The sequence below is a fragment of the Paraburkholderia graminis C4D1M genome (assembly GCF_000172415.1).
GTDB classification, from domain to species: Bacteria; Pseudomonadota; Gammaproteobacteria; order Burkholderiales; family Burkholderiaceae; genus Paraburkholderia; species Paraburkholderia graminis.
Genome location: NZ_ABLD01000033.1, coordinates 1 through 47,544, shown reverse-complemented (window position 1 = coordinate 47,544; position 47,544 = coordinate 1). Strand labels below are relative to the sequence as shown.

General features: G+C 60.7%; 42 protein-coding genes and 3 pseudogenes. 18 read left to right on the top strand and 27 right to left on the bottom strand.

What is annotated here, in order from left to right; translation table 11 throughout:
* Positions 1-3,913, bottom strand: a 3,913-nt coding sequence (locus BGRAMDRAFT_RS30030; RefSeq protein ID WP_044021986.1) for an ATP-binding protein, incomplete at its 3' end; no start/stop codon positions are given.
* A 478-nt stretch (positions 3,914-4,391) separates the two neighbouring features.
* On the opposite strand from BGRAMDRAFT_RS30030, the gene BGRAMDRAFT_RS30025 reads away from it, so the two are divergent.
* Entirely contained in the window at positions 4,392-5,399 is a 1,008-nt protein-coding gene (locus BGRAMDRAFT_RS30025; protein WP_006052669.1) for a LysR family transcriptional regulator, read from the top strand.
* A 16-nt stretch (positions 5,400-5,415) separates the two neighbouring features.
* Here BGRAMDRAFT_RS30025 and BGRAMDRAFT_RS30020 read toward each other — a convergent pair whose 3' ends face one another.
* Both BGRAMDRAFT_RS30020 and BGRAMDRAFT_RS30015 read right to left on the bottom strand, forming a co-directional pair.
* Positions 5,416-7,152 carry an FAD-dependent oxidoreductase gene (locus BGRAMDRAFT_RS30020; RefSeq protein ID WP_006052668.1) on the bottom strand — a complete coding sequence of 579 codons (1,737 nt, stop codon included), beginning with the start codon at positions 7,150-7,152 and terminating at the stop codon, positions 5,416-5,418.
* A 100-nt stretch (positions 7,153-7,252) separates the two neighbouring features.
* Positions 7,253-7,930 carry a type 1 glutamine amidotransferase domain-containing protein gene (locus BGRAMDRAFT_RS30015; protein ID WP_006052667.1) on the bottom strand — a complete coding sequence of 226 codons (678 nt, stop codon included), beginning with the start codon at positions 7,928-7,930 and terminating at the stop codon, positions 7,253-7,255.
* Between the two features lie 324 nt (positions 7,931-8,254).
* On the opposite strand from BGRAMDRAFT_RS30015, the gene BGRAMDRAFT_RS30010 reads away from it, so the two are divergent.
* Both BGRAMDRAFT_RS30010 and BGRAMDRAFT_RS30005 read left to right on the top strand, forming a co-directional pair.
* The gene (locus BGRAMDRAFT_RS30010; RefSeq protein WP_006052666.1) at positions 8,255-8,902 is read left to right on the top strand and encodes a response regulator transcription factor; all 648 of its coding nucleotides are present in this window, start codon (positions 8,255-8,257) and stop codon (positions 8,900-8,902) included.
* 156 nt (positions 8,903-9,058) lie between these two features.
* Positions 9,059-9,472, top strand: a complete 414-nt coding sequence (locus tag BGRAMDRAFT_RS30005) for a response regulator (protein WP_149029180.1) — start codon at positions 9,059-9,061, stop codon at positions 9,470-9,472.
* A 23-nt stretch (positions 9,473-9,495) separates the two neighbouring features.
* Here the strand turns inward: BGRAMDRAFT_RS30005 and BGRAMDRAFT_RS30000 are convergent, their stop codons facing one another.
* The 3 genes from BGRAMDRAFT_RS30000 to BGRAMDRAFT_RS29990 all read right to left on the bottom strand — a co-directional run bounded on the left by BGRAMDRAFT_RS30000 (position 9,496) and on the right by BGRAMDRAFT_RS29990 (position 11,811).
* Positions 9,496-9,960 carry a universal stress protein gene (locus tag BGRAMDRAFT_RS30000; RefSeq protein ID WP_006052664.1) on the bottom strand — a complete coding sequence of 155 codons (465 nt, stop codon included), beginning with the start codon at positions 9,958-9,960 and terminating at the stop codon, positions 9,496-9,498.
* A 56-nt stretch (positions 9,961-10,016) separates the two neighbouring features.
* Positions 10,017-10,376, bottom strand: coding sequence for a BON domain-containing protein (locus BGRAMDRAFT_RS29995; protein WP_006052663.1), 360 nt, complete (start codon positions 10,374-10,376; stop codon positions 10,017-10,019).
* A gap of 109 nt (positions 10,377-10,485) precedes the next feature.
* Positions 10,486-11,811 (bottom strand): epoxide hydrolase family protein, encoded by a 1,326-nt coding sequence (locus BGRAMDRAFT_RS29990; RefSeq protein WP_006052662.1) that lies wholly within the window; start codon positions 11,809-11,811, stop codon positions 10,486-10,488.
* 384 nt (positions 11,812-12,195) lie between these two features.
* Between BGRAMDRAFT_RS29990 and BGRAMDRAFT_RS29985 the strand changes: the two genes are divergently transcribed.
* Positions 12,196-13,152 carry an enoyl-CoA hydratase/isomerase family protein gene (locus tag BGRAMDRAFT_RS29985; RefSeq protein ID WP_006052661.1) on the top strand — a complete coding sequence of 319 codons (957 nt, stop codon included), beginning with the start codon at positions 12,196-12,198 and terminating at the stop codon, positions 13,150-13,152.
* A gap of 5 nt (positions 13,153-13,157) precedes the next feature.
* On the top strand, positions 13,158-13,613 hold the full coding sequence (locus tag BGRAMDRAFT_RS29980; RefSeq protein WP_006052660.1) for a VOC family protein: 456 nt from the start codon (positions 13,158-13,160) through the stop codon (positions 13,611-13,613).
* A 163-nt stretch (positions 13,614-13,776) separates the two neighbouring features.
* Here the strand turns inward: BGRAMDRAFT_RS29980 and BGRAMDRAFT_RS29975 are convergent, their stop codons facing one another.
* From BGRAMDRAFT_RS29975 to BGRAMDRAFT_RS29960, 4 genes are all read right to left on the bottom strand, one after another.
* A complete protein-coding gene (locus BGRAMDRAFT_RS29975; protein ID WP_006052659.1) occupies positions 13,777-14,718 on the bottom strand; it encodes an aldo/keto reductase in 942 nt (313 codons plus the stop codon).
* Between the two features lie 83 nt (positions 14,719-14,801).
* A complete protein-coding gene (locus BGRAMDRAFT_RS29970) occupies positions 14,802-15,134 on the bottom strand; it encodes an ArsR/SmtB family transcription factor (protein ID WP_006052658.1) in 333 nt (110 codons plus the stop codon).
* A 20-nt stretch (positions 15,135-15,154) separates the two neighbouring features.
* Positions 15,155-17,020, bottom strand: coding sequence for a biosynthetic-type acetolactate synthase large subunit (gene ilvB / locus BGRAMDRAFT_RS29965; RefSeq protein ID WP_409372901.1), 1,866 nt, complete (start codon positions 17,018-17,020; stop codon positions 15,155-15,157).
* A gap of 198 nt (positions 17,021-17,218) precedes the next feature.
* Positions 17,219-17,884: an AraC family transcriptional regulator gene (locus BGRAMDRAFT_RS29960; protein ID WP_006052656.1), complete on the bottom strand. Its 666-nt coding sequence runs from the start codon at positions 17,882-17,884 to the stop codon at positions 17,219-17,221.
* A 345-nt stretch (positions 17,885-18,229) separates the two neighbouring features.
* On the opposite strand from BGRAMDRAFT_RS29960, the gene BGRAMDRAFT_RS29955 reads away from it, so the two are divergent.
* Together BGRAMDRAFT_RS29955 and mug are read left to right on the top strand one after the other, a co-directional pair.
* The gene (locus tag BGRAMDRAFT_RS29955; protein ID WP_006052655.1) at positions 18,230-19,255 is read left to right on the top strand and encodes a GlxA family transcriptional regulator; all 1,026 of its coding nucleotides are present in this window, start codon (positions 18,230-18,232) and stop codon (positions 19,253-19,255) included.
* Entirely contained in the window at positions 19,252-19,782 is a 531-nt protein-coding gene (mug, locus tag BGRAMDRAFT_RS29950; RefSeq protein WP_175130903.1) for a G/U mismatch-specific DNA glycosylase, read from the top strand. Before BGRAMDRAFT_RS29955 ends, mug begins: the two co-directional genes overlap by 4 nt.
* Here the strand turns inward: mug and BGRAMDRAFT_RS29945 are convergent.
* Positions 19,755-20,675 carry a LysR family transcriptional regulator gene (locus tag BGRAMDRAFT_RS29945; RefSeq protein ID WP_044021990.1) on the bottom strand — a complete coding sequence of 307 codons (921 nt, stop codon included), beginning with the start codon at positions 20,673-20,675 and terminating at the stop codon, positions 19,755-19,757. The genes mug and BGRAMDRAFT_RS29945 overlap by 28 nt on opposite strands.
* A gap of 135 nt (positions 20,676-20,810) precedes the next feature.
* Positions 20,811-21,011 (bottom strand): hypothetical protein, encoded by a 201-nt coding sequence (locus BGRAMDRAFT_RS29940; protein WP_029970788.1) that lies wholly within the window; start codon positions 21,009-21,011, stop codon positions 20,811-20,813.
* A 14-nt stretch (positions 21,012-21,025) separates the two neighbouring features.
* Between BGRAMDRAFT_RS29940 and BGRAMDRAFT_RS29935 the strand changes: the two genes are divergently transcribed.
* From BGRAMDRAFT_RS29935 to BGRAMDRAFT_RS29920, 4 genes are all read left to right on the top strand, one after another.
* Positions 21,026-21,712 carry an antibiotic biosynthesis monooxygenase family protein gene (locus BGRAMDRAFT_RS29935; RefSeq protein WP_006052653.1) on the top strand — a complete coding sequence of 229 codons (687 nt, stop codon included), beginning with the start codon at positions 21,026-21,028 and terminating at the stop codon, positions 21,710-21,712.
* Between the two features lie 202 nt (positions 21,713-21,914).
* Positions 21,915-23,540 carry an MFS transporter gene (locus BGRAMDRAFT_RS29930; protein WP_083803870.1) on the top strand — a complete coding sequence of 542 codons (1,626 nt, stop codon included), beginning with the start codon at positions 21,915-21,917 and terminating at the stop codon, positions 23,538-23,540.
* A gap of 12 nt (positions 23,541-23,552) precedes the next feature.
* Positions 23,553-24,629, top strand: coding sequence for an HlyD family secretion protein (locus BGRAMDRAFT_RS29925; RefSeq protein WP_006052651.1), 1,077 nt, complete (start codon positions 23,553-23,555; stop codon positions 24,627-24,629).
* Positions 24,626-26,164: an efflux transporter outer membrane subunit gene (locus BGRAMDRAFT_RS29920; protein WP_006052650.1), complete on the top strand. Its 1,539-nt coding sequence runs from the start codon at positions 24,626-24,628 to the stop codon at positions 26,162-26,164. Before BGRAMDRAFT_RS29925 ends, BGRAMDRAFT_RS29920 begins: the two co-directional genes overlap by 4 nt.
* Before the next feature lie 602 nt (positions 26,165-26,766).
* Here the strand turns inward: BGRAMDRAFT_RS29920 and BGRAMDRAFT_RS29915 are convergent.
* The 4 genes and pseudogenes from BGRAMDRAFT_RS29915 to BGRAMDRAFT_RS29900 all read right to left on the bottom strand — a co-directional run bounded on the left by BGRAMDRAFT_RS29915 (position 26,767) and on the right by BGRAMDRAFT_RS29900 (position 31,785).
* Positions 26,767-27,843 carry a substrate-binding domain-containing protein gene (locus BGRAMDRAFT_RS29915; RefSeq protein WP_006052648.1) on the bottom strand — a complete coding sequence of 359 codons (1,077 nt, stop codon included), beginning with the start codon at positions 27,841-27,843 and terminating at the stop codon, positions 26,767-26,769.
* Between the two features lie 48 nt (positions 27,844-27,891).
* Positions 27,892-29,274 (bottom strand): LLM class flavin-dependent oxidoreductase, encoded by a 1,383-nt coding sequence (locus BGRAMDRAFT_RS29910; protein WP_006052647.1) that lies wholly within the window; start codon positions 29,272-29,274, stop codon positions 27,892-27,894.
* Positions 29,275-29,319: 45 nt separating this feature from the next.
* Positions 29,320-30,533: pseudogene (locus BGRAMDRAFT_RS29905) on the bottom strand (SfnB family sulfur acquisition oxidoreductase).
* A 4-nt stretch (positions 30,534-30,537) separates the two neighbouring features.
* Complete coding sequence (locus tag BGRAMDRAFT_RS29900) at positions 30,538-31,785, bottom strand: SfnB family sulfur acquisition oxidoreductase (protein ID WP_006052644.1); 1,248 nt, start codon at positions 31,783-31,785, stop codon at positions 30,538-30,540.
* Between the two features lie 236 nt (positions 31,786-32,021).
* Here BGRAMDRAFT_RS29900 and BGRAMDRAFT_RS29895 point away from each other — a divergent pair, with 236 nt between their 5' ends.
* Genes BGRAMDRAFT_RS29895 through BGRAMDRAFT_RS29880 form a run of 4 tightly spaced genes read left to right on the top strand, consistent with a single transcriptional unit; the run spans position 32,022 to position 36,589 of the window.
* A complete protein-coding gene (locus BGRAMDRAFT_RS29895; RefSeq protein WP_006052643.1) occupies positions 32,022-33,062 on the top strand; it encodes a sugar ABC transporter substrate-binding protein in 1,041 nt (346 codons plus the stop codon).
* Entirely contained in the window at positions 33,059-34,612 is a 1,554-nt protein-coding gene (locus tag BGRAMDRAFT_RS29890) for a sugar ABC transporter ATP-binding protein (protein ID WP_006052642.1), read from the top strand. The genes BGRAMDRAFT_RS29895 and BGRAMDRAFT_RS29890 overlap by 4 nt, the downstream gene beginning before the upstream one ends.
* Positions 34,609-35,637 carry an ABC transporter permease gene (locus BGRAMDRAFT_RS29885; RefSeq protein WP_006052641.1) on the top strand — a complete coding sequence of 343 codons (1,029 nt, stop codon included), beginning with the start codon at positions 34,609-34,611 and terminating at the stop codon, positions 35,635-35,637. Before BGRAMDRAFT_RS29890 ends, BGRAMDRAFT_RS29885 begins: the two co-directional genes overlap by 4 nt.
* On the top strand, positions 35,630-36,589 hold the full coding sequence (locus tag BGRAMDRAFT_RS29880; protein WP_006052640.1) for an ABC transporter permease: 960 nt from the start codon (positions 35,630-35,632) through the stop codon (positions 36,587-36,589). The genes BGRAMDRAFT_RS29885 and BGRAMDRAFT_RS29880 overlap by 8 nt, the downstream gene beginning before the upstream one ends.
* Here the strand turns inward: BGRAMDRAFT_RS29880 and BGRAMDRAFT_RS29875 are convergent.
* Together BGRAMDRAFT_RS29875 and BGRAMDRAFT_RS29870 are read right to left on the bottom strand one after the other, a co-directional pair.
* Entirely contained in the window at positions 36,580-37,659 is a 1,080-nt protein-coding gene (locus BGRAMDRAFT_RS29875; protein WP_006052639.1) for an ABC transporter permease, read from the bottom strand. The genes BGRAMDRAFT_RS29880 and BGRAMDRAFT_RS29875 overlap by 10 nt on opposite strands.
* A complete protein-coding gene (locus BGRAMDRAFT_RS29870; protein WP_006052638.1) occupies positions 37,656-39,152 on the bottom strand; it encodes a sugar ABC transporter ATP-binding protein in 1,497 nt (498 codons plus the stop codon). The genes BGRAMDRAFT_RS29875 and BGRAMDRAFT_RS29870 overlap by 4 nt, the downstream gene beginning before the upstream one ends.
* A gap of 300 nt (positions 39,153-39,452) precedes the next feature.
* Between BGRAMDRAFT_RS29870 and BGRAMDRAFT_RS29865 the strand changes: the two genes are divergently transcribed.
* Both BGRAMDRAFT_RS29865 and groL read left to right on the top strand, forming a co-directional pair.
* Positions 39,453-39,743: a co-chaperone GroES gene (locus tag BGRAMDRAFT_RS29865; RefSeq protein WP_006052637.1), complete on the top strand. Its 291-nt coding sequence runs from the start codon at positions 39,453-39,455 to the stop codon at positions 39,741-39,743.
* 18 nt (positions 39,744-39,761) lie between these two features.
* Positions 39,762-41,402 carry a chaperonin GroEL gene (gene groL / locus BGRAMDRAFT_RS29860; RefSeq protein ID WP_006052636.1) on the top strand — a complete coding sequence of 547 codons (1,641 nt, stop codon included), beginning with the start codon at positions 39,762-39,764 and terminating at the stop codon, positions 41,400-41,402.
* A 162-nt stretch (positions 41,403-41,564) separates the two neighbouring features.
* Here the strand turns inward: groL and BGRAMDRAFT_RS29855 are convergent, their stop codons facing one another.
* From BGRAMDRAFT_RS29855 to BGRAMDRAFT_RS36210, 4 genes and pseudogenes are all read right to left on the bottom strand, one after another.
* On the bottom strand, positions 41,565-42,341 hold the full coding sequence (locus BGRAMDRAFT_RS29855) for an amino acid ABC transporter permease (RefSeq protein WP_006052635.1): 777 nt from the start codon (positions 42,339-42,341) through the stop codon (positions 41,565-41,567).
* Positions 42,338-43,078: an amino acid ABC transporter permease gene (locus BGRAMDRAFT_RS29850; protein ID WP_006052634.1), complete on the bottom strand. Its 741-nt coding sequence runs from the start codon at positions 43,076-43,078 to the stop codon at positions 42,338-42,340. The genes BGRAMDRAFT_RS29855 and BGRAMDRAFT_RS29850 overlap by 4 nt, the downstream gene beginning before the upstream one ends.
* A gap of 91 nt (positions 43,079-43,169) precedes the next feature.
* Positions 43,170-43,988 carry an ABC transporter substrate-binding protein gene (locus tag BGRAMDRAFT_RS29845; protein ID WP_006052633.1) on the bottom strand — a complete coding sequence of 273 codons (819 nt, stop codon included), beginning with the start codon at positions 43,986-43,988 and terminating at the stop codon, positions 43,170-43,172.
* 174 nt (positions 43,989-44,162) lie between these two features.
* Positions 44,163-44,246 (bottom strand): annotated as a pseudogene (locus tag BGRAMDRAFT_RS36210) (ABC transporter ATP-binding protein); the annotation flags it as partial.
* Between the two features lie 14 nt (positions 44,247-44,260).
* Between BGRAMDRAFT_RS36210 and BGRAMDRAFT_RS35720 the strand changes: the two are divergent.
* A pseudogene (locus tag BGRAMDRAFT_RS35720) lies at positions 44,261-44,377 on the top strand (peroxidase-related enzyme); the annotation flags it as partial.
* Positions 44,378-44,382: 5 nt separating this feature from the next.
* Here the strand turns inward: BGRAMDRAFT_RS35720 and BGRAMDRAFT_RS34110 are convergent.
* From BGRAMDRAFT_RS34110 to BGRAMDRAFT_RS29820, 5 genes are all read right to left on the bottom strand, one after another.
* The gene (locus BGRAMDRAFT_RS34110) at positions 44,383-44,847 is read right to left on the bottom strand and encodes a type 1 glutamine amidotransferase family protein (protein WP_006052632.1); all 465 of its coding nucleotides are present in this window, start codon (positions 44,845-44,847) and stop codon (positions 44,383-44,385) included.
* Between the two features lie 24 nt (positions 44,848-44,871).
* Positions 44,872-45,681 (bottom strand): hypothetical protein, encoded by an 810-nt coding sequence (locus tag BGRAMDRAFT_RS29835; protein ID WP_006052631.1) that lies wholly within the window; start codon positions 45,679-45,681, stop codon positions 44,872-44,874.
* A 247-nt stretch (positions 45,682-45,928) separates the two neighbouring features.
* Entirely contained in the window at positions 45,929-46,306 is a 378-nt protein-coding gene (locus BGRAMDRAFT_RS29830) for a nuclear transport factor 2 family protein (RefSeq protein WP_006052630.1), read from the bottom strand.
* 133 nt (positions 46,307-46,439) lie between these two features.
* Positions 46,440-46,793, bottom strand: a complete 354-nt coding sequence (locus BGRAMDRAFT_RS29825) for a DUF1428 domain-containing protein (protein ID WP_006052629.1) — start codon at positions 46,791-46,793, stop codon at positions 46,440-46,442.
* Between the two features lie 159 nt (positions 46,794-46,952).
* Positions 46,953-47,544 (bottom strand): MFS transporter (locus BGRAMDRAFT_RS29820; protein WP_232292386.1); only part of this gene is annotated, 592 nt, incomplete at its 5' end.

The following is a 47,544-nucleotide window of genomic DNA, read 5'->3' as shown; positions in this document are numbered from 1 at the left end:
TGCCGCTAAAAATGGACTCCGATACCTTGACGACAGTCGCGAGGTCCAGTTGTTCTACCGATGTCGCAACCGACCCTTCTTCGTCGACCAGTTCGGCTCTTAACTGCGGGTAGATACTTTCCAGTTGACGCACCTTGCCTTGTGCGCCCCAGCGTTCGTAGCAGGAGCGCGCATCGGCCAGATAATGATCGGCAAGCGTCGCGCGAGCTCGCGAGGCGTGAAATCGCGCGGCCAACTCATTGGCCATCGCCTGGTTCTGAATGAAGCCGTGCACGCGGGCGAGCCGCAGCGCGTCTTCGTAATGGTGCATCGCGTCGACGTCGCGACCGTCGATGCGCGCCAGTTCCGCCAGCACCAGCGAGTAACGGTTTCCGTAATTCGCGGGGCAATGTCGCGCCCACATTTCAAATTTCGGAAGCTTCTCTGTGATGACCTGCCGATACGCCTGCTGCTGGCCGGCAGACGCGTCGGCATAAAGCGCGCTCAGTGTGAGCACATGAAAAAAGTGAAACGTGGGCTCGATCGCCAGTGCCATCACCGAACTGAGGACCGCGTCGGCCATCGCTGCGGCGTTCAGTGCGTCGGCATAGCGGCCATCGAGATACGCGAGCATCAGCTTGATGATGTGATAAACGCCGATGCCGCAGCCGAAATTGGATTTGACGATGGCCTCGCAACAGGCGGCTTCGTCGAAGTGGTCGTCGTTGAGCGTGAGCATTCCGCTCGACAGACCTCGCAAGCTCGCGACGAACTGCTGCTCGATACGAATCGTTTCATGAACCGCGTCGTTATGACTCTCGAGCATGAGCGTTGCGTATCGTGCCGAATGCGCGTGCACGTCCTTGAGCGCGTCGCCTTTTTCGATCGACTGCCATACGGCATTGAACGCGAGATTGCCGGCGAACACGAGGTCGCCCACTTCCATGCAGGCAACGGCCGCCTGTTCAAACACCGGGAGGTTCTCGTCGATGTTACATCGCCAGAAATTCACATGACTGCAATACAGATGAAGCAGCTTTCCGTACAGGCGGCGATTGCCGAACTTTTCGTTCAGACGCAACGACATTTCGGAGAACTGCACGGCAGCCGGGATATCGCCGATACGGGAAACCAGCATCAACGCAAAATTGCCGTACGCGAAACTCGAGTTGTCGGTATTGCCGTGACGCAGCGAGAGATTGACCGCCTTCAGCGTGAATAGCGGATAAAAGACCGGACGCGCGGCGAACGCGCACGGCATGGCTTCGACAAGCAGATTGATGACCGCGCGGCTCGCCGGGTCTTCGGCCACGGGTGCATCGACCAGTGCTTCAGTCGGACGACCCGCCTGGTTGATGGGCACCTCCAGCAACGCGTCGTCGACGGCCGCGCGGAGTTCGTCGTCAGCCTCCGGAAAAACGATACCGAAGTCACGCAGCGCCGCGAGCGCGGCGGCGAAGCTCTCGTTGTACTTTCCGGCGAGCTGATATAACTCCATCCGCAGACTGAATACTTTGGCCCGATCGAGATTGTCATGCGCCCTTTCGAGTACTAGATCGGCTACGGCGTCCGCCCTGGCGAAATCGCCAACCAGGTACTCGCATTCCAGATACGCGAGATAGAGTTCCAGCGTGCTGTCGTAACGCTCGTCCCACGCGGCGTCCGAGAGCAGCGCGACGCCCTGGGCGAGATAGCTTCGGGCCGACGAGTACGCCGTCGAACTCATCGCGCGCTTGCCTGCAATCAGGTTGAGTGTCGCGGCTTGCTCGCGCTCCGTCTTGCTCTGTATTAAAGCCGCACCGCGATTGAGGTGATTGACGATGTCGAAAATCGCCTCGTGAAGCGCCTCGGGCGGAGTATGCGAGGCGAGCGCTCGGCCGATTCGCAAATGCGCCGCGGGCCGCTCGCCGGCGGGAATCAACTCATACGCGGCTTCCTGCACGCGGTCGTGAGCGAACACATAGTTCGAGCCCACGCGAAACACCAGTCCGCCGCGTATGGCCTCCCACATGCGGGCGTTGGTGACCTCCTCCGCTTTGTCCTGCACCCATGTCAGCGCCGTGACATCGGCCACATTGCCGAGGCACGCGAGTTGTCCCAGCACGTCACGCGTTTCGGCGGGCAAGCGGCCGAGCTTCGCAGCCATCAGGTCGGCGACGTTGTCGGTATAGCCCTTTGCGCGGATGCCCGGCAAATCCCACGTCCATACCGCGGCGCGATGATCGAAGCGGATCAAGCCTTCATCGTGCAGCGCGGTCAGAAACTGGATCGTGAAAAACGGATTGCCGCCTGTCTTCTCATGCACGAGTTGCGCAAGCGCCTCGACCGGTGCGCCGTCGCAGTGCAACGCATCGGCAGCAAGCTGCGCGATGCTTCGCGCGTTCAGCGGCTCGAGCACGATCTGCTGCACGTTGCCAGCCGCGCTACGAATCGAATCGAGCGTGCGCGCAAGCGGGTGCGACGCATCGACTTCGTTGTCGCGGTATGCGCCGATCAGTAAAACATGGCGCACTTCGGGATGCGTGACGAGATGCTCCAGCAGTTCGAGTGTTGCGGTATCGAGCCATTGCAGATCGTCAATGAAGAGCGCGAGCGGATGCTCGGCCCGCGCGAACACACCCAGGAAGCGACGGAACACCCAATGAAACAGGTTTTGCGCATCTTGCGGCGGCAGATTCGGAACGGGCGGCTGCTCGCCGATGATGAGCGCAAGCTCGGGAATCAGGTTCACCATCACCTGGCCATTCGGCGCGAGCGCCTCCATCAACTGTTCGCGCCAGGGCTCGATCTCCGTGTCGCTTTTGCTGAGCAGATCGCGCAAGAGCCACTGGAATGCCTGCGCAAAGGTGGCGTACGGAACGTCTCGCTTGTACTGATCGAACTTGCCGGCAGCAAACAGCCCGCGCGGCGGCACCAGCACTTTGTGCAACTCGTTGACGACCGACGATTTGCCGATGCCGGCATAGCCCGCAATCAACACGAGTTCGGTCGCGCCGCCCGCGACGATTCTCTCGAACGCGTCGACGAGGTGCCCGATCTGCGCCTCGCGCCCATAAAGTTTTTCGGGAATCAGCAGACGGTCCGATGCATCGTGCAAGCCGAGCGCAAACGGCGCAATCGAATGATTCGTGCCCCACGACGCAACGCACGCACGAAGATCCGCTTCGACGCCCGCCGCGGTTTGATAGCGGTCTTCCGCGGCCTTGGCCAGCAGTTTCAGCACGATGCGCTCGACAGGCTCGGGAATGCCCCTCGCCCGCTCGCCTGGCGGCGGCGGCCTGCGCGCGATATGACAATGGATCCATTCCATCGGGTCGGATGCCGTGAACGGCAGCGAACCCGTAAGCATTTCGTACAAAACGACGCCGAGCGAATAGAGATCGCTGCGGGTGTCGATCGAGCGATTCATTCGCCCCGTCTGCTCAGGCGCCATGTATGCAAAGGTGCCCGCCACGACTTCCGGCGGTATGGGCGGCTGATGCTCCTGCGGCAATTGCGAAGCGATGCCAAAGCCGGTAAGACGCACGCGATCGTTGCTATCGACCAGCACATGCGCCGGCTTGATGTCTTTATGTATGAGACCGCATTGATGAACGCGGCCGATCACCTTTGCGAGGTTGACGGCGATACGCAACACACGCGCCAGTTCGAGAGGACGGCGCAAGATGCGCCGCAAAGGCTCGCCGCCGTCGTCGTCGAGAACCAGCATGGGCGGCTCGCGGCGCGGGTCGAGCGCGAGCGGATGCGCCGCCCAGCTTGCATCGAGGAACGGCGCCAGACGGTACTCATGCACGAGGCGCGCGACACTGCGCGAAGTCGGCCGCGCGGCGACCAGCGCAAGCATCGTCACGGCATGACTGGCTTTCCTCGCCCGATACAGTGAGAAATCGCCGTCGTCGTGTAATGGCTCGAGTTCGTACCCGGTGAGGATCACGTCGCCTCCTGTCGTCGAGTGCGCCGAACGGACAGGAACGGAGCCAGCGCGGGACCTTGCGCGCCCGATCAGCCAACAACATCACGCTCGCGATCATTGAGCGACCATTCTTGTACGAATAGACAACAAACGCAAAGCAAAACTTACGGTTGCACGCGCAACGGCGACGCTCCACCAACCGTGCTCCGCGTCGCCGCATTCGAATCTTTCAGCCTGTAATGCACCGATTCAACGCAGTTTCGCGACGGCGCCTTCGTCATAGCACGATGGTGTGGCAAGCCATACCATCGTGTGATGGACTGGCCTTCCGACTCGCGGTTTCATCTACTCATCGCAGCGGTCTGAGCGGGTACGACGACAAACCTGGCAGAACTGCTAACGATCGATGCAGCCCGCGTTGCTGCACACGAAATGCTCGCTCATATCGATTCATAACGATTACTTCGATCTCGTCGGCGTCGCCTCCAGGAGTCGCATCATGGACCATCTTGAAACCATCCGTATCTTCGTGAAAGTTGCCGATACATCGAGCTTCAGCCGCACCGCGGAGCACTTCGCCGTGACCACAGCCGTCGTGACGCGACGCGTCGTCGCGTTGGAGAAACGTCTCGACGCCCGGCTATTTAGACGCACGACTCGACACGTCGCATTGACCGATGCCGGCGCGACGTTTCTGGAAAGCGCGCGCCGTATTCTCGACGACATCGACGAGGCCGAAATGGCCGTTGCCGGTCAGGAGCGCCGCGCCTGCGGCGTGCTGAGGATCGCGTCTCCCGTTGCGTTCGGGCTGCGGCACCTGAGTCCGATCCTGAAGTCGTTCCGCGACGCCTATCCGCTCGTCATGCCGCATGTGGCGCTGTGCGACGACACGATCAACCTGGTCGAAAGGCGGGTCGATGTCGTGATCGTTCCCGAAGTGGAAGCCAGCGGCAATTCGCTCGTCACCAGACGGTTCGCGTCCAGTCCGATGCAGCTCGTTGCATCGCCGATGTATCTGCAGCGGCACGGCGTACCGGGCACGGTGGCCGCGCTGAACGATCATGTGGTCTTGCAGCATTCAGGCAAGCAGTTTGCCGAATGCCTGCGCCGGCTCGAGCGGCTGGGCGATGGCCGCTGTCATCCGGACAGCCTGATCATGTCGAACAGTCTCGCGATGCTGCACAAGATGTCCGTGGACGGTCACGGCATCGCCGTGCTGCCGGCTTATCTGGCGGAGCCGGATATCGACAGCGGTCTGCTCGTCAATGTGCTGCCAGGCATCGACATGCCGCGTCTCGACCTGTCGGTCGCGTTCGAAACACGCCATAACATGCCCGCAAGAATTCGCGCGTTCATCGACTTCATCGTGAATCACTTCAACATCGACGACATCGCGACAGCGCCGCACGTCGCTCCCGTCACGGTGCGAAAAGCCGCCACGCCGCCTTGCATGGCGCGCGCCATCCATCATTCGTTCGACGCGGTCGGCTCGCCGGTCTATGACTGAGTGCGACTGAGCGCGTCTATTCACCCGCAGCCGCGAGAAACCGGTGTATCTGCCCCACGACAGCCGCGCCCTCGCCCACCGCCGAGGCGACGCGCTTGGTCGAACCCGAGCGCACATCGCCGATCGCGAACACGCCCTCGATGTTCGTCTGCAACGGCATCGTCGACGCGCCGGCTTCTTCCAGGTCGGCGCCGGTCAATATGAAGCCGCTGCTGTCGAGCGACACCGCGCATTGATCCAGCCAGCCCGTATTGGGTTCAGCGCCGATGAAAACGAACAGGTGATGCGCCGTCATGCTTCCTTCGATGCCGCCGGCACCACGGTAGTGCACGCGCTCGAGACGCGCATTGCCGTCGAGCGCGGTCAGTTCCATCCGCGTATGAAGCGTGAGGTTCGCGAGCGACGCGACACGATCGGCGAGATAGTGCGACATGCTGCGAGCGAGGGTCGCGCCCCGAATGAACATGTGCACATGTTCCGCGTGCCCGGCGAGGAAAACGGCAGCCTGTCCCGCGGAATTGCCGCCGCCCATCAGCACGACGGACTCCTTGCGGCAGAGCCTCGCCTCGATCGGCGTCGCCCAGTAATAGACGCCGGAGCGTTCGAAGCGCGAGAGGTTCTCGACGGAAGGCCGGCGATATTCAGCGCCGCTCGCGATCACCACCGTGCGCGTGGTAATGCGGCGGCCGCCGATCAGTTCGACGACAAGCGGTTGCCTGTCGCAATGCAGTGCGCTGACCTCGCACGGGATTCCGATATGCGCGCCGAACTTCTGCGCCTGGACCAACGCGCGGCCCGCGAGTGCCTGCCCGGAGATGCCTGTAGGAAAGCCCAGATAGTTCTCGATGCGCGCGCTTGTGCCGGCCTGCCCACCGGGCGCGCGGCAGTCGAGCGCCGCCACCGACAATCCTTCGGACGCCGCATAGACTGCTGCTGCCAGGCCCGCCGGACCCGCGCCGACGATCGTCACATCGTAGACATGCGTCGGATCGAATTCCGGAATGAGTCCGAGACACGATGCCAGTTGCCCTTCATCGGGGTTTCGCAACACCGTGCCGTCCGGACAAAAGATCAGCGGGAAGTCGTCGGGCTGCGGCGTCAGTCGCTCTAGCAACGCGATGGCTTCGGGGTCCTGCTCGCTATCGAGCGTCATGTTGGGAAACGCGTTGCGCCGCAAGAAATTCTGCAAGGCGGCCAACTGCGGATGGTGCGACGAGCCGACGAGAACGACACCCTGTCCGCGTTCGATGACGAGCACCCGCCGCAAGATCAGCGCGCGCATGATCTTTTCGCCGAGGTCGGCTTCGCTCACCATCATCGCGCTAAGCTCGGCGGGCCGCACGAGCACGGCTTCGACATCTTCGAGGACATGCGCGTCGACCACGGCCAGCTTGCTCGATAGCTGCGTGACGTCAGAGGTAAATTCGCCGCGCTTCGTGTAGGTGTGAATCACGCGTTCGTGGCCGAGGCCGTCGCGGCCGACTATCCGGACCTTGCCTGACAGCACGACGAACATTCCTGGGCAACGGCTTCCGGCACGGTAAAGCAAGTCGCCCTTGACGTAGCGCGACACGCTGCCAAACCGCCGTATGCTGTCGATCTCCGCAGCGGAGAGGACCGGAAACATCTGGTTGTAGCGAGGATGGTCGCGCACCGCAGGGTCGTCGGCGAGCGCCTCGTCATCAACGCGGCTCGTGTTCTCCGTCACTTCGCGGGCGGGCGCCTTGCCTGGCGACTCTGGCTCGTTGCTCATTGCCGAACCTCCTTGACCGGCCGGCTGGCACCCGCGTGGCGAGGCTGCGCGCCGTCGCGGCAGGCAGGCGGCAGCGCGGGCAAATCACGCCCTGCACTCGCTAGGCCCGCAGGAGCTTGATCAGTTCTCTGGCAGCCGGGCCAGACGAAGCCGGATTCTGGCCTGTGATCAGCCGCCCGTCTACGATCGTATATACCGACCAGTCCGGGCCTTTTTCAAACAGGCCGCCCAGACGCTTCAGCTCGTCCTCGACCAGGAACGGTACGACCGCGGTAAGCTGCACGGCCTCTTCTTCGCTATTGGTAAAGCCCGTGACGCGCTTTCCCTTGACGATGGGCTGCCCCTGATACGTGACGTTGTTCAATACGGCCGGCGCGTGACAGACGGCGGCGACCGGCTTGCCGGCGTTATAGAACGCCTCGATCAAGGCGATCGAGTTTCTGTCTTCCACCAGGTCCCACAGCGGGCCGTGCCCGCCCGGATAGAAGACCGAATCGTAGCCGTCGGAGCTTACTTCGGACAGCTTGACGGTGTTGGCGAGAATTGCCTGGGTGGCAGCGTCTTTCTTGAAGCGCTCCATGGAATCTGTCTGGTTGCCGGGCTCGTCGCTTTTGGGGTCGATCGGCGGCTGGCCGCCTTTGACGGAAGCCACGGTGACCTCTACGTCGGCATCCACGAACGCATAGTACGGAGCCGTGAACTCTTCGAGCCAGAAACCAGTCGGCTTGCCGGTGTTTCCAAGCACGTTGTGCGAAGTCAAAACCATCAAAACCTTCATTGTCAGTCTCCGGTTGATTGCGAGGACATGCCTGTGCGACGGCTGGGCGGACACCGGTAACGCTACGCCCAATCGCGGCGGCACACCATACGTACAACGCATGTCGGGCGGCCGCCGTTCGATTGTTCAATCAATACCTACGTATGGCGTTCCCGGTCTGTGCGGTTGCACAGGACCAGTACTTCGTCTTCAGCGCCCGACTGAAGTGGCTCAAGTGCCAATATGCAAAACCGTCTACAAAAATCTGGCGATAAGCGGGACGGTTGCTTACTATACGAACGTATCCGCGTCGGCTTAATGCAACCAGTTCTGGATGAGCAAGCGATGAAACATGACAATGCGATGGGTGCAAGGGAATCATTGTCGGACTCGCTTGTTTATGTGGTCGACGACGATGAATCTATTCGGGGCGCACTGACTTCTCTGCTCACTTCCGTCGGCATCAAGGTACTGGCGTTCGAATCGGCGGACGACTTTCTGGCCGCGGAAATGCCCGACGTTCCCAGTTGCCTCATTCTCGACGTTCGGCTGCGAGGCACGAGCGGCCTCACGCTGCAACAGCATCCATTCCGGGAGAGCGTCCCGTTTCCGGTTATTTTTCTGACCGGGCACGGCGACATCGAAATGTCCGTGAAGGCGATGAAGGCAGGCGCTTTTGACTTCATGACAAAGCCGTTCAAGGATCAGGACCTGATCGATACGATCGCCGCAGCGCTGAAGCGCGATGGAGAACTAAAGCGTCAGGCGAAGATCGTTGCGGGCATCCGTCAAACGTACGAATCGCTGACTGCGCGCGAGCGGCAAGTCATCAAACTGGTCGCCGATGGACTGCTGAACAAGCAGATCGCGGGCCAGCTTTCTCTGAGCGAAGTGACAGTCAAGATCCATCGCGCGCAAGCGATGCACAAGCTGAATGCACGCTCAGTGCCTGACGTCGTGAGGAAGCTACAGCAAGTGGCGCCTCTGCACTAGGAGCGGCTCGACAAACCGGCCGGGCCTATCGCACTGCCCTTACCTCTTCCTCAATCACGACGAATGCGCTCAGGCTAATACACACTGTCATCCGGATCATTCGAACGTCTTATTGCTGCTTCGCCCGTTGGCCTGTAAGTTGCAAGAAGAATCAGCTTGTTCGAATCCGTGTCCGTGCTCTGTGGATTCCTGATGAAATCAAAGCGCTCTCCTGCAACTATTGCAGTGGTGGACGACGACGAATCCATCCGGATGGCGATATCCAATCTGCTTCGTTCGGCGAACTGGCACGCTATTGTTTACGAGTCCGCCAACCATCTTCTGGTCGATGCGTCGCGGTCGCAGCCGAATCTGGTTATCGCCGATATTCACATGCCCGGCATGGACGGCTTTGCGCTTCTTGAGTCGATCAAACTATGGCAACGTCCAAGCCCCGTCATTTTTATTACGGCTTACGCGACTCAACAGTTATTCGAAAAAGCGCAAGCGAGCCGAGCCGCCGGTTTCTTCTCGAAGCCAGTGGACGGCGTGCGGCTACTCGCGCTGATTGGTGAAATACTACAGACGTAACCTTGTTTTTGTCGCCGCCATCATCACGTCAGCCCTTTGTCCCGTGTTTCGATCAGTACTGGACAGGGCGACCGGTCGATCACTTCTCCGCTGATCGACGGATTAGCCCAGCGGCGCAGCCGTGACAGATGGTGGTGCCCCATCACGATGACCTCGGCGGCCAGCAGCCCGGCTTGTTCGATGATCACATCGGCCGGAGGATTTCCCGCGCGAAGGTGCTGCTCCACGATCAGATTGTGGCCGGCAAGCTGCCCGGCTGCTGTGGCGAGGACGGATCGCGCGAAAGATGTCTGCGCGCTTGCGGGCGGATAGGTCAGGCCGTCGGGCGCGATCCCGCTTTCGCTGCCGGGAGGCAGTGCATAAGAAGGATCGATAACACAGAGAAGATGTACGGTCGCGCGCCCCGGCGACGCGACGCGCCGCACCAGGTCGATGACATTCGCACTTTGAAGCGTGCCGTCCAGCGGCACCAGAAGGATATTGAACATGGTGAGCCTACCCATCGAAGATCAGATTCACACGCGGGCTCCGTCGCCACACGAAGTCAATTTCCGGGCTCGTAGACCGTGAGCCGGTTGTCCACGCGATGAACGCCTCCTACGTTTTCCGCTGCTGTTCCGGCCGACTGGATTTGCGCCTCATCGGGCGCAGTTCCCGCAAGCGTGATGACGCCGCCGTGCGCCAGCACGTTAATGTGCGAGGAGTCCAGCCCTTTCACTTTCGTGAGCGACTTGCGCACGGCATGACTCAAAGCGCGATTGTCGGCTCGAAGCTGCTTCTTGCTCGGAGCGTCCGTGCTGAGGGACGACGAATCCGCAGCCGAAGTACTCGGTATGCCGCCAGGCAAAGCCATCGTAAAAGCGGCCACGGCCGTCATGGTGAAGATCAGTACTCGGGTTTGCATGTCGGGCTCCTGCCGGTAAGTAAATCATGAACGATGGATAGTCAGTCGCGGGCAATCCTGATTACATGACGTCACCCGCATTGCGCTTCTACCCGCCGTATCTGTGCGGTCAACGCAGAGACCGAAAGCTCACGCGCAGCTCTTCCGAGAAAACTTGCGGTTGTTCCCACGCCGCAAAGTGGCCGCCTTTCGGAAGGCGGTTGTAGTGGATCAACTGTGGATATGCTTTCGCTGTCCAGCTTTGCGGCGCAGCGTAGATCTCATCCGGAAAGACGCTCACGGCAACCGGAATAGCAACGTGCTTCGGCGCAAAGAAGTTCAGCTTGTTTTCCTCATACAGGCGCGCCGATGAAATTGCCGTGCCCGTGAACCAATAGAGCGTCACGTTATCGAGCACGTCGTTGCGTGTGATCCCTTCGGACTGACCGTCAAATACTCGCGCGATCAGTGCCTGGCTGGCGGCGTCGTGGTCGATCATCCACGCGGCGAGGCCGAGCGGCGAATCTTCGATGCCATACAGCGTCTGCGGGCGGTTTGCCATTTCCAATGCGTAGCCGAGGCCGTGCTTGTAGAAATAGTCGAGCTGATCGAACGCGTGCTTCTCGTCGGCTGACAGAGACGCCGGCGCCGGCTCTCCGAACTTGAGCGCCCGCGCGATGTCGTCGGGCACCGTCGCCGGCATGTTGGTGTGAATGCCGAGCAGTTCCGGCGGTGTCAGCAAAGCCATTTGCTCCGTCACCGCATTGCCCCAATCGCCGCCTTGCGCGACGTACCGCGTGTAGCCGAGCCGCTGCATCAGTACGACCCATGCGCGTGCGATGCGAACGGGGTCCCAGCCCTCCTCGGTCGGCTTCCCCGAGAAGCCGTAGCCAGGGAGCGACGGAATCACGACATCGAATGCATCGGACGCAGTGCCGCCGTACGCCGTTGGGTTCGTCAGCGGGCCAATAATCTTCAATTGCTCGATGATCGAGCCAGGCCACCCGTGCGTGATGATGACCGGTAACGCATTGGCGTTCTTCGAGCGAACGTGGATGAAGTGAATGTCGACGCCGTCAATCTCGGTGACGAATTGCGGCAGCGAGTTCAGCCTCGCTTCGACGTCGCGCCAGTTGTAGTCCGTCACCCAGCAACGGGCGAGCTTTTGCATGGTTGCGAGTTGGACGCCTTGAGACGCATCCTTCGCGGTTTCGCGCTCAGGCCAGCGGGTCGCCTTTATCCGCCTCTTCAAATCCATAACTTTTGATTCCGGCGCGTGCACACGGAGTGGCCGAATAGCCGATTTGTCGGCGCCGCCTGACGGCGATGCGTCAATGATCGATCGATTCGGTTCTGCAAACGCCAGTCGGCTTAATGAACCAGCAACAGCGGCCGACGCCGCCACGCCGATAAAGCGACGGCGCGATGCGGTCTCGGGAAAGATATCGTCGGCCATACAGACTCCTGTTGGCAATAAGTGCGACGCCGCACGTCGCAGTGGTGGTAGCGATTGTGGGCAAACAAGCCTTGCGGGTAAACGGCCGCGTTAGAACAACAGTTGTGTCGGCCGCGAATAGATCTTTTTCCACTGCAATCAGCGTGGCCGCAGCGATACATACGATGCGCGTAAAGCACCGTGTGAGATGTCATGCGACGGCAACGCAGCCGGATACGCCAGCCGTTTTTTCGCGTCGCTCAATACGGTATCAAGACTATTGATCGAGCGATGGCGTCACGCTCATTGGTCTTGCACAAGGCCGCGACTAGACTACCTGGGTGGACCGGATGCGCCGCACGCTTTTTGTCCCGCGAATCTTCTCAGGACCAAAAGGAAGCAAACATGAACCCGACTCAATTTGTGGTGGCATTGATCGCAAGCCCACTGTTTTTCAATAGCAGCGCGATCGCACAAGAGAATCAAAGCGGCGCTGCCGCGAAGCAGGCGGTGCAACTGGAAGCGGGCGCAAAGCCGGAGTTCGGCATCAAACGCGTAACGCCGCAATACTGGCGTGTCACGATCGATCATCCGCCGTTCAATATCTTCGGCCCCGAATCCATACCTCAGTTGAACAGCGTCATCACGCAGATAGAAAACGATCCCGAACTAAAGGTCGTGGTGTTCGACAGCGCCGTACCTGGTTTTTTCCTGACTCACTATGATTTCGTGCCCCCGCTCGAAGCGACTACGAGCATGCCGCCCGGACCCACCGGTATGCCGCCATTGCCCGATATGTTGAGTCGCCTGAGCCGCTCTTCTGTCGTGTCGATCGTATCGATCCGGGGCCGGGCTACCGGCGTTGGCAGTGAGTTGTCGCTTGCATCCGACATGCGCTTTGCCAGCCGCGAAAAAGCCGTGCTTTCGCAATTCGAAGTGGGCGCCGGGTTCGATCCGGGTGGCGGACCGATGTCGCGTCTTCCCCGCCTGATGGGACGGGGCCGTGCGCTTGAAATCCTGCTGAGCGGCAGCGACATCAACGGCGAACTTGCGGAGCGATATGGCTATGTCAACCGCTCGCTGCCGGATGCCGAGCTGGATAAGTTTGTGGACACCCTGGCCCGGCGCATTGCCTCGTTCGACAAGCAAACCATTGGGGAAATCAAGCATTTCGTCAACATTGCCACTCTCCCGCCCGATAGCGAGCTCGGCCCACAATGGGACGCCTTCATTACTTCCGTACAGCGTCCGCAGGCACAGCACGATATCGGCAAGCTGATGGAACTCGGGCTGCAGAAAAAGCCCGACGTGGAGATCCATCTGGATCGATATACGGGCGAAGTAAGTCGGGGTGGCAAGTAGGCATAATGGCGCAATGCGACCGGTTCATTAATAAAGGAGAAGTGGCAGTGGAAGGCAAACCCCTAACCCGCGGAATAGACCATATCGGTCTGACGGTTCGAGACCTCAAGCTCACGGTGGAGTTCTTCACCGAATGCCTCGGCTGGACTCTCGTCGGCGAGCGCCCGAGCTACCCTGCGGCGTTCGTGTCCGATGGACACGTGATGCTGACGCTTTGGCAAGTACTCGACGCGGACCGGCGCGTCGAGTTCGACCGCAAGACCAACGTCGGCCTGCACCATCTCGCATTGAAGGTGGGTAGTGAAGAAGCATTAAACGAGATATTTGCGCGCGTTTCGGAATGGCCAGGCGTGGTGGCCGAATTCGCGCCTGAGGACCTCGGTCAAGGACCAAAGCGGCACGCGATGGTTTATGAACCCGGCGGCATCAGGCTCGAATTCGATTTCGACCCGCGCGTTTAAGAAACGAATTGCGACGAGCTCGCGCTCGAGGGCGGTAGCCGCGAACACCGCGCGGTGCCATCGTCCGATACGGTATCGCGCATCGTGCGCTCGTGTGTTCATGTAATACGTTCGGATGGACTCGTATCCGGGGAAAGCGGAACCCATGACCCCGGCCAACGCATCAAAGCTGCGATCGCGGAATAAACCCAGGATTGCCGGTCTTCACGACTTCATTGAAGCGCTGCCTTGTCTGAATGTCATTGATCGCGTCGAAAGCGTCATCGGGCAGCGGCGCAATGTCGAAGTTTTCGCGCGCACGCGCGTCAGTCTTGGGTGTCGTCAATACAGCGGTGCCGCGCTGCACTGCCCATGCGATCAGCACTTGCGCAGGTGTCTTTCCAACTCGCTCGGCAATCCGCAAGACAACCGGATCTTCGAGTGGTCCGGGCCTTATGCCATGCCCCAATGGCGCAAACGCCAGAAAGACGATGTCGTTCTTTTGGCAGAACTCCAGAAGTTCTCTTTCCGGAAGATAAGGATGAGCCTCGACCTGAACGACCGCCGGCTTGATTCGCGCAGCTTCATACAGCGGCTCGAGCTCATTCAGACCAAGGTCGGAAAGGCCGATCGCCCTGCATCTTTTACGGTCGACGAGATCTTCCAAGGCCCGCCACGTGTCGAGTAAGGTCTCGCCGCGATCATAGAGAATGGCTCCATGCTCGTCTCGCGGGTCCTGCTCGTCGCCAGGTTGAAACGCGAACGGCGTATGAATCAGGTAAAGGTCCAAATAATCGAGCCCGAGTCTGTCCAGACTCGCATTGAACGCAGGTTCGACGCGCTCGGGCCGGTGATTGGAATTCCACAGTTTCGTCGTGACGAAGAGGTCTTCTCGCGAAAGCTCTCGTGCCGACAGCGCGGCCTGTAAAGCCGCGCCCACCTCGCGTTCATTGCGGTATCGCTCGGCACAATCAAGGTGCCGATATCCAACTTTTAGCGCAGCGGTCGTGGCGCTTGTCGCGACGGCTGCATCGGCAATCAACGTGCCAAATCCGACTGCGGGCATGCGGCCGCCGCCGTGACTGAGCGCTATTCTTTTGAGCTGGAAATCGGAAGGCTCATTCATGACGACACCTCCAGGAGTTTGTGCAAATGTCTTCCGGCGGCTGCCGGACTTTCAGCATAGGATGATTTGCGCGGCATGCCCGACTATTTCGACGAAGCTCTACGCGGGCGCGGTGCTGACAAGTTGTCACTCATCTGCGTGGCAAACGCGAGGATCACTTCTTCATTGCGCGACAGGAAAGTCCACTGCCCTGCCCGCGTCGCAACAAGAAGCCGGGCCGCGACGAGTGTTGCGATGTGGGCCGAGACGGTCGACTGCGATAGACCGCTTTGCGCATGAATCAGATTCGGCGGTACGCCATGACTGAAATCGAAATGGCCCTGCTCGAATACTTTGGCAGGCGTCTTCAACCATTCGAGAATGTCCCGCCGAAAGGGATTCGCAAGGGCTTTATAAATCCGGTCGATATCGATCATGGCGACAGAAGAAGGCATGGTCAGAACATGTCCGCAGCGTTCAAACGCACTGCGTCCTGATGTCCAGCTTCCGGCGTGCGACGCGAAGGGATGAAAGGCCCCGTGATCATCTCCGAGTAGCTTTGGCCTGGCCCTACCATCGGGAACACGTCGGCGTTCTCATCGATCATCACTTCGAGAAAGGCGGGTCCTTCGAACTTCACGAATGACTTCAGTTTGTCCTCGAGTTCGCTTATCGCTTCGACGCGGCAGGCAAACCTGAATCCGTCGGCGCGCGCCGCCATCACAAAGTCCTTCTGATGAAGCGACTTGTCGCTGACAAACGTCCGGCCCTCGTAAAAGAGACGCTGCCACTGTCTGATCATCCCGTCACCGCGATTGTTGAGCAGCAAAACCTTGACGGGGACGCCATACGTGCTCGCTGTTTCCAGTTCGCCCGCATTCATCCGGATACTGCCGTCACCGTCGATGTCGATTACCAGCGCATCCGGCCGCGCCAGTTGTGCGCCAATAGCCGCGGGCAATCCAAAGCCCATGGTTCCCATGCTGCCTGACGTCAGAAAGCTGCGAGGCTCGACGAACTCGAAAAATTGCGCCGTCCACATTTGATGCTGGCCGACGCCCGTACTGATAATGGCTCTCCCCTGAGTAATTTCGCTGAGTTTCTCGACGACGAATTGCGGCTGAATCAGCGGACTGCGCCTGTCGTAGTTCATGCCGTGGCGCTGCTTGAGTTCCACCACTCGTTCGAGCCATCCGGCAGGCGATTGCACACCTGCACCGTGCTCCATCAACGAACGCAACGCGTGCTTCGCATCGCCCACGTGGCTCCAGTGCGTACGCTTCACTTTGTTGATCTCAGCCTCGTCGATGTCGATATGCGCGACGTAACGTGCGCCGGCGGCAAATGCATCCGGGCGGCCACCGGCGACGCGATCGTCGAATCGGGAACCCACGGCAATCAGAAAGTCGCAATCTTCGACCGCATAATTCGCGCACGCGGCGCCGTGCATGCCGAGCATGCCAAGCGACAATTCGTGCTTTGCCGGTATGGCGCCGAGACCCATTAGCGTCGTCACTACCGGGATCCTGTAACGCTCCGAGAACGCGCGCAGCTCGGCTGCTGCGCCCGCTGCGATGACACCGCCGCCGACGTATAACAGCGGACGTTCGCTCTGCCGCAGAAGATCGAAGAAACGCGCGCGTTTGTCCTCGCCGAGATCGCTGCCTTTCGCGACCATGCGCAGGCGATCGGAATAGCCGCGAAACTGCAACGTGCCTTTGCCTTGATAAACGCCCATCCAGTTCTGAATGTCCTTTGGCACGTCGACGACAACGGGACCGGGACGTCCGGTGCGCGCAATCTCGAATGCGCTTCGCAGGGTCTGCTCGAGTTTCGTTGCGTCGGTCACCAGGAACACCTGTTTGGCGCAGGCCGACATGATGTTGAAGACCGGCGCTTCCTGAAAAGCATCGCTGCCGATCGCGGCGCGCGGCACTTGCCCGCATATCAGTACAACAGGAATCGAATCGCCATTGCAGTCCGCAATGGGTGTCACGGCGTTCGTCGCGCCAGGTCCGGACGTGACCATGAATACGCCCACTTTTCCGCTCGCTCGCGCGTAGCCGGCGGCCATGAAGCCGGCCGCCTGTTCATTGGCCGGCACGATGAATCTGATTTGGCGCTCGGGATGCGACGCGCACGCTTCATTGAATCGAAACACCGCGTCGTAAGTCGGCAGGATCGCGCCGCCGCTATAGCCGAATAGTGTGTCGACGCCCTGTTCCGCGAGTACACGCAGAATGATGTCGGCGCCCGACATCAGTTCGCCTTCATGTGTCGGGTCTGGACAAACTTGCGAAGCTATTTGTGGATTCTGGGTCACGGCTGACTCGTATGGAAACCGGCGCTGAGGGCATCAGCGGCCGCGATTGGGGAATATCCCGTTCAATTCGAGAACAGCGTATGTTCGGCGCCAGTTCATGGACCATTACTGCGGCGGGATCTCCATACCGGTGCAGTCCATTTAGCACTTGCTTGGTGTGCATCTGGAAGAATTGCGAGGATGAATTGATTCTGCCAACTATCGGGACCTGCTGCGCGGCGATGCATTGGACTCACAGGCCAAAAGAGTTCGCTTTTGGGTCACGAGGTCTTTGACGCGGTCTTTGACGTGCGTGTGAGCCAGCAATGTCTCCGCAATGCAATGCGCCACATCTGCGCCCAGATCTTCTTCGACCAGAGTCAGCGCGAGGCCAACACCGGCGCTCACGCCGTCCGAAGAATAGAGATTGCCGTCTTTCAGCCAACCCGCATCTGGCACGACGTGCACCAATGGAAAGTCTCTCGCGAGGCGATGTGCGTCGCACTCGCGAATAGTCAACGAGCGATGATCGGCGAGACCGGCACGCGCCAGCAGAAACGCACCGTTGGATATGCACGCGATCTTTGTCGCACTACCATCCACGCCGCCGAGCCAGCTCACCAGTTCCCGATGCTCACGCGCCGAGCCAACCGCCGGAGAGCCGGGCACGATGACGATATCAAACGATGTCCGTAAATCGCGCAGCGATTCGGTCGTGCGTACCGCGGTCCCGTTCGAGCACATGACCGGCCCGAGCGTCGGGCCAATGACATGCTGTACATAGAACCGTTCACCGCATACGCGGTTTGCTTCCTCGAATACATCCATCGGCCCGCTCACCTCGAGCAGTTGAAAGCCTGCATACAGCATCATTGCGACACGCATGCGCCATTTCTCCGCGAGTGCACCCAGCCCAGAACGAACGATTCTTCAAACGAAGTCTAATCAATGCGGCCCATGTGCGACCCAGTAGATCACGCGATGTCAGGCCAATCGATGCGGGATTTGCGCCACCCTGCAAAAAGAGGCATTCCCACGCGCAGGCGAGGCGCTTCTCTCTTTACGCCAGCGAAAAAGTCATTTACCACTTGTGACGGGCGGGCCGCGCCATCATTGGGGTAAGCTAGGCGCTCGCTCGTTGCCGCGGCTTATCGCAATGCATGGAATTCCCACGAAAACACGGTCTGCACCGTCAAGGCGAGCGTGCTCTTACTCGATGAAGGTCACGGCATGAAAGTCGCCATTGTCATATTCGAAGGTGCGCAAGCACTGGATGTAGCAGGCCCACTCGATGTATTCGCTGAAGCGAATGCAAACCTTCCCGAGCATCAGCGATATGAAGTGTCGCTCGTCGGTAGCAAAGCCGGCACGGTCACGTGTTCAAACGGCATGCAGCTTGCCGTTCCTTATGGCTATGCGGACTCCGTCACTCAGTTCGACCTCGTACTGGTGGCAGGCGGGCCCCGGTTGCCTGACTGCAATCCACCGAACGAATTGCTGACCTGGCTGCAAAACCAGGCACGCGGAGCGGCGCGCTTCGGCTCCGTTTGCAACGGTGCATTCGTGCTTGGACATGCTGGCTTGATCGACGGCAAGCAGGTAACGACCCATTGGGCCGATGCAAGGCGCCTCGCGGACAACTTCCCTCTTGCTCGAGTACAGCCCGACAGGATCTTCATTCGTGACGGTCGTCTTTTCACCTCTGCCGGTGTGACGGCGGGCATCGACCTGTGTTTGTCGTTAGTGGCGGAAGACTGGGGACACGAGATGGCGGTACGCGTTGCCAAACGTCTGGTTGTCTATATCCAGCGAGAAGGCGGCCAGTCGCAGTACAGCCCCTACATTGGTGCAGGCAAGGAGGAAAACCCGATCATCGGCAAGGTGCACCGCTATGTCACCGAACATATCACCGATGCATTGTCGATCGAACAACTGGCAGGCGCTGTTTCGGTAAGCCGGCGCACCTTCTCGCGGCTCTTTGCCAAGTATGCAAAGGTGACACCGTCGGCGTTCGTCGAGCAGGTTCGCGTGGACACTGCGAGGAAACTGCTTGAAGACTCGGACGCTCCGTTGAAAACCGTCGCGTTTCAATGCGGCTTTCACAGCGCCACGCAAATGCGGACCACGTTTACGCGAAGACTGAACGTCACGCCTAAACAATATCGTCAAAGATTTCGCGGCACAGTAAGCGCACCGCCGCGGACCTATAGCGGCGCCGATCAGCACGCCGCATCTCAGCTTTCGCCGCAGTTGTGATTCCTGAAGAGTTGCCCCCTTCTCTTCCGGATGTTCTCGAGCCGGGTTTGTCGCTGGTCTTTTGCGGTATCAATCCTGGCGTGCGTGCGGCAACGACCGGCCATCATTTCGAGGGCAGAAACAACCGGTTCTGGCGCGCCGTTCATCTCGCGGGTTTTTCTCCGCAACAGATTCGGCCTGAAGACGACCGCAGCTTCCTTCAGTATGGATGCGGTCTCACTACAGCAGTATCGCGCCCAACCGCACGCGCCGACCAGCTATCGCGAGCGGAAATCGAAGCAGGCGCGGCTGCGTTCGAGCAAAAGATCAAACGCTATGCGCCACGCTACATTTCCTTTCTCGGGAAGATGGCGCTATCCGCTATGTCCGGCAAACGCGAGCTTCAATGGGGACTTCAGCAAGAACCTTTCGGTGGTGCGCGTGCGTGGGTGCTGCCAAATCCGAGTGGCCTGAATCGTGCCTATAGCCTCGAATTACTCGTGCGTGCTTACCGCGAACTTTACGTCGCCGTTGCGTCTTCGGATTGAAGATGCGGATTGCTGCGCAGGCTCTCCGTCACGAAGTCGACAAAAGCGCGGACCTTCCCGCTCGCGCCTCGCCGTTCGATATGCAAGAGACTCACTGGTGTGGGCTCCGGCTCGAATGCCGTCAGAATAGGCTTGAGTTTGCCGTCCTGTACCTCTTGAGCTGCCTGATAGGACAACAATTGCGTCAATCCCACGCAATCGAGTGCCGCCAGAACGGCAGCCGCAGTCAGGTCGACGATCATTCGCGGCTGGATTCGAACCGGCATTCTCGTACCGTTGCCATCGAACACCCACTCGAGCGGATGAGAGACGCCCGTGAACGACACACATTGATGATCGGCGAGATCTTTTGGATGACGCGGCTCGCCATGCGCCGCGAGATACGCAGGCGCGGCGTAGGTCCGACGTCGCACAAACCCCAACGGAATAGCGAATATCGACGAATCTCCAAGATGGCCGATGCGAACGGCGATATCCACGCCTTCTTCCAGTAGCCGCGTGGTGCGGTCGACATAGATGGCGTTGACGGTGACTTCCGGATAGCGCAGCGCAAACGCATTGATGAGCGGCGCGATAAAGCGCTGACCAAACATCACCGGCGCGGAAACAGTCAGTGTGCCAACGGGATTCAGATGATCGGCGGCGACATTGGCGTCGGCCTCGGTGATCGCGTCCAGCACTTTGCGGCAAGCGTCGAGATAGCCGAGACCTGCGTCGGTCGGCCGTATTGTCCGCGTGGTTCGCGCGAGCAGTTGCGTGCCGAGACGGGCTTCGAGTGAATTGAGCGCGCGAGAAACCGCGGGCGTCGACATGCCGAGTTTCTCCGACGCGCTCGTGAAGCTCCCACGATCCACGATGGCAACAAAGACTTCCATCTCGCGCAATTTGTCCATTCCGGCTTCCCATGCGGTAACGCTCACGTCTACACCGCGATTGTAGGCGCCGTAATAGCCCGAATCCTGCATTGGCCTGAATTCGATTGAAAATGGCCCGCTTCTCACTCTTCCGGGTGACTGCAAAGCGAGTTTTCATGATGCTCGTCGCGAATCAAAGGCACTCTTTTGCGCATCCGGAAAAACACTTGTTCGCCGCATGAAAACGGTGATGACGCTTTTCGCCGCGCTGGCAAATTTCGCCACGTTATTGGCCCGATACGCGATCCATTCCGGCTTCTGCAATTCCCACGCGTCGCGGACAATCAACTCGCCACTCATCGTATCGACAAGCAAAGGAAGAGTCCGTTATGTTTTCTGCGATGCTCGAAGTCAATCCGCTACCTGAACAGTTCGACCTTTATCTCGGCATGGCAAAGATGCTGCGCCCCGAACTCGAGAAGATCGTCGGCTTTATCGACAACGCCCGCTACGCCAGCCTGACGCGCGAGGGATGGCTTCTTTCCCTATCGAGCTGGCGCGACGAGAAGTCGCTGGTTCGCTGGCGCACCACGACGAAGCATCATCAGATACAACAGGCGGCGCGCGATCGTGTGTTTGCCGACTATCGCCTGCGCATCGGCCAGACGGTTGCCGATACGCGTTTGCCCGAAGGAGAAGTTCTGCTCGAGCAACGGCTCGATGTCACCGAGGCGGGCGCGGGTACTGCGGTGACACTGCTCGATGCGCAGCGCGCGCCCGAGTGGGTCGAAGAGGCCGGCGCAGAAGCCGTGGCAAGCTCGCTCGGATTTGATGCAACAACAGCGACATCGGCAGCGGGCCTCGTGGCGTGGGACGTATTCGACGCGCTAATGGCGCCCGGCGATGTCATCGCCGTGCTGACCTGGCGCGATCACGCCGCCGCCGAAGCTTTCGAACGCAAGACTGCATTGCCGGACGATGTGCGTCTGCGGCATATCCGCGTGGTGCGCGAGTACGGCATGTTCGATCGTCGCGAAGCGCCTCAGTACTTTGCGGACGTGCAACCTGCTGCATAGACAGTAAAGCAGAGTCCGGGAAACAAAAGACTATTGCGATGGACGCACATTGTCATTGTGCCAGGCCGAGCCGTGGCCTGATTTGCGAACGAAATGGCCAACTGCGCCAGCTCTGTCGTCTTCGAAGAGCAAAGCGATCTCCTAGAATGAATCAACGTCCGATTCATAGCCTTCTTCAACCTTACTCGATTCGCGCACTCATATGACCATCGCTACGCCATGGACAACGGGAACGGCAACATCGGACGTAGCAGACGCGTCGTCACCGAGTGTCGTCCGCGAGACTGAGAGCCCGCTTCCTCCTAAGTCCGCGGCAGCGGAGTTGTCGCCTCGTCTTGCGACGGGTCTCGTCGGGATGCTTCTCGCGTCTTTGTTGGCAATACTTAACGAGCAGGTCACCGCAGTGGCGATGACCGACATTCGCGGTGCGCTTTCAATCGGACACGATGACGGAAGCTGGCTGACCGCGCTCTTCGAGGCCGCGAATGTCGCCACGATGGTCTTCGCGCCCTGGTTCGCGATAACGCTCACTCTCAAGCGGTTCACGCTGGGCGCCGTAATAGCCGCGATGCTTATCGGTGTTCTTTGCCCGTTTGCACCGAACCTCCCGGCGCTTTATGCGCTGCGTGTGCTGCAGGGAATAGCCGGCGGCTGCCTGCCTCCCATGTTAATTATCGCGGCGCTGCGCTACCTTCCGCCGAAGATCAAGTTATACGGCCTTGCCGGCTACGCGCTGACCGCAACCTTTGGACCATCGCTGGCAACGCCTCTCGCGGCTCTGTGGACCGAGTACGTCGACTGGCGAATGGCATTCTGGCAAATCGTCCCGCTCGGCCTGATTAGCTGCGTGGCAATCCAGCAAGGACTGCCCGACGAATCCTCGAAATTGGAACGTTTCAAGTCGTTCAACTGGACCGGCTTCGTCACCGGCTTTCCCGCTATCGCCATGCTCGTGATTGGTTTATTGCAAGGCGACCGCCTCGACTGGCTGAATTCCGGCTTCATCCGCGTCATGCTCGGTGAAGGAACGCTGTTGCTGGCCGCGTTTCTCATCAACGAGTGGTTTCATCCCTCGCCGTTCTTCGGTCTTCAACTGCTACGCCGCAGAAACTTCACGCACGGTCTGATTACACTCGCGGGCGCGGTGATCCTGCTGACCGGCGTCGCCGTCATTCCCGCGCAATACCTTGCGAAAGTACACGGATACAGGCCGCTGCAAACCGCACCGCTCGCGCTGCTGGTCGCGATTCCGCTATTGATTGCGCTGCCTCTGACTGCCGCGCTGCTGAACATGCAGCGCGTGGATCGCAGATGGGTCATCGCGATCGGACTTTCACTCATGGCTACCACATGCTTCCTGGGAAGCTACATGACTTCCGAGTGGATTCGCGACAACTTTTATTGGCTGCAGTCGTTGCAGATTGCCGCGCAACCAATGGTGATCCTCTCGATCCTGATGGGCGTAACCGGAGGCTTGCCGCCAACAGAAGGCCCGCTTGCTTCCGCGATGTTCAACACGCTAAAAGTTTTCGCCGGCGTGGCGGCCACCGGTCTCATTGAAGGGCTCGGTACTGCGCGCCAGCACTTTCACTCGAGCATGCTCGTGGACCGGCTTGGCAATAACGCGTTGATTACGACTCAAAGCGCCGACGCGAATCACGGTTTCGGCGCACTCGCGCAACGCATTCATGAGCAGGCGATCGTGCTGACATCCGCTGATCTGTATCGCGTGATGGCGTGCATTGCCGTCGCCCTGCTTTTTCTTGTTCCGGTGTTACCCACGCGCATTTATCCGCCCTGGAGCACCACGCCGCCATCTTCACGCTAAACGACAATAGATATGTCAGTTCTCACCCGCCCTTCCAACAAAACGCTTCGCCTCATAGCGTATGTGTCAGTAGCTTGCGCCATTGGTGCCGCCTGCATATGGCTGCTCGCGACGCCCAATAGCGAGTCGACCAACGACGCCTATGTCACGGCCGATTTCACGCTACTCGCAGCGCGTATCCCCGGCCAGCTTTCCGAAGTACCTGTCGCGGACAATCAGCAGGTGAAGACGGGGCAACTGATCGCACGCATCGACGACCGCGATTTCCGCGCCGCACTGATGAGCGCCGAAGCGGACGTCGCTGCAGCGAAAGCATCGGTCGTTAACTACGACGCCGAAATCGCGCGTCACCCCGCGCTCGTCGCGCAGGCGCGAGCCACGCTTCGCTCCGACGAAGCGGAGATCCAGTTTGCGCGAGCAAACGCCGCGCGTTACAGCAATCTTTCGGAAGCCGGCGCCGGAACGACGCAAGAGCAGCAGCGTTCTTCCAGCGCATTAGCCGAGCAACTGGCGCAGCAATCGCGCAATCAGGCAGTACTTGTCGCGACCGAGCAGAACCTCGACGTTTTGCGTGCACAGCGCGACAAGGCGGCCGGCGCGTTAGCGCATAGCGAAGCCACGCTCCAGCAGGCAAAGCTCAACCTGTCGTATACGGAGATTCGCGCACCGGTCGACGGCAAGATCGGCAGACGTTCCGCACGTGTTGGCGCATTTGTTACGCCGGGCGCCCCGCTTGTCGCCATCGTTCCGCTATCCGACGCATACGTCGTGGCTAACTTCCAGGAAAACCAGCTCGCGAGAATGCGGCCCGGCGCACGCGTGCGTATTAAGGTGGACAGCTTTCCAGGCGTCGTGATCCGAGGCCACGTCGACAGTCTTGCGCCTGCTACCGGCGTGAGCTTCGCGCCCATTGCGCCGGAGAATGCTACGGGTAACTTCACGAAGGTCGTTCAGCGTGTGCCTGTCAAGATCAGCATCGACCCGGGGCAACAGGCTGCATCTGCATTGAGCGTGGGCCTCTCTGTCGAAACGGAAGTCGATGTCGGCAAGCCTGCTGAAGTGTCGATCAGCGGAGCGGACCCAAAATGAACGCGAATCTGTGTTCAATCCGTACACCGGTGCTCGCGACGCTGCTTGGCATGTTGCTCAGTGCATGTATGGTGGGCCCCAATTTCGAACGCCCGCAGACCGCTGTGCCCGATGTATTCAGTCGCACGCAATCCGCACAGGCGCCAAGCCGCGCGATCGAAGCCGGCTTTGATTCGGACTGGTGGAAGCTGCTCAACGATCCCACGCTGGACTCGCTGGAGCAACGCCTCACCGATGCGAATCTCGACGTCGCGGCCGCGTCGGCCCGCTTGCGCCAAAGCCGTGCGCAGCAACGTATTGTCGGCGCCGACGAGTACCCGACCGTGAGCGCCGCCGCATCGTATAACCGCGAGCGAGGCAGCATGAACGGCATTCTGTCTTTGCTCGGCGTAACGCCGACAGGAAGCCAAAGCCAGTCGGCCTCGGGCGCGTCGCCTACTGGCGTGGCCCCATTGCCAGGCGACAAAGGCTCGCCCGCTTACGACCTCTATCAGTTCGGCTTCGATGCATCGTGGGAACTCGATTTCTGGGGACGCGTACGACGCGGTGTCGAGGCCGCGACGGCGGTGAGTAACGCATCATATGAGGACCGGAACTTCGTGCTCCTGTCCGCGCGGGCCGAATTGGCTCGCGACTATGTGCAGTTGCGCGACACTCAGGCTCTGCTTGAAATAGCCCAGCAGAACCTTGAAATAGCACGCGATGCCACGAAGCTCACGGAAACACGCGTGCGTGAAGGCGTCACGACGAATCTGGACGTCGCGAACGCGGCCGCCCAGGCGGCGTCGATTGAAAGCCTGATTCCGACTCTTGAAGCCAACTGTGAGACGACCATCAACTCAATTGGCTTATTGCTCGGAATGCAGCCTGGCGAACTACAGCAAACCTTGAGCGCGCGAGGCGCTGTTCCGAAGCTCCCGAACAATGTGCCTATCGGCTTCGCATCGGAAGTCGTGCAACGGCGGCCCGACATCAGAAGAGCCGAGGCGCAGTTGCACGCCGCCACCGCTGCGATTGGAATGGCGAAAGCCGATTTCTATCCACGCATATCGCTGAACGGCAGCGCGGGATTTCAGAGCCTTCAGCTTTCGAATCTCGCGGACTGGGCATCGGGGCAGTTTGTTATCGGACCGTCGATCACGCTTCCCATCTTCGAAGGCGGCCGCCTGAAAGGAACACTTCATTTGCGCGAGGCGCAACAGCAGGAAGCCGCAATCGTCTACAAGCGCACGGTGCTGGCCGCGTGGCGCGAAGTCGACGATGCGCTGGTTCTCTACGACGCCGAACAGCGGCGCAACGAGCGCCTGCAACAGGTCGTACGTCTGAATCAGAGTGCGCTTTCGATTGCGCGGCAACGATATAAAGCGGGAGCGGTCGACTTTCTCGACGTGCTCAATGTGCAGAAGCAGTTGCTCGACGCGCAAAGCAATCTGGAGCGCAGCACGGCGAACGCGGCGACGAATCTCATCACGTTATGCAAGGCACTCGGCGGCGGTTGGGAGTCGACGTATGCGCAGCAGGATGCCAGGCACTAACTTCCTGCCCGCCAATGCTCTCCTTCTAACAATCGACACGCAATAGCGAATTGCGGCACTGATGTGGCACTAACGGGGAACCAATGGGGCACTTGAAATCAGCAGTTCAATCTGCGCGATTCTATTGGTCATCGTGATCGACTAATCAGAACCGTTCTTTTAATCGAGGTGGAAAATGAAAGTCTCTCTTGCTTCAGTACTCGTCGCAACGGCGCTCTTTGCCGGATCGGGCGTTGCATTTTCGCAGCCGGCCGGCAATACCAGTCAGGGGGCGAACTCAACGCTGTCTCAGCCGCCGATGGCGCAGTCTTCCGGCTCCATGAGCGGCAACGACTCCCGCGGACCGCAGTACAGCGGATCGACCGCAAGCGGACGCGCGAGGAATGGCGGCGCTTGTGTCGTGGGCTTGTCTTGCGACATCTATCAGGGCAGTTAGCCGGGCCGGGCCGGGCTGGGACGCGTGCCGCCGATGAACGACAGGCAGTTCCTCGGCTCAGCAACGGATCGAAGTCTGTATGAGGGCCGCCCGGCTGACATAGCGGGCCCCGGCAAGCTTCTGCACTGGCGCCCCCCTCATCGAGACAAAGAAAATAGCGTTATCTTCATTCCGCCACAGGAATCCAGGCAGCACTCGCCGCATCGCTAGACCTGAACGCCGGAAACCTGGCCCCCAGCTCCGTGACAGTCTTGATGTCGTTCTTCACGAGATCGTCACGCATAATAAGCGTAGGCTTGACCACGATATGATGCGCAAGACCCTCACCCGCCACTGCCAAAGCCGCGGCCCGCACAGAAACAGCGCCAACCACCGCGGGATTAGTCGCAGCGGTCGCTACCCACGCACTATTAGGCGCGCGAATCGCCTCTATGTCCGCAGTCGAGATATCGGCACTGTAAATGCGAACCTTTGATCCTAGTTTCGCTTCATCCGCCGCCAGCTTCGCGCCGCGTGCAAATTCATCATAAGGCGCAAAGACCACACGAATCTCAGGATGCGCACGGTACGCCGCCGCGGCCTGGTTCGCGACCGATTGCGCAATCGGATTGTTCACGGTCCCAAAGCGCGCCTTCTCCTGCACCTGTGGATGCGCACTCTTGAACTCGCGCCACACGGCATCGCGCCGGTCCAGCGGCGCAAAGCCCGCCACATAGACATAGCCGGCGGAGAACGCGTCGCCGTTATCCTTGACCGCCTGATTCAACAGCAGCGTCGCAAGGTCATGATCGCTCTGCTCGATCTGCGGCACCTTCGGGTTGTTCAGGTCGACGTCGAATGCAACCACCTTGATGCCTTTATCCAACGCTCGCTGCACCACGTCCTTAAGCGACTCCGGCAACCCATGATTTACGATGATCGCCGACACGCCAAGGCTGATCGCCTGCTGAATCTGCTCGCGTTGTTCGGCGGCATCCTGCCGCCCCTCGTAAATGCGCAGATCGATCCCAAGCGCCTTGGCCTGCTTCTGCGCGCCGGCTTCATAGGCCTGGAAGAAATCGCCCTCCGAAAGATAGTTGACCAACGCAATCTTCACGCCGCCCTTGTCGAACGGTGCAGGTGCGCCCTTGAGCGGCGCGGCGTGCGTCGGCTGACCAACGCCCAGCATCGCCGCCGCGGAGAACAACGTCAATGCAACAGCCATGCGTCGCGCGCGCAACGTGTGACTAAAAATCGATTTCATCGGAGGTCTCCTGCAAACCGGTTAACGTAGTGATGGGTGAATGCAAACTCATTCGGCGTGCGCCGTATGTCGAGCCCGGTAGCGCGCGCCAGGATGCGGTTCCGCAAGACGCGCCCCCTTGCCATGCAATTTTTCGCGGAGCGAACCGTTCGAATACTCGGTCTTGTACACGCCGCGGCGCTGCAATTCCGGCACGACGAGATCGACGAAATCGCTAAACGTTTCGTGCGTCAGTGCATAGGCGAGATTGAAACCGTCGACGTCGGTCTCTTCGACCCACGACTGCAACTCGTCGGCAATCTCCTGCGGATCACCCACCGACAACGGTCCAAGTCCGCCAATGCCACCCCACTTCGCAATCTCGCGTACGGTCCATACGCGCGTGGGATCGGCGCTCGATAGAGCCTCCACCGCGGATTGCACCGCATTGCTCTCGACGTGACGCAGCGGCTCGTCCAGTTCGTACTTCGACAGGTCGATGCCTGTCCAGCCCGACATCAACGCGAGCGCCCCCTCGTCGCTTGCATAGCGCCGATAATCCGCATGTTTTGCATGGGCCTCGGCGGAGGTCTTTCCGGTAATCACCGTATGCAGATTGAAAATCAGCACGTCATGCGGATCGCGGCCGAATGACTTCACGCGAGCGCGAATATCCGCGACGAACTGCTTGAGAATGGTGCGCGACGGCGCCGCGATGAAAATGCACTCGGCGTGCTGCGCGGCGAAGTCCTTCCCTCGCTTCGATGCGCCCGCCTGGTACAGCACCGGCGTACGCTGCACAGAAGGCTCGCAAAGGTGGATGCCCGGCACGTCGAAGTACTTGCCGTGATGCTCGATGGGATGCACCTTCGACGGCTCGGTAAAGACCTGTCGTTCGCCATCGCGCACAACGGCGTCGTCTTCCCATGACGACTCCCATAGCTTGTAGCAAACGTCCAGATATTCTTCGGCGAGCGCATAGCGTTCGTCGTGATTCGCCTGGCTCGGCAAACCGACATTGCGCGCTGCGCTATCCAGATACGACGTCACGATGTTCCAGCCCACGCGCCCGTTGGTCAGATGATCGAGCGTCGACATGCGCCGCGCAAACGGATATGGGTGCTCGTACGAAAGCGAGCACGTCACGCCAAAGCCGAGATGCTGGGTGACATTCGCCATCGCCGAAACGAGCAGGATCGGATCGTTGACGGGCACCTGCGCCGCCTGACGGATCGCCGCTTCGCCGTTGCCCTTGAAGACATCGTAAATGCCGAGCACATCCGCGATGAACAGGCCATCGAACTTGCCGCGCTCGAGCAGCTTCGCAAGATCGGTCCAGTAATCGAGGTGCTTGTATCGCCACGATGTGTCACGCGGATGCGCCCACAAGCCCGGCGACTGATGCCCAACGCAATTCATGTCGAACGCGTTTAGACGGATCTGTCTGGCCATAATCGGATCCAGTTAGGTTGATGCAAAAAGGAAGCGGCGAGCGCGCTAAATCGCGCCGTGACGCGGCGGCAGCACGTCGTTCAGAAAGTAGTTGCCGACGGCGATGTATTTCCAGCGCACCGGATCATGCAGCGTATGCGTGCGGGCATTGCGCCAGTGGCGGTCGAGGTTGTGCTCGCTCAACGTGGACTGCGTGCCCGCCAGTTCGATCAGACGCGTCGAGGCCTGCAACGCTATTCCGTTGTGGCAGCACGCGCCTGCGCCACCGCAATCGATGCAGCAGCAACAGTCTGCTCATTCGACTCCTGAGCCGCGAGGTCCACCTTGCGTCCTGCGCGCTCAACCAGCGCGTCCGCGGCATTGAGTTGCAACGCGAGCTTGCCGAACAATTCGATCGTCAGCGGATCGTCGCTTGCGCGTTCCACGCCGCTGTCGATCCACGGACGCGACCGCTCGCGAACGAAGCGCCGTGCATCGGCGAACGCGGCGCGCGCAATGCCGAGATCCACCGCCGCATGAATCAATTGACCGACCGGCCCTACCGTCGTGGGCTTCGCATTGAACGCCGCGCTATACGGCACGACGGCGGCGGCTTCCACATAAACGTTATCGAGCGTGGTCGTGCCGCTACCCGTGGTCCGCTGACCAAATCCCGACCAGTCATCCACCACGGACAAGCCCGGCGTCTGTGCGCTCGCAAACGCCACATGCAGCGTATTGTCGGAAGCCTTCGCGACAATGGGAATCCACTGCGCAAACAGCGCACCCGTCGAATAGAACTTCGTCCCGTTGATGCGAAAGCCGTTGCCATCCGGTGTCAACGTGGTGCGGTAATCAGCGACGGTTCGGGTGCCGCGCTCAGACAGCGCATTGCCGAATCGTTCGCCCGCAAGCGCCCGTTCGAAGTAAAACGCCTGCTGTTCGCGCGTGCCGTTAACCCGCAACACGTCCAGCATATAGAAGTGATTTTGCGGAATCTGGCCTATTGCAGGATCGGCTTCGGAGATGATTGCGGTTACCTCGGCCAGCGTCGCAAACGACACCTGCGGTCCACCGAATTCGCGTGGCACAGCAATGCCCCAAAGACCGCTCGACGAGTAGGCTTCGATTTCCGCATGCGGCAAGCGGCGCTCACGGTCGCGCTGCGACGCTTCGCGGGCGAAGTCGCGCGCTAACTGGCGCGCGACGTGCAGCGCTTCTTCGTCGTTGGCAATCCGCCTTGCTTCGCTACGCGCCGCCGGTTCTGTCAAAGCATTCATAGCATCAGTTCCACGCATGCCGGGCCGGTTTGACGCCGTTCAGATAGTAGTTGCCGACAAGGTGATATTTCCAGCGCACCGGATCATGCAAGGTATGCGTGCGCGCATTGCGCCAGTGGCGATCCAGATTGTGTTCGCTCAAGGTGGACTGCGTGCCTGCAAGCTCGAACAGCTTTTCGCTCGCCAGTAGTGCGATTTCCGTGGTCAGGACTTTGGCCTCGCCGACTGCGACGGAAGCTAGCGCCACATCGTCCTCGCTGGTGTCGCCCTTGGCGGCGATCGCGTCGAGTGTCCGTGCGGCGCGTTCCAGCAGCGCCTCGGCGGCGTGCAGCTGAATATGCAGGTGGCCGATTTCACGCACCGTCAGCGGATCGTCGCCGGCGCGCTCGACATTGCTATCGATCCACGGCCGCGAGCGCGTGCGCACGAACGTCAGCGTGTCGTTCACCGCGGCCTGTGCGATGCCCGCGTCGATCGCCGCCTGAATGATCTGCGAAACCGGTCCGTTCAAGGTGGGGAAATCGGACACGCGATGCGCAGGGAACACATGCGACGCAGGCACGCGCACGCCCTCGAGCACGACCGTACCGCTCGCCGTGGTGCGTTGCCCAAAGCCCGACCAGTCGTCGATCACATTCAGACCCGGCGTGCCCTTCGGTATATACGCGAGCCAGCCTTTACGCTCGTCATCGAGGCCCAGCACCGGCACGAAGTGCGCAAACAACGCCCCCGTCGAGTAGAACTTGGTGCCGTCGACCACGTAGTCGTCACCGTCACGCCGCACGCGCGTCTTCAGATCCAGTACGTGTTTCGTGCCCTTTTCCGAAAAGCCGTTACCGAAGCGCTTGCCGCTCACTATCTGCGCAAAGAAATAGCGCTTCTGTTCTTCCGTCCCTGTCAGCGAAATGACATCCACCAGACCGAAGTGGTTTTGCGGCAACTGTCCGAGCGACGGATCTGCTGCTGCAACGATCTTGATCACTTCCGTCAGCGTCACGAAGGACACGCCCGCGCCGCCATACGCCTTCGGCACGGTGATCGCCCACAGGCCCGATTGCGAAAACCATTCAATTTCCTCGTGCGGCAAGCGGCGTTCGCGATCACGCTGAGCGGCGTCCCTGGCGAGACGCACAGCCAGTTCATGGGCGACGGCAATCGCCTCGGCGTCATCCGCAATGACACGCGCGGCATGTTGATGCACACCGCTTGCCTGCGACGCGTTCGCTTCGTTCGCTTCATGTACCTCGGCCATACGAATCTCCGCTTGAGTGACTGATTACACAATCTATCAGCGGGTACGACGCGCGCAAACTGAACGTTTATGAAATGAATATTCCTTCGGATGGCAAACGAATTTTTCCGCCTTCGCAGATAAGCACTTCGCAGCCGACCTGATAAAGATAGTCCGATTCGATAGTTTCATGCGCGATGCGTTGTTGATTAGAGTCATCGCAGGATGGACCTTCTTGCCTCTTCAAACCGGACACCATGAAACGCCCTCTGCCCACTCTGCCCAGTCTGTTCTCGCTGCTGGCCGCAACCGCTTTCACACTTGCCGGAGGCCTCTTCTCTTTAGCGCACGCGCAAGGCGAAACGCCCGCAGCGGCGTCCACGGGCGATAACGCCGCGCCGGTGCCCTCGCTCAAGGGCAAGCGCATCGGCATTACTGTGGCAGGCACGGATCATTACTGGGATCTGAAAGCCTACCAGGGCGCCGTGGATGAAGTAAAACGCCTCGGCGGCACACCGATCGCGCTCGACGCGGGCCGCAACGACAACCGCCAGATTGCGCAGATCCAGACGCTGATCGCGCAGAAGCCCGATGCCATCATCGAACAATTGGGCACTGCAACAGTACTGGAGCCGTGGTTGCAGAAAATACGCCAGGCCAACATCCCGCTGTTCACAATCGACACAGCATCTCCGTCGAGCATCAACGACACGACTTCGGATAACTTCTTCATCGGCGAACAGCTTGCGCTGAAGCTCGTCAACGACATTCACGGCGAGGGCAACATCCTCGTATTCAATGGTTTTTACGGCGTGCCGGTTTGCGCAATCCGCTACGACCAGTTGAAAGCCGTGCTGAAGTACTACCCGAAAGTGCACATCATCCAGCCCGAGTTGCGCGATGTAATCCCGAACACGGTGCAAAGCGCGTATGCGCAAGTGAGCCAGTTGCTCGCGAAGTATCCGAAGGGGCAGATTGCCGCGATCTGGTCGGCATGGGACGTGCCGCAGGTCGGCGCCACCCAGGCCGTGGATGCCGCGCATCGAAATGAAATCAGAACCTACGCCGTGGATGGCAGCCCGGACGTCGTGGCGCTCGTCAAGGACCCGAAGTCGAGCGCAGGCGCCGTGGTCGCACAGCAACCGGCGTTGATCGGCAAGACGGCCGTGGACAACGTCGCGCGCTACCTCGCGGGCGACCGCACCTTGCCGCCCTACACTTACGTGCCGTCTATTCTCGTCACCAAGGACAACGCCGGCAACGTCCAGCAAACCCTGGGACAACTCGGCTCGAAATGAATCCAAAGGCGCATCCTTCCGCGCTTGTGCTGCGCGACGTCGTCAAACATTTCGACGGCGTGCCCGCGCTGCGCGGCGCGTCGCTCGACGTGGCGCGCGGCAGCGTACACGGTCTGATCGGCCAGAACGGCGCGGGCAAATCGACGCTGATCAAGATTCTCGCCGGCATTCACGCAGCGGATTCAGGCACGATCAGCGTCGACGGCATCGAACAACCGCTCGATGCGTCCGCTCACACGCATGGGTCCGGCATTGGCTTCATCCATCAGGAACGCATGTTGCCGGCCACCTTCACGGTCGCGGAAGCGCTCTGGCTAGGCGACGAACGCAGCTTCGGTCCACGCGCGGCGGGGCCGTTTCGTCTACTGGATGTGCGCCGCATGCAGCGCGATGCGCGTGACGCGTTGCAGACACACTTCGGTGTCGACTTGCCGCCCAACCGGCTGATAGGCGATCTCAGCGTCGCTGAACAGCAGATCGTGCAGATCACGCGCGAACTGATTCGCGAGCCGCGCATTCTCGTCTTCGACGAACCGACCGCGGCGCTGGTGAGCCGCGAAGTGGACCGCTTGCTGCAGACCATCGATCGTCTGCGGCAACGCGGCCTGACCATCCTTTACGTGTCGCACTACCTCAACGAAATCGCGGCTGTCTGCGATCGCGTGACCGTGCTGCGCGACGGCGCGGACGTCGCTCATGTCGATGCACGCACCACCTCTACGGAGTCGCTCGTCACGGCAATGATCGGCGCGCAGCCGCAAACGCGTATGCCCCAGTCGGCGCGCACACCTGGCGAAACCGTGTTGAGCGTACGCAAATTGAGCGCGCAAAACCGCTTCGACGACGTCTCGTTCGATGTGCGGCGCGGCGAGATTATCGGCGTGACCGGTTTACTCGGCTCCGGCGGCAAGCAGGTGATCCGCAGTCTGTTCGGGCTTGAACGCGGCGTCGAGGGCGTGATCGAAATCGACGGCAAGCCGGTACGTTTGCGACGTCCGCAGGACGCCGTGCGCCGACGCATTGCCTTCGTTCCGGAAGACCGGCGCGCGCATGGCGTTGCGCCCGCGCTTTCCGTGCGCGAGAACACGACGCTTGCCAGTCTCGCGCGCTTCAGTCGTTTCGGGCTGCTGAAGCAACGCAGCGAGACCCTCGCCGTGCAAGGTCTGATCGAGGATCTGGCCGTGCGCACGCCGGGCACGGAAGCGCCGGTGCGGCATCTGTCCGGAGGCAACCAGCAGAAAGTCGCGCTCGCGAAGTGGCTGAGCCGCGCGTCGTCGGTGTATCTGCTCGATGAGCCTACAGTCGGCGTCGACATCGGCGCGAAGACGGAGATCTATCGTCTGCTGGACCGGCTTGCGCGGGACGGTGCTGCCGTAGTGCTGTTCTCCAGCGATCTGATCGAACTGCTCGGCATGACCGACCGCGTGCTGGTGATGGCGCGTGGCCGGATCGTACGCGAACTCGTCTCACGCGAAGCCGATAGCCAGGACGTACTCGCATGGGCAACCGGTGCACGCGGCGCGTCATCGCAACAGGAGGTTGCCGCATGAGCAAGGTTCTCGAAAACGCGCCACGTAGCGGCAAATTCGAAATACCCGAGCGCTTCTTCGGCGCGCAATGGTGGCTGCGCAGCGGTGCGGCGCTCGCCTTTGCCGCAGTGTTCGTCGGCTTTGCCATCAGTTCGCCGCTCTTTTTCAGCCTCGCCAATCTGGCCAACGTCGTGCAGCAATCCGCGGTAGTTGGAATACTCGGCTTTGGGTTGACGATTGTGCTGATAGGCGGCGGTGCCGATCCGATCAGAGGCGGCCTTGATCTGTCCGTCGCGGCCAATCTCGGGCTGAGTGCGGCGGTGTACGCGGTGACGCTGCGCGACGGCTTTTCGCCTTTGAGCGCTTTCGCGCTGACGCTGGCAGCGGGCGCCGCAGTCGGTGCGCTCAACGCGTTCGCCGTGATCGTACTGCGCATCTTCCCGTTGCTTGCCACACTGACGACGATGAATCTCTGCGCCGGATTCGAACTGGTGCTCACGCAGAATACGTCGGTGCCTGCAAGCGGAGCATTGCCCGGCTTCCTGCTCGACAATGGCGCGCTTGGCGTGCCCCATCTTGCGTATGCATTGCTGCTCGTTGCCGCGCTCTTCACCGCGCTGATTCACTACACGCCGTTCGGATTGCGCTTGCGCGCGGTCGGCGCTCATCGCGACGCCGCGCAGGCAGCGGGCGTTCGAACTCATCGCTACATTGCGGCCAGTTACGTGTTGAGCGGCGTGGCGGCTGCGTTGGCGGCACTGGCTTCCACCGCGCTAGTCAGCGGCAGTTCACCGGGCGCGGGAGAAAATCTGCTGGCGACCGTCGCGGCGGCATTGCTCGGCTTCGTGTTTTCGCGGCGTCTCGTGCCGACCATTCCGGGCACGCTGCTCGCCGTGCTTTTTATCGGCGTGATCAGCAACGGCTTTCAACTCGACAATGTATCGAGCTATTGGGTCAACGGAGTGGAAGGCGTGTTGATTCTGTTTGTGGTCGCCACCACTGCTCTTGTGCGCCGCCGTCATGCGGGGAGTCATGCCCATGATTGAAACCATCGGACGCTTTCAGCGCTTCGCGCTAGTCGGCGCATTGATCGCCGTGATCGTTTTCTTTGCGGTTTTTGCGCCCGGTTTTGCGCGGGCCGGCAATCTCGCCGACGTTCTTCTCAACAACTTCGCATTGCTCGCTATCGCCTCGCTTGGCATGACGCTCGCATTGTCCCTGGGTGCGATCGATCTGTCGCTCGGCACGTCTATCGACGTCGCCAGTCTCGCGTTCGTGCTGTTGAGCGCACATCATGTGGGCGTGTTGCCGGCGGCATTGGGCGGTCTCGCCGCCGCATTCGTAATTGGCGCGTTCAACGGCGTATTGATCGGCAGACTCGGCATCGCGCCGTTTCTCGCGACGCTCGGCACGTTGTTCATCGGACAAACCGTGCAACAACTCGCGACCGATGGCGGACAGCCCGTGTATCTGTTGAATATGGCGTTGCCGCCGCTATTCAGTGCGCTCGCGCATGGCGCCGTAGCCGGCCTCCCGGTGCCGTTATGGATCGTCGCTGCATTGGCGCTTATCGTACACGTCACGCTTTCGCGCTCCGCGTTCGGCAGGGCGATCACGGCGCTTGGCGCGCAACCTGGCGTTGCGCGCTATTCGGGGCTGCCGGTGGCGACGATCACGGCAGTGACTTTTATCGCCAGCGCGTTGATTTATGGCGTCGTGGGACTGCTGCTTTCGTCCACCGTCAAAGCGTACGTTCCGCAGGCCGGCAACGGTTATCTGCTCAATGCGATCGGTGCGACGTTTATCGGCACCACGTTGTCGCCGACGCGCCGTCCTGGCGTCGTCGGCACCTTGCTTGGCGTGCTGCTGCTCAGTCTGGTCGCAAACGGACTGTTGCTGATCGGCTGGAATTTCTACTGGCAACAAGTGGCGACCGGCGCATTGATCTTCGCCGTGCTGGCCGTCAGCTTCGCTCAACGCCGAACCCGTTATGCGTGAGATTCCGCGCCACGTCCCACGCTAAACGTAAATGCCAACGCGCCGACCAGCAGCACACCCTTGATGAAATCCTGCATGTAGTACGGCGCGTTGAGCATCGTCAAGCCGTTCAACAACACACCGACGAACACCGCGCCGACGACCGTGCCGAACACGTTCGGCCGCTTGGCGCCCCACACCGCGTATCCGACCAGCGATGCCGCGACGGCATCGAGCAGCATCGAATGGCCCGCGCTGACATCGCCACGGCCGACGCGCGCGGCAATCAGCACGCCGCCCAGCGAAGCAATCGCGCCCGACACGACATACGCGGCAATCCGGTAGCGCGCAGTCGGTGCACCAGCGAGACGCGCCGCCGTCTCGTTGCCGCCGATTGCGTAAATGACGCGGCCCCAGCGCGTGCTTTCCATCAGCACGCAAGCCACCACCGTCAACACGGCAAGCACGATCACCGGCAGCGGCACGACGTCGAATAGACGCAGACGTCCGAGCGCCAGGAACGCATCGGGGAATACGCCGGTCGTTTCCGTGCCGTCGGGCAGGATCGTACCCGTGGCGAGCGAACGGCCACCTGTGGGTATCAATTGCAAGCCGGCGAGCAGAAATAGCGTGCCGAGCGTGGCAAGCTGATCCGGCACGCGCAGGCGCGTAATCAACAGGCCGTTGAAGAGACCGGCCAGCACGCCGAGGACAAGGCACGCGGCGACCGCCGCGAGCGTATTGCCGTGCCAGACGATCAACACATAGCTCGCCGCCATCTGCGCCGATGCGGCCACGCTGCCCACCGACAGATCGAAACCGCCCGCCGCAAGCGTCACGGTCACGCCGATTCCGAGCAGCGCCACAATCGACACCGACTGCAAAATGCTGAACAGGTTGTCGATATTCAGAAACGCCGGCTGGTTGAGCGCAAAGACGACGATCAGTAGCGCGAGCACGAGGAGCATACCGGTTCGTTCGAGGTGGCCTCGCAGGCTGCGCAATGCGCCGCCTTTGCGTGCGACCGCGGTTCGTGCCGCATGAGCGTTTTGATCGACGGCCTCGGATGCAATCGAAGAGCTGGTTTTCATGAGTGAGCGTGGAGATTGAGGTCGGAATGGGCGGCAGGCTCGAGCGTGGCCCGATCGAAACGGACGACGCGATCGGCGATCTCGAGCGCCTCCTCGAGATCGCTGACGAAAACGAGCGTGGCGCGTTGGCCGGCGTGACGCCGCAACGTGTCGACGATATCGGCGCGTGCGCCCGCATCGACGCCCTGAAACGGTTCGTCGAGCAGCAGCAAACGCGCGGGTTGCGCATGCCAGCGCGCGAGCACGACCTTCTGCTGATTGCCGCCTGATAGACGCGTGAGCCGGTCATCCGGACCCGTGCAGCGAATCCCGAAGTTGTCGATTGCGTCGGCCGCCGCGCGCTGTTCGCGGCCGCGATTGACCACGCCCCGCCTGAACCAGCGCGTGAGAAACGGAAAGCTGAGCGTGCCCGCGATCGACGCGAACGGTACGCTGTCCGGAAACAGCGACGTACGCCAACGGTCTTCGCCCGCGAGGAAGACACCGGCGCGGATTGCGTCGGCAGGTGAGCGCGGACGCCACGGCTTGCCGTCGAGCGTCATCGTGCCGGACGCTGTGCGGATCGCGCCGAAAATGGCCCGTGCAAAACGCGACTTGCCCCCGCCGACCGGCCCGGCGATCGCGACGATTTCGCCTTGCTGCACGTCGAGATCGAAAGAGACGCTGCCGGGCGTCAATTGCAGATCGCGCACGCTGAAGCAGGGCTTCTGAGCGGAGAGAGCAGCATGAGTGGAGACGGCCGCGTTGCGATCGCTGCGCAGTTTGCGGCCGATCATCGTTTCCACTGCGGCGTTGAAATCGATCGGCGCGCGTAAGTCGGAGACGATGCGGCCGTCGCGCACAATTGTCACGCGCTGCGCAATACGACGCAGGTCGCCGAGCCGATGCGATACCAGCAGAATCGCAACACCTTCATCGCGCAAGCGCTCGAGCAACGCAAAGAGACGCTCGGCCTCCGGCTCGGAAAGACTGGCCGTGGGTTCATCGAGGATCAGCAGCGCCGGTCGCGTAGCCAAAGCACGCGCCAGCGTCACGAGCTGCTGCGCGGCGAGCGACAGCGACGCCAAGGGTGCAGCCAGATCGGCGTCCAGCCCTACCCGCGCGGCCAACGGCGCCGCGTCGCGAATGCGCGCTGCCGGCGGCGCGCGCCACGGCGAGGCCGGATCGCACAGGCGGTCGAGCAACAGGTTGTCCGCTATGGAAAGCGCCGGCACCACAGCTTCCGCAATGGACTGGTGCACGGTCGCAATGCCGAGCTGTTTCGCGTGATGCGGCGACGCGGGCTGGAACGGCTCGCCACGCAAGCTCAGATTGCCGCCGTCCGGGCGATAAACGCCACTCAAGATTTTGACGAGTGTGGATTTGCCCGCGCCGTTGGCGCCCATCAGCGCGACGACTTCACCGGCGCTGATCGAGAAGTCGACGGAATCGAGCGCCAGCGTGGGGCCGAAGCGTTTCGAGACGGCGGCGACGGTCAGAATGGGAGCGGCCATCGAAGAGCGCGCAGCGTAACTGCGCTCGTAGCGAATGACCGACCATCGTAGCTAGCGGATATCAGCCGGCCAACGAAGCGTTGCTCATATCGATAGTGTGACCGCTTTCTCTTCCCGGGCCCGATATCGGCCCGGAGACCGAACGGCAATCAACGGGCGACTAGCCTCCACCCAAATGCCAAACGCGCATAACCTTCGATGAATCGCTTATTGGAGCAACGCGCGCTCTTCTTTCTATACTCGATTCCGGTCAGCACTCACCAACGACGAGTGCCAAAACTCACACGCGGATATCGAACCATGAGCCTACGTCCTTTGCATGACCGCCTGATCGTCAAGCGTCTCGACCAGGAAACCAAAACCGCTTCGGGCATCGTGATTCCTGAAAGCGCTGCCGAAAAACCCGATCAGGGCGAAGTTATCGCCATTGGTCCGGGCAAGCGCGATAGCGACGGCAAGCGCGTCGAACCTGACCTCAAGGTCGGCGAGCGCGTGCTGTTCGGCAAATATGCGGGACAGTCGGTCAAAGTCGACGGCAACGAACTGCTCGTGCTGCGCGAAGAAGATGTTGTGGCAGTGGTCACTCAATAACGAACGGAGCGTCAAATCATGGCAGCAAAAGAAATCATCTTCAGCGACGTCGCCCGCTCGAAACTCGTCGAAGGCGTCAACATTCTGGCCAACGCGGTCAAGGTCACGCTCGGTCCGAAGGGCCGCAATGTTGTGCTCGAACGCAGCTTCGGTTCGCCCATCGTGACCAAGGACGGCGTCTCGGTCGCCAAGGAAATCGAATTACCGGACCGCGTGCAGAACATCGGCGCGCAGCTCGTGAAGGAAGTCGCCTCGCGCACCAGCGACGCCGCCGGCGACGGCACCACCACCGCGACCGTGCTCGCGCAAGCCATCGTGCGTGAAGGACAGAAGTATGTGGCGGCGGGCCTCAATCCGCTGGACCTGAAGCGCGGCATCGACAAGGCCGTGATCGCCGCGATCGACGAGCTCAAGAAGATCAGCAGGCCGACCACGACCAGCAAGGAAATCGCTCAGGTCGCGACGATCTCGGCCAACGGCGAAGAGTCGATCGGCCAGCGGATTGCCGAAGCGATCGACCGTGTCGGCAAGGAAGGCGTGATCACCGTGGAAGACGGCAAGTCGCTCGACGATGAGCTCGACGTGGTGGAAGGTCTGCAATTCGATCGTGGCTACCTGTCGCCGTATTTCATCAACGATCAGGACAAACAGGTGGCCGTGCTCGATAACCCGTTCGTGCTGCTGCACGACAAGAAGGTGTCGAACATCCGCGATCTGCTGCCGGTTCTGGAACAGGTCGCGAAAGCCGGCCGGCCGCTTCTGATCATCGCGGAAGATGTCGAAGGCGAAGCGCTGGCTACGCTGGTGGTCAACAACATTCGCGGCATTCTGAAGACGGTTGCTGTGAAGGCGCCAGGCTTCGGCGATCGCCGCAAGGCGCTGCTCGAAGACATCGCGATTCTGACCGGCGGCCAGGTGATCGCCGAAGAAACGGGACTGTCGCTCGAAAAAGCGACGCTCGCGGAACTCGGTCAGGCCAAGCGGATCGAGGTCGGCAAGGAAAACACCACCGTCATCGACGGCGCGGGCGACAGCAAGAACATCGAAGCACGCGTGAAGCAGATTCGCACGCAGATCGAGGAAGCCAGTTCGGACTACGATCGCGAGAAACTGCAGGAACGGGTCGCGAAACTGGCGGGCGGCGTGGCCGTCATCAAGGTCGGCGGCGCGACCGAGATCGAGGTCAAGGAAAAGAAAGACCGTGTCGACGACGCGCTGCATGCAACGCGTGCCGCTGTCGAGGAAGGCATCGTGCCGGGCGGCGGCGTCGCGCTGATTCGCGTGAAGCAGGCTATCAGTGCGCTCAAGGGCGTGAATGCCGATCAGGATGCGGGCATCAAGATCGTGCTGCGCGCGCTAGAAGAACCGCTGCGGCAGATCGTGACGAATGCCGGCGAAGAGGCCAGCGTGGTCGTCGCGAAAGTGGCGGAAGGCACGGGCAATTTCGGCTACAACGCGCAGACCGGCGAGTACGGCGACCTGGTGGAATCGGGCGTGCTCGATCCGACCAAGGTGACGCGCACGGCGTTGCAAAACGCGGCATCGGTCGCGGGTCTGCTGCTCACCACCGACGCCACCGTCCATGAAGCGCCGAAGGATGCGCCGGCAGCGGGACAGCCGGGCGGTCCCGGCGCGGGCGGGCCGGGACTCGATTTCTAAGTACCCGTACCGTCTGCCGCAAGGCATCGCGCGCTTGCACTGCGCGCGGTTAAACGCAAGGGACACGGGCCGGTATTCGCTTTGTCGCGAGCCGGCCTGTGTCTGTTCTGCTCTCGCCTGCTCTCCGCTCACGGCCCGCAGCCGATGCGCAAACTCATCGCATCAACGCACCGCCACGCCGTGTTGTTCATCGCGCACCGTACCGCTTTCGGTTTCGGTTTCCGTTTCCGTTTCCGTTGCCGCATCGATGCGCGTGGCGTGAGCCCGCCGTTCCCGCAACAACATGCGAGACGCAATCCATTGCAGCGCGGAGCACAAAACCAGATACACGATCCCGACGAATACGAAAATCTGCGCGGGATAAATCATCAGACGGCTGTTGACCTGATTGGCGAGAAACGTGAATTCCGGCACGCCGACGATATACGCGAGCGACGTGTCCTTGACGAGCGACACCCACTGATTCACGAATGACGGCAGCATGATGCGCACAGCCTGCGGCAGCACCACATGACGCAATGCCTGCCAGCGCGTGAGCCCGAGCGACAGCGCCGCCTGCTGCTGGCCCGCGCCGACCGACACGATCCCCGCATGCACCGCATGCGACAGATACGCGCCGCCGATCAGCGACAGCGCGCAGACCACCGCGACGAGGCCCGGCACGTCGATATGCAGCAGCATCGGCATCAGGAAGAAGGTCCAGAAGATCAGCATCAGCACCGGAATTGCGCGGAAAAACGCGACGATTCCGAGCAGCACCACGTATGCGCCGCCGCGTGTCAGCGCGAGCGCCACGCCGCCCGCCAACCCCACGACGGCGGACAGCAACGCCGACACCACCGAGAGCACGACCGTCAGCGCCGCGCCGCCCAGCGGCCCGTTGGGAAACGCACCGAGCAGCAGATAGCGCAGCGTCGGCAGCCACTCGAGCGCGGTCATGCTCGCCCCCGTTGCAGCGCGCGTACGCCCGTGTGCTGCCAGATCACGAGAGCCATTTCGATCAGCGCGATGGTGCCGACATACAGCACGGTCGCCGTGCCGAACGCCTGAAAAGTCCGGAAGCTTTCCGTGTCGACCTGGCGAGACGCATAAGACAACTCGGCGACGCCGATCGCCATCGTCAGCGACGAGTTCTTCACGATATTCATGTATTGCCCCGCGAGCGGCGGCGTGGCGATCCGCACCGCTTGCGGCAGCACCACGTGCCGCAAGGTCGCGTAACGCGTCATGCCCAATGCCGCGCTCGCCTGATATTGCGCGATGCCCACGCCGCGGATTCCGGCGCGAAACTCCTCGGCGATAAAGGCCGTGCTGTAGCACGTCAGCCCGAGCCAGCCGGCGAACAGTTCGAAGCTCGGCCAGTGCAGCGCAAACGGCCCGGCGCTCAGGACATGCGGCGTGTTCAGCCACGTCATCCACGCGGAAGGCAGCAGCGTGGCCGCGCCGAAGTACCAGAACAGCAATTGGACCAGCAACGGAGAATTGCGAAACACGAGTACGTAGAGCTTCGCCGCCGTGGCGACCGCACGATGTTGCGCGATGCGGGCCATTGCCAGCCCGAATCCAAGCAACGTCGCGCACACGCTCACGCACGCCGACAGGATCAGCGTGATCAGAAAGCCGTGGGCGAGCCAGCCGAGATAGCGCGGGTCCAGCCAGAAGTTCATCAAATGCATTTGGAGAAAACGCGGTCCTGTATCAGCAAGAAGGCCCGGTCACGCGTTTCGTGACCGGGCCATGTCGAGACGGCTGTCAAGCGACGGGCGTTCAGCTCTTCTGCGGATCGCCGATCCTGAACAGACGCGGCAGCGGCGCGGCGCTCTTCGGGCCGAACCAGGTATCGTAGATCGTGCCGGCCGTGCCCTTGGCTTCGAGATCCTTCAGCGTGTCGTTGACGACATTCAGCAGGCGCGTCTCGCCCTTCGGCACGCCCACGCCTTCGTAGTCGTTGGAGATCGTGAACGGCGGGATCTCGTAGTTCGCCTTGTCCGGTACCTTCGCCAGCAACGCGACGAGCTTCGGTCCGTCCTGCGTGATCGCCTGCACGTTGCCCGTGCGAAGCGCGGCGAATGCGAACGGCGTGTCGTCGTAAGCGATGATCGTCGCGCTCGGGAATTGCGCTCGCACCTGCTGCTCATTGGTCGTGCCTTTGTCGGCGCCGATCCGCAAACCGTTCAACTGCTGCGGCGAAGTAAGCGTGCCCTTCTTCGCGATGAATTGCGTGCCCGACGCAAAATACGGAATGCTGAAATCCACTTCCTTCTTGCGGTCGTCGGTAATCGTAAAGTTGGCGAACACGAGATCCACCTTGCCCGACTTCAGGAACGCGATGCGGTTCGCCGGATTGGTCGGCTGGATCTCGAGCTTGACGCCGAGGCGCGTGGCGAGCGCCCGCGCATAATCGACGTCGAGCCCGACGATCTGATTGCTCTTCGGATCGACGAAGCCGAACGGCGGATTGCTGTCGAACGCGGCCACGCGCAATACGCCCGCCTTCTTGATGTCGTCGAGGCGATCCGCGTGCGCGGCAGCGGACATGACAAGCAGACTTCCGGCGATCACTGCGCCAAGCACTCTGAGATTCATAGCGGTGGTTTCCTGTTGTTTTGATGGGCCGCGCGCGAGGTCGAATAGCGCGTGCCTTAGCGTGAGAAGTGGACTCTAGCAACGCTTGCGGACAGCACAAACCAAGCAATTTTCAGGTGCTAAGCAGCGTTTCTGATAATGGGTGGGGCGCGGCGGGGTCCCTGGTTCGCGCCCGTCGAGTACCAGCACGCGGTCGGACAGACGCATCACGAGATCGAGCTTGTGCTCGATCAGCAAAATGGTGAGTCCGTCGCGTTTCTTCGCTCGACGCGCTTCGCCATGCCGGACTCGACGATACACAGATTCTCGATCTGAGCCACGCGATCGCGATCTTCGCGTGGGCAAACCGGCTGATGCTGAGTTTGGGGGAGCCGGTGTTTCCCGCGTAGAAAGGCTAGACTTCGCGCGTGTAAGGGCGCAAATCAACAAGTACAGCTTCCTTGCACGTTAGCCGGATATCAAGGCCAATGTTTGGTGTGAGGTCAAGCTGAATCAAGCCTTCCGGCGTTTCAGCAAGCGTCATTTCCGTAATCGTTGCTTCTTCTACCATACCGTTCACGTCGATATCCGACGCTCGAATATCCAGAAAGTCTAGTGTGGCGATGTAATCGGGTTTCCCTGGGACGGGCGGCGCACCATACCGGTTGTGAAGCACTTCCAGCCGAAGGTCTAGCATCTCGCGCGTGCGATTCCCCGGCAAAGGAAGACCGCTGACGCCTTCGTGCGTTCGCCGGATTCTCTGCAAACAGAATGAGCGTATAGCTGAATCGTGGAAAGACGAATATCCACCAAGAACCAATTCAAGCCGTTCACCATCCCTGGCAAGATGCCAACCCCATGTCCTGTTTGCCTTGCTCATGACAGTCCTCTATTCGGCGCGCGCCTAGTCAAAGTTGATTGGTGACATTGGAAGATGACTATTGTCCCGCACGCCGTCTGAAAAATTATGTCCGTGCGGGTCGCCGTGGCTTCCATGATATTGAGCCGAAAGATTGCCGTCTGAATCGAAATAATCGACGTCCTGTCCGTTGGGGTTGATTGCAAAGCCCCCAGGCTCGTTCCCTGTCATACGGACGCCCCGCGCCGCGACTTCTTCCTCATCGCCGTCCAGGATATCGGGCTGATAATCGAACGGCTGCGCATCGCCCAGCGGCGCAGCGGTTTCCGTGAGATCGCTCGCGGCGTCGGCCAGTGACGAAGGGGCCGCGTTCGCATTGCGGGCTGGACCCGCATTAATCCGGTCCTCCATGTCGTTATAGCGGTCAATATAAGCCGTCGCCGCATCGTAGGACATTCCGCAATCGTTCATTAACGAACTGCGGAAGCTGGGGAGCCCCTGGGGCGCGGGCGGCGGATTGCCACCCAAGCCGCCTGTGCGCGATTGCTCGGCAATGAGAACAACACTCTCGCCGCGGATCATGGACTGCAATGTCTCTATGACCTCGAGGTCAGCGCCATTCTTTGCCAGCCGCTCGTGCCAATAGAAATTCGTCCCGAGAAAAGCGCGGACCCGCCCAACAAGAGCGGCATCTTTAGCCCATATATCGGCGTATGCACGTTGGGAGAACTTCTTGCCTTCTTCAACCGCCTGTTTTTGCTCTGTAGAGAGAAAGATGCGCCCGCTCGCGTAGGCATCCTTACTGTACATCACCCAGCGTTGAAACGAATCTGTCTTCAGTTCGGTTCCACCCATCGCCAGCCTCGTCGCTTATGACGGCGTAACGCTAGCAGATTGCCGGAGACCTATGTTTTTGGGATATTCGCCGATTTTTTTGCGGAGGGATCGGTCTGTCGGCACGCGCGCATCGGCGACAAACCCGACCGTCGCGGGTCGGCCTTCATGCCGGCGTCGACAGACAGATAGCCGTTTGCGTGACTAACTAAATGCTCGGGTCATCCAAAGGGTGCTCGTGGGCGACGGCTCGGCCATTGCCGACAACCTAGCCGACCGACGTCACATATCCGCCATCGGGCGCGTCGTGCGGAAGGGACCAGCCGAAATAAACCTCTGCCTCGACGATCTTGCCGCCGCGGACGGTCAGCCGCTCCGTATTGCGGAATCGTCGACTGCCAAGAGTCGTTGCTTCGTAAACGACGAACACCTGTTCGCCATGAACAACGACATCGACGAACTGAAAGTCGGTAATCGTCTCGCTGTTCGGCCAACAACGCGTGAAGTAAGTGCTGCGATCCAGGCGGTTATCCAGAGGGCTAGTGAAATGGAAGTCAGCGCCGATCAGCGCCTCGATGGCGGCGCGGTCCTTACGTACGTAGGCGAGATAGCTCGCACGGGCGATGTCGGCAGGATCTTGCTGCATATACGTCGTCTCCATTGAATGTTTCAGGAAAGCGCCTCAACGGCCCGTTCCCGCAGGTGGACCTGCGGAAAACTCAGGTGCATCGCAGGCTCCTGGCCATTGTCGACCCGACCGGCGCCGCCTTCTTTGCCCCTCATGCGTCCACGATCACTTCAAACCCGCCGTAGATCAGCCGCTTGCCGTCGAACGGCATCGGATTCGTGTCAGGCTGCAGCCGTGGATCAGCCATCACCGCTTTCATGCCGTCGTCTCGTGCCTGACGCGAAGGCCAGACAACCCAGGAGAACACCACCGCCTCGTCATGCTGCCGTTTGACCGCCATCGGAAAAGACGTCAGCTTCCCTTCCGGGACGTCGTCTCCCCAGCACTCGACCACCTTCAATGCGCCGTGCTCCTTGAAGACGGCCGCTGCCGATTCGGCATGCTTCCTGTACGTTTCGCGATTGGCCGTGGGCACCGCGGCGACAAACCCATCTATGTAAGTCATGAACGATCTCCGGTTTGCGTAAGTCATGAATAAGGGCGCAAAAGCGACGTCGGGACCGCATTGCCGCAATCTTGCCGCCCTATACACACGACGAACCACGCTTGAGGAAATCGACAAAGCTCACGATAAATTTCGTCCGCGGGCGCGCGCACTGGAAGATCAGGACTGACTCGAGCCGCCGGCGACAGGCACCTGAATCCTCGCAACGGAAGCCCGCGAAATAATCAGACTAACAGCGGAAAGTGCGAGGAAGCCCAACGAGCTGCAGATGACACCCGCAAAACCGAACACTGGATAGACATGCCCCGCCACTGCCGAACCAAAGCCGATTCCGCAAAATACGAACGACGCAGTCAACGCTAATGCAGTCCCGCGCCGGTCCGGCACCATCTCGACGATCCGGCGCTGCTGGGAAGGCCACAGCAGATCCGTGGCGAATGCCCAGGCAGCAAGCGCAACGAAGAACCATTGCAGATGGGGTGGCGTCATCCAAAGCAACGCGAGGTCGACGGCGAGCAGCGCGAGCCCAGCGGTCAACATCGCTTCCGCGCTATAGCGCCTCGCGGCACGCGTCACGAAAAGGTTGCCTGCGACGCCGGCAACGCCCAGCACGACAAGCGCGGCCGATACAGCGCTGGAACCGGCATGGAACGTGTCGCGAACAATCGGCGCAATAAACGAGTACGTCGAATAGACGCCTGCCGCGATGAAAACACGACGAGAAACGCGCTGAGTGTCTCGGTACGGCTTA

What these genes read in the sequence shown, in the direction of transcription:
- BGRAMDRAFT_RS30025 (WP_006052669.1), top strand. Translation starts at nt 4,392, where the DNA reads ATGGACCATCTTGAAACCATCCGTATCTTCGTGAAAGTTGCCGATACA.
- BGRAMDRAFT_RS30020 (WP_006052668.1), bottom strand. Translation starts at nt 7,152, where the DNA reads ATGAGCAACGAGCCAGAGTCGCCAGGCAAGGCGCCCGCCCGCGAAGTG.
- BGRAMDRAFT_RS30015 (WP_006052667.1), bottom strand. Translation starts at nt 7,930, where the DNA reads ATGAAGGTTTTGATGGTTTTGACTTCGCACAACGTGCTTGGAAACACC.
- BGRAMDRAFT_RS30010 (WP_006052666.1), top strand. Translation starts at nt 8,255, where the DNA reads ATGAAACATGACAATGCGATGGGTGCAAGGGAATCATTGTCGGACTCG.
- BGRAMDRAFT_RS30000 (WP_006052664.1), bottom strand. Translation starts at nt 9,960, where the DNA reads ATGTTCAATATCCTTCTGGTGCCGCTGGACGGCACGCTTCAAAGTGCG.
- BGRAMDRAFT_RS29995 (WP_006052663.1), bottom strand. Translation starts at nt 10,376, where the DNA reads ATGCAAACCCGAGTACTGATCTTCACCATGACGGCCGTGGCCGCTTTT.
- BGRAMDRAFT_RS29990 (WP_006052662.1), bottom strand. Translation starts at nt 11,811, where the DNA reads ATGGCCGACGATATCTTTCCCGAGACCGCATCGCGCCGTCGCTTTATC.
- BGRAMDRAFT_RS29985 (WP_006052661.1), top strand. Translation starts at nt 12,196, where the DNA reads ATGAACCCGACTCAATTTGTGGTGGCATTGATCGCAAGCCCACTGTTT.
- BGRAMDRAFT_RS29980 (WP_006052660.1), top strand. Translation starts at nt 13,158, where the DNA reads ATGGCGCAATGCGACCGGTTCATTAATAAAGGAGAAGTGGCAGTGGAA.
- BGRAMDRAFT_RS29975 (WP_006052659.1), bottom strand. Translation starts at nt 14,718, where the DNA reads ATGAATGAGCCTTCCGATTTCCAGCTCAAAAGAATAGCGCTCAGTCAC.
- BGRAMDRAFT_RS29970 (WP_006052658.1), bottom strand. Translation starts at nt 15,134, where the DNA reads ATGATCGATATCGACCGGATTTATAAAGCCCTTGCGAATCCCTTTCGG.
- BGRAMDRAFT_RS29960 (WP_006052656.1), bottom strand. Translation starts at nt 17,884, where the DNA reads ATGCGTGTCGCAATGATGCTGTATGCAGGCTTTCAACTGCTCGAGGTG.
- BGRAMDRAFT_RS29955 (WP_006052655.1), top strand. Translation starts at nt 18,230, where the DNA reads ATGAAAGTCGCCATTGTCATATTCGAAGGTGCGCAAGCACTGGATGTA.
- BGRAMDRAFT_RS29945 (WP_044021990.1), bottom strand. Translation starts at nt 20,675, where the DNA reads ATGGACAAATTGCGCGAGATGGAAGTCTTTGTTGCCATCGTGGATCGT.
- BGRAMDRAFT_RS29935 (WP_006052653.1), top strand. Translation starts at nt 21,026, where the DNA reads ATGTTTTCTGCGATGCTCGAAGTCAATCCGCTACCTGAACAGTTCGAC.
- BGRAMDRAFT_RS29930 (WP_083803870.1), top strand. Translation starts at nt 21,915, where the DNA reads ATGACCATCGCTACGCCATGGACAACGGGAACGGCAACATCGGACGTA.
- BGRAMDRAFT_RS29925 (WP_006052651.1), top strand. Translation starts at nt 23,553, where the DNA reads ATGTCAGTTCTCACCCGCCCTTCCAACAAAACGCTTCGCCTCATAGCG.
- BGRAMDRAFT_RS29920 (WP_006052650.1), top strand. Translation starts at nt 24,626, where the DNA reads ATGAACGCGAATCTGTGTTCAATCCGTACACCGGTGCTCGCGACGCTG.
- BGRAMDRAFT_RS29915 (WP_006052648.1), bottom strand. Translation starts at nt 27,843, where the DNA reads ATGAAATCGATTTTTAGTCACACGTTGCGCGCGCGACGCATGGCTGTT.
- BGRAMDRAFT_RS29910 (WP_006052647.1), bottom strand. Translation starts at nt 29,274, where the DNA reads ATGGCCAGACAGATCCGTCTAAACGCGTTCGACATGAATTGCGTTGGG.
- BGRAMDRAFT_RS29900 (WP_006052644.1), bottom strand. Translation starts at nt 31,785, where the DNA reads ATGGCCGAGGTACATGAAGCGAACGAAGCGAACGCGTCGCAGGCAAGC.
- BGRAMDRAFT_RS29895 (WP_006052643.1), top strand. Translation starts at nt 32,022, where the DNA reads ATGAAACGCCCTCTGCCCACTCTGCCCAGTCTGTTCTCGCTGCTGGCC.
- BGRAMDRAFT_RS29890 (WP_006052642.1), top strand. Translation starts at nt 33,059, where the DNA reads ATGAATCCAAAGGCGCATCCTTCCGCGCTTGTGCTGCGCGACGTCGTC.
- BGRAMDRAFT_RS29885 (WP_006052641.1), top strand. Translation starts at nt 34,609, where the DNA reads ATGAGCAAGGTTCTCGAAAACGCGCCACGTAGCGGCAAATTCGAAATA.
- BGRAMDRAFT_RS29880 (WP_006052640.1), top strand. Translation starts at nt 35,630, where the DNA reads ATGATTGAAACCATCGGACGCTTTCAGCGCTTCGCGCTAGTCGGCGCA.
- BGRAMDRAFT_RS29875 (WP_006052639.1), bottom strand. Translation starts at nt 37,659, where the DNA reads ATGAAAACCAGCTCTTCGATTGCATCCGAGGCCGTCGATCAAAACGCT.
- BGRAMDRAFT_RS29870 (WP_006052638.1), bottom strand. Translation starts at nt 39,152, where the DNA reads ATGGCCGCTCCCATTCTGACCGTCGCCGCCGTCTCGAAACGCTTCGGC.
- BGRAMDRAFT_RS29865 (WP_006052637.1), top strand. Translation starts at nt 39,453, where the DNA reads ATGAGCCTACGTCCTTTGCATGACCGCCTGATCGTCAAGCGTCTCGAC.
- groL (WP_006052636.1), top strand. Translation starts at nt 39,762, where the DNA reads ATGGCAGCAAAAGAAATCATCTTCAGCGACGTCGCCCGCTCGAAACTC.
- BGRAMDRAFT_RS29855 (WP_006052635.1), bottom strand. Translation starts at nt 42,341, where the DNA reads ATGACCGCGCTCGAGTGGCTGCCGACGCTGCGCTATCTGCTGCTCGGT.
- BGRAMDRAFT_RS29850 (WP_006052634.1), bottom strand. Translation starts at nt 43,078, where the DNA reads ATGCATTTGATGAACTTCTGGCTGGACCCGCGCTATCTCGGCTGGCTC.
- BGRAMDRAFT_RS29845 (WP_006052633.1), bottom strand. Translation starts at nt 43,988, where the DNA reads ATGAATCTCAGAGTGCTTGGCGCAGTGATCGCCGGAAGTCTGCTTGTC.
- BGRAMDRAFT_RS34110 (WP_006052632.1), bottom strand. Translation starts at nt 44,847, where the DNA reads ATGAGCAAGGCAAACAGGACATGGGGTTGGCATCTTGCCAGGGATGGT.
- BGRAMDRAFT_RS29835 (WP_006052631.1), bottom strand. Translation starts at nt 45,681, where the DNA reads ATGGGTGGAACCGAACTGAAGACAGATTCGTTTCAACGCTGGGTGATG.
- BGRAMDRAFT_RS29830 (WP_006052630.1), bottom strand. Translation starts at nt 46,306, where the DNA reads ATGCAGCAAGATCCTGCCGACATCGCCCGTGCGAGCTATCTCGCCTAC.
- BGRAMDRAFT_RS29825 (WP_006052629.1), bottom strand. Translation starts at nt 46,793, where the DNA reads ATGACTTACATAGATGGGTTTGTCGCCGCGGTGCCCACGGCCAATCGC.